We start from the raw sequence: 57,045 nt of genomic DNA on the forward strand, positions 1-57,045 counted from the left end.
GTCGCTCAGGCCGATATCGGCCTTGAAGATGCCGCCTGACGCGTCGACGACCAGCGCATTGGTGATGACGGTGTCGAGCGCGCGGTTGGGGCGGGGCCCCGGCTACCGGTTACCTCACCGTTCGCGGCGACCTTCGCCAGCACGCCGCAGCCCACCCCGCAGTAGGGGCAGGTGGTCCTCACCTCGCGCGCTTCGTCGATCTTCATGATTCAAGCCGCGCGACTGGCCAGCGCTTCCAGCGCAATGAACAGGCGCTCGCCCTCGATCCGCACCGGAATGGTGCGCACCGCACCTTCATCGGCGCCGAGCGCCTTGCCGGTTTCCAGCGAGATCACCCAATTGTGCAGAGGACAGGTCACCGCCGCGCCATGGACGATCCCCTGCGAGAGCGGCCCGCCCTTGTGCGGGCAATGGTCCTCGATGGCGAAGACCTGATCGTCAGCGGTGCGGAAGACAGCAATCTTGCCTTGAGGCGTGGCGACGCAGCGCGCGCCGCGGCGCGGAATGTCTGAGAGCGTGCCGACAGCAATCCAATTCATCATCATCACTCCGCCGCCTGCGCGAAGCCGACCGAAGCCATCGGCCGGAATTCGTGCTTGTCCTTGCCGGAAACGCGTTCCGACCACGGGTCGACCTGGGCGAATTTCTGCGAAAAGACGAAGCGGTCGAAATAAGCCTTGCGCTTCTCGCCATCGTCCATGATCTGGCGCTTGATCTCGGCGATGCCGATGCGCTTGGCCCATTTGTAGATGCGCTCGAGATAGCGGCCCTGCTCGCGATACATCTGCGTCAACGCCACGATATGCTCCAGTGCCTCGTCCTCGGTCTTGACCAGGCCGAGTACCTCGGTGCCCTTGATGTCGAGGCCGGCTGCCCCGGCGAAATGGATCTCGTAGCCTGAATCGACGCAGATCACGCCGACATCCTTGCAGGTTGCCTCGGCGCAGTTCCGCGGGCAGCCCGACACCGCCATCTTGACCTTGGCCGGCGTCCACGAGCCCCACATGAATTTCTCGATGCGGACGCCGAACCCCGTAGAATCCTGCGTGCCGAAGCGGCACCAGTCCGAACCGACGCAGGTCTTTACGGTGCGCAGTCCCTTGGCATAGGCGTGGCCGGAGACGAAGCCGGCCTGGCCGAGATCGGCCCACACCGCCGGCAGATCCTCCTTGCGGATGCCGAGCATGTCGATGCGCTGGCCACCGGTGACCTTGACCATTGGAATTTCGAATTTGTCGACGACGTCGGCAATGGCGCGCAGTTCGGCGGCATTGGTGACGCCGCCCCACATGCGCGGCACCACCGAATAGGTGCCGTCCTTCTGGATGTTGGCGTGTACGCGTTCGTTGATGAAGCGCGACTGGTAGTCGTCTGCATACTCGTCCGGCCAGTCGCAGACGAGATAGTAATTGAGCGCCGGCCGGCATTTGGCGCAGCCGCAGGAGGTGGTCCATTCCAGTTCCTGCATGACGGCGGGAATGGTCTTCAGGCCCTTGGCCTTGATCAGCCGGCGGACCTCATCATGGCCGAGCGTGGTGCAGCCGCACATCGGCTGCACCGCCGCCGGATTATATTTGTCGCCGATGGTGAGTACCATCAGCTTCTCGACCAGCCCGGTGCAGGAGCCGCAGGAGGCGGACGCCTTGGTGTGAGCGCGCACGTCGTCGAGCGAGGTCAGGCTTTTGGCCGTGATCGCGCCAGTGATCTTTCCCTTGCAAACGCCGTTGCAGCCGCAGATTTCCGCATCATCCGGCAAGGCTGCAACGGCCGCCATAGGGTCCAAGGAGGCGCCTCCCTGGTATGACTGGCCGAAGATAAGCGTGTCGCGCATTTCCGATATGTCGGTCTGCTTCTTCTTGAGGTCGTTGAACCAGGCGCCGTCCGCCGTCTCGCCGTAAAGCACGGTGCCGATGATGCGGTCATCCCTGAGCACCAGGCGCTTGTAGACGCCGGCCGCGGCATCGCGCAGCACGATCTCCTGGCGGTCCTCGCCCTCGGCAAAGTCGCCAAGCGAGAACAGCTCGATGCCGGTAACCTTGAGCTTGGTCGGCGTGTCCGAATGGACGAAGGCGGCGGCCTCGTCGCCGGCCAACTGGCTGGCGGCGACACGCGCCATCTCATAGAGCGGTGCGACCAGGCCGTAGACCATGCCGTTGACCTCGGCGCATTCGCCGAGCGCGTAGATGTCGGGGTCGTTGCTGCGCATGCCGGCATCGACGACGATGCCGCGATTGACGGCAATACCGGCCTCTTTGGCGAGAGCGGCGTTCGGCCTGATGCCGACCGCCATCACCACCAGCGTCGCCGGAATGATGGTTCCGTCGGCGAGTTCCACCTGCTCGACCTTACCCTTGCCTGTGATCGCCTGGGTGTTGGCCTTGGTGATGACCTTGATGCCGCGCTGCTCGACGGCCCGCTGCAGGAGATAGCCGGCGGCCGGATCGAGCTGTCGTTCCATCAGCGTCGGCATGACATGCAGCACGGTGACGTCCATGCCCTGCGCGTTCAGGCCCGCAGCCGCCTCCAGCCCTAGCAGGCCGCCGCCGATGATCACGGCCTTGGCCCGTGACTGCGCGGCCAGCATCATCGCCCGAACGTCGTCGAGATCGCGATAGGTCAGCACGCCCGGCAGATCGTGGCCGGGCACCGGGATGATGAACGGCACCGAGCCGGTGGCGATGACGAGCTTGTCGTAGGGCTCGGTGACGCCGTGGTCGGAGGTGACGGTCTTTGCCTGCCGGTCGATGGCGACGATCTTGTGGCCCTTGTAGAGGGTGATCCCGTGCTTGATGTACCAGCCATCGCCATGAATGATGATCTCTTCATAATCCTTTTCGCCTGACAGAACCGGCGACAGCATGATGCGGTCGTAGTTCACGCGCGGCTCGGCATTGAAGATCGTGACCTGGTAGAGGTCCGGCGCCTTTTCCAGCAGGTGCTCCAGCATGCGCCCGGGGGCCATGCCGTTGCCGATGATGACGAGTTTTTCGGTCATGTCCTGATCCACTCCGGTCTCACTCAGCCGCGTAGGAAAGGCCTGAAGCTTCGGCGGCGGCCGCGCGCTCCATCCGCCGGATGCTGAAGTGCATCCAGGCAAAGCAGGTGGCGACGATGACGAAGAGCAGCATGAAGCAGCTCGACCAGACGCCGGTGAGGTCGTTGAGTGCGCCGAAGGCGATTGGCAGGACAAAGCCGCCGAGCCCGCCAATCATGCCGACGACGCCGCCGACCGCGCCGACACTCTGCGGGTAGTAAGCCGGGATGTGCTTGTAGACGGCGGCCTTGCCAAGGCTCATGAAGAAGCCGAGCACGCAGGCAACGGCTATGAAGGCGAGCGGGCCGATCTCGAAATGGAAGGCGATCGGCCCGCTGATGCCGTGCACGACGTAGTCTGCCGAGGGGAGAGACAGAACGAGAGTCGCGACGGCACTGACCGCGAAGGTCCAGTAGAGCACGGTGCGGGCGCCGATCCGGTCGGAAAGCACGCCGCCATAGGCGCGGAAGATACTTGCAGGGATCGAATAGGCCGCGCCGATCATGCCGGCGGTCGCGATGCCAAAGCCGTAGACGCCGATCAGGTAGCGCGGCAACCACAGCGACAGCGCCACGAATGCTCCGAAGGCGAAGAAATAATAGAAGGCGAAGCGCCAGACCTGCAGGTTCTTGAGCGGCGCGAATTCCTGCAAGAAGCTTCTCGCAGGCGCTGCCTTGCCGGCGCGGCGCTCGCGGATGACCGGATCGTCGCCGGTCGTGAACCAGAAGACGGCGGCCATGACGACGAGTGCTGCCGCCCAGATCAGCGCGACCGACTGCCAGCCCCAGGAGAGAAGCACGAACGGTGCCAGGAACTTGGTGACCGCGGCGCCGACATTGCCGACACCGAAAATGCCAAGCGCCGTGCCCTGCTTGCCGGCCGGGAAGAAGCGCGAGACATAGGCGACACCGACGGCGAAGGAACCACCGGCGAGCCCAACGCCTAACGCGGCGACCAGCATCTGTCCGTAGGTATGCGCAAAAGCGAGCAGGAAGGTCGCGACCGCCGCCGCAAGCATGGTCGCGGTGTATACCAGCCGCCCGCCAAAACGGTCGGTCCAGACACCGAGCACCATGCGCACGAGCGAACCGGTGAGGATCGGCGTGCCGACCAGCAGGCCGAACTCCGTCTCGTTCAGCCCAAGGTCCTGCTTTATGCGCACGCCGATGATTGAAAATATCGTCCACACCGCGAAGCAGACGGTGAAGGCGATGGTGGACATCACAAGCGCCTGGCGGGGAGCATTGTCCTGGCTGGGCGCGGCTGGGAGATTTGCGGTCAACGTCTGGCTCCGGTTTGCGGCGTGGGAGGCACCGCGGATGTTTGTGGGTGAATGATCAGCGGCGCGGCATCAGTGCGTGCAACGAGACCGGGCTCGCCACGGCCAGGTCCTTGTTTTCCGTCTTGGCGCCGACGGGAAACAGCAGGAGCGCGGCGGTGAACAGTGCCGCCGTCAGCGCGCTGCTGGCCAGAAAATCGCGGCGCGTGAAGTCCGCGAGGGACGCGCCAGTTCCGATCCGTTTCGTCATCGTCGTCTCCGGTTGGGCGCCGCTTGGGACCAGCGCCGTCGATCGCGTAAAAACAAAAAAGCCGCCGGTCAGGTCTTTGCGCGTCCGTCCATCCGGGATCGCGTATTGACCTGAGCGGCAGCTTTGCCTGTGGCGCCCGCCATTGGACGCCGTGTCACTTGGCCCTTTCGGACCTACAATCTGAAAAGCAGGAAGCGTGCCAATTTGACAGCGCTCCAGATTATCGAATGAAATCAATGTGAACCGCAGCCGCGCGATTTTTGACCAAGCCCGGCAGCGGATCAAAGATTAGTCAGAATGCCTTGCACAGCAGCATAATATTTGTGCAATGCGGTAGATTGCCCATTGCCGATGCAGATTGCCAATTGTAGATGATGACGCGTTTTTCGGTCATGGCCTTACTCCGCGGCTTCCACGAAGCGGTGGCGTTCGTAGAGGAACTTCAGCACCGCCTCGCGGCAGCGCAGGAAGGTCCGGTCGGAGGAAAGCTCGATGCGCCGGCGCGGCCGGGCCAGCGGCACCGCAAGCACCTCGCCGATGGTCGCCGCTGGACCGTTGGTCATCATGACGATGCGATCGGACAACAGCACCGCCTCGTCGACATCGTGCGTGATCATGATCGTCGTCGAGCCAAGCCTCGAATGGATATCCATCACCGCATCCTGCAGATGGGCGCGCGTCAGAGCGTCCAGCGCACCGAAGGGCTCGTCGAGCAGCAGGATCTTCGGCTCCATGGCCAGCGCGCGGGCGATGCCGACGCGCTGCTTCATGCCGCCCGATATCTCGGCGGGCCGCTTGTCCCTGGCATGCGCCATCTGCACGAGGTCGAGATTGCGCATGATCCAGTCATGCCGCTCGGCCTTGGTCCTGGTCAAACCGAACACCTTCGACACCGCCAGATTGATGTTCTCGTAGACGGTGAGCCACGGCAAAAGGCTGTGGTTCTGGAATACCACGGCGCGCTCGGGTCCGGGGCTGTCGACCTCCTTGTCCTCGAGCAGGACCGCGCCGGCGGAGACTCTGGTCAGCCCGGCGATCAGGTTGAGCAAGGTCGACTTGCCGCAGCCGGAATGGCCGATGATGGAGACGAATTCGCCTTTGTCGATGGTCAGCCGGATGTCTTTCAGCACCTCGCTGACCTGGCCGCCGCGGGCAAAGGATTTGTCGATATGGTCGAGTTTCAGGTAGGCCGTCATCGCCCCTCTCCTCACTTTGCCGTTGTGCCGCGGGTGACGAAGGCGCCGGCCGCCGCGACCAAGCGGTCGAGGCAGAAGCCGGTGACGCCGATATAGGCGAGCGCGACGATGATGTCGGGCAGCCGCGACGAGTTCCAGGCGTCCCAGATGAAGAAGCCGATGCCGACGCCGCCTGTCAGCATTTCGGCGGCGACGATGGCGAGCCAGGACAGGCCGATGCCGATGCGCAGGCCGGTGAAGATGTAAGGTGCCGCGGCCGGCACCATGATCTTTACGAAGAATTCGAGCTGGTTGAGCCTGAGGATGCGGGAGACGTTTCGATAATCCTCTGGAATGTTGCGGACGCCGACGGCAGTGTTGATGATCACCGGCCAGATCGAGGTGATAAAGATGACGAAGATCGCCGACGGGCTGGAATCGCGGAAGGCAGCCAGCGACAGCGGCAGCCAGGCGAGCGGCGGCACGGTGCGCAGAATCTGGAACACCGGATCGAGGCCGCGCATCGCCCAGATCGACTGGCCGACCAGCGCACCGAGCGCGACGCCGACGATGGCAGCCAGGCCGAAGCCGATGGCGACCCGCTGCAGCGAGATCAGCACCCGCCAGGCCAGTCCGATATCCTGCGGACCATAGTCGAAGAACGGATGGGCGATCAGATCGTAGGCCTCGTTCCATACCTGGCTAGGTGGCGGCAAGCTGGCATTGGGCGACGAGCAGGCGACCTGCCAGACGACGAGCATGACGATGATGACTACGGCCGGCGGCACCAGCGTGCTCGCCAGCTTGCCGGCGATCGCGGCGGGATCGAAGCGGCGCCTCACCTTGGCGGTGAAAGCTATGACCTCTGCAGGCTTGGCAGGCGCGGGGAACGCCTTCACCTTGGTGTCCTCGATGGCTTGAATAGACATTTTCGCAAAAAGCTCCTTGAGCACTGGCAAGCGGCGCAGCGGCGGCGCTTGCCGTCGACGTCAGGCCGATGCCTTGATCTTGAGGCTGTCGAGATAGGCGGACGGGTTGGCCGGATCGAAAATCTTGCCGTCAAAGAAGGTCTCGACGCCGCGCGATGGAGACGCCGGGATATCTGCCGCAGCAACGCCAAGATCCTTGGCCGCCTCGCGCCACAGATCTTCGCGGTTGACTTGATCGACCAGCGCCTTGATGTCGGTGGTCGCCGCGAATTTGCCCCAGCGGATGTTTTCGGCGAGGAACCAGCTGTCGTGGCTCTTGAACGGATAGGACACACCGCCCTTCCAGAACTTCATGTAGAGGTCGGTGCCGGTGGCGACGCGGTCATTGCCGTAATTGATGTCGCCCTTGAGGCGGCCGATGATGTCGGCTGTCGGCACGTTCATCCATTGCCGCTTGCCGATGATGGCCGCCATCTCGTCCTTGTTTTCCATGGCTTCGCACCATTGCTGGGCTTCCATGACGGCCATCAGGATCGCCTTGGTGGCGTTCGGGTTCTTGTCGATGAAGGCGGCGCGCAGGCCGAGCGCCTTTTCCGGATGGCCTTTCCACAACTCGCCCGTGGTGGCGGCGGTAAAGCCGACGCCCTGATGGACGAGTTGCTCGTTCCATGGCTCGCCGACGCAGAACACGTCCATGTTGCCGACCTTCATGTTGGCGACCATCTGCGGTGGCGGCACGACGATGGTCGAGACATCCTTGTTGGGATCGATGCCGCCAGCGGCCAGCCAATAGCGCAACCAGAGATCATGAGTGCCGCCCGGGAAGGTCATGGCGGCCTTCACCTCCTTGCCTTCGGCCTTCTTGGCCGCGAAGGCGTCCTTCAGCTTGGAGGCGTCGAGGCCGACGCCGGTGCCGGCATATTCCTGCGCGACGGAAATCGCCTGGCAGTCGTAATTCAGCCGCGCGACGATCGCCATCGGCATCGGCTGGTTGTTCTGCGTCACCTTGCCGGTATGCATCAGGTAAGGCATCGGCGTCAGGATATGGGCGCCGTCGATGCCGTTGGCTTCGCCGCCGAGCATCAGATTGTCGCGCGTCGCGCCCCAGGAGGCCTGCTTGAGCACCTCGACATCGGGCATGCCGAATTTCTCGAACAGGCCCTTCTCCTTGGCGATCATCAGCGGCGCCGCGTCGGTCAGCGCGATGAAGCCGAGCTTGGCGCCGGTGACTTCCGGTGCCGCGGGCGCCGCATAGGCGCCAGACGGCAGCAGCGCGCGTGCCGCTGCCAGGGTTGCCGCGGTGGCAGCACTTGCCATCAGAAAATTGCGGCGGGTCATGCCCTCGAGAGGGGCTTCAGTCTTGATGCGTTTCGTCATCGTCGTCTCCCGTTGGGCACTGCTTGGGATCAGCGCCGTCGATTGCCGTGCTCGGTCAAAACAAAAAAAGCCGCCAGCCAGGCCGCGCGCGTCCGTCCATCCGGGATCGCGTGTTGACCTGAGCGGCAGCTTTGCCTGTAGCGCCCGCCATTGGACGCCTGTTCCGTGACCCGAAAAGAGTCTGCTTATTGCAATGCAGGAACCGTGCCAATTTCGGAATGGATGACAAACATCAATGAGATCAACGGCATGCCACAATCATCGGCGCGCTGGCCCGTTGGGCGAGCAAGCCAAAGATTGTTCATTAGCGCCGTTGCACGCATAATTTTTGTGCAATGCACAAGAATGGCGCCAAAATGATCAGGCTTCGGCGCGCGCCAATTTCTGCCCGGCAATGTAGGCGTCGACCTCGTCGGGATCGAATATCTGGCCATCGAAGAAACCATCGGGGCCGAGCACCAGACTGGCGCCGGCGGAGCCGACAGGTGTGGCAGACGCCAGCGCGCCCTCCACCTTAGAATTGGCGCCGGGAAGTGCGACGCCGAGCGGCTTCAGCGCTGCGCGATAGAGGTCGGGCCGGTAGGTGTCCCGCGCGAGCGCCATGTGGGCAGCGCTGTGCTTGACCTGCCCCCAACGGACCATCTGCGTGTAGAACCACAGCGCGTGGCTTTTCCACGGAAAATTTGCCGCCTTGCCGAAAGCCAGAAAGAAGTCCTCGACGGTCAGTTCCGCGCCGCCGCCCAGCGCAAGATGTCCGGTCAGGATCGGCATCTGTAGCGCCGGCGAAAGGCCGAGGAGGGAAGGCTGCGCCATCAGGGCGGCCAGTTCGCCGCGGTTTGCCGGATCCTGGCACCAGCGCGCGGCGTGATGGAGCGCGCGCAGCAGCGCCGAAAGCGCTTGCGGGTGTTTTTCGGCCCAGGCCTTGCGCACGCCGACGACTTTCTCGGGGCTGGTCTTCCAGATGGTGGCCTTGACCGTGGCGATATGGCCGGTGCCGGCGACGACCGAGGCGCTGTTCCACGGTTCGCCGGCGCAGTAGCCGTCGATCCTGCCGGCGGCGAGTGCGTCGGCCATGAAGGGCGGCGGCACGATGACGATTTCTATTTCGCGCGACGGATCGATGCCGCAGGCGGCGAGCCAGTAGCGCAGTTCGTAATTGTGTCCGGAGTGCGGATGCACGACCGCAAAGCGCAGGGGGTCGCGACCGGCATTTGCCCGTTCACGGATCAGCGCTCCCAAGGCCTTGCCGGCCCGCGCCGGATTGAGATCGGGCAAGGCGCCGTGCGCGGCCATGCCCGCCCAGAGCGTGTTCGAAACCGTTACGCAGTTACCGCCCAGTCCCAGCGAGAACGGCACGATCGTGTCGGAGGCGAGCGGGGTGAGCCCCAGATTGCAGGCGATCGGCATCGGCCCCAGCATATGCGCCAAATCGAAATGCCCGATCGCGATGCGGTCGCGGATGTTGGCCCAAGAGGTTTCGCGGCTGAGCGTCAGGTCGACGCCTTCGCGTGCGGCAAAGCCGATCTCCCTCGCTGCGACAAGGACGGCGCTGTCGAAGAGCGGTATGAAACCTGCATTGATCTGGTGTTCGGCCGCCATGCTCAACTCTCTCCGGGATCCAGAAGGCCTGCCGCCGTCACCAGGCTCTGCGCGATTTCGCTGATCTTGCGGTTCTGGTTCATGGCGGTCTTGCGCAGAAGCGTATAGGCCGCGTCCTCCGACAGGCCGCGTGATCGCATCAGGATGCCCTTGGCGCGGTCGATGACCTTGCGGTCCTCCAATTCACTGCGGGCTTCCTCAAGTTCGCGCGCCATCCGCGAGAACGCGTTGAAGCGGCTGATCGCCATGTCGAGGATCGGCTTGACGCGCTCCTGGCGCAGCCCGTCGACGACATAGGCGGAGACCCCCGCTTCCACCGCAGCTTCGATTGAAGCCTGATCCGACCGGTCCACGAACATGGCGATCGGCCGCTTCACCACGCGCGAAAGCTGGAACATGTTTTCAAGCATATCGCGGTTGGGATTTTCGAGATCGATGACGATTACGTCCGGTTCGATCTCGGCAATGCGCCGCGCTATTCCCGCAACATCGTGAACGACCGTGACCTGCTCATGCCCGGCCTCCCGCAATCCCGCCTCGATGATGGAGGCGCGGATGTGGTTTTCGTCGATCACCAGGACGGTGAGGGATTTCCGGATCATGCCGCATTTTGCGCACGCAGCGTGATTGTGCAATGCGGCATGGCGAGAATTGACGAAGTCATCGCTTAGGGGACCGTAACATGTTCGCGGAACCGACCGTTAAGCCTCTCTAAACGCATCTGACTTTGCTTTTGTATTCACCGCGCTATTTCCCAATTGCGACCTTGTCTCGCTGGCTTTGAAATTGGAGGTTCCATGGATCGGCGATTATTTTTGACAGGAGTGTTGGGCGTTGCTGGGGCAGCAGCCCTTGCGAGCGCAGTTCGGCCAATCAACGCGGTGGCCGGCGTACCGAGCGCCAGAAGTGGCATCCTCGATGAACTCGACGCGCTGGAGACAGAGCCGTTCGAAGATGAGGATACTCAGGCGGAGCCGGTCCGACATCGGAGCTGGCACCGCAGGCGGCGGCGCCGGCGGCGGGCTTGGAGAAGGGCCTGTCGTCGTGCCTGGCGATATGGCCGTCTGCGCAGACGGTGTTTTCGCAGGCGTGTTTGGGTCTGGGGCTGGTATTATTAGCAGTTAGTGTGCTGAAAACCCCGGTGGTTGCCGGGGTTTTCAGTCTCAGACTAGCCGAATACGGATCAGCCAGTCCTTCGCGCTCAGAAATTTCTACCAATCATTCCTGACCCCTAATGCAACCATTCCGTGACCTGCGAGTTGCGGCAGGGCGGGGTAGGGACATGCAGACATGGCAAAGCGTGAAAGGCTGGGCTACCCCCCACTTGCGGAGGCCATTCGGCAGTTCATCAGCGCTGAAGACAATCGCCATCACGTACACAAGCTGCTTGGGCTGGAGGTCGAACAGGAATTGACGCCAACGCTGGCATCATTGCTTGAGGCGATCGGCAAGGCCGGTCGGGACGAAACTCCATAGCTGCCCTGACGGGTCCTGCTAAGGGAAGCCCGCCGCTGTTGAGGAACAAGCGACGGGCCCACAACGGCTGTGCTTCCACGGAGAACTGGCCGCCGCAATTCTAAACCCGCGCGGGCCTACATCGTTCCTCTTCCCGCTCTAAATTACCCTCCATGGCAACCTACTGGTTCTCCCCTCCGGTGTTCGTGAAGACCGAAATGGTCGGTGTCAGCTATGCCTGTAACAATGTCCGAGGTGCATCCGAGCAGCTCCTGAAATGGTCCAAGAGGGCCCAAGTGGAAACGTGCGTCGGCCCTCTGCCTTCAAGCCCTGGGGGGTGAGGAGGTTGACCCTAAGGAAGTACGCAAGGACTTGGAGGCTGCTGCCGAGGAGGAGGGGGTACTATGGCCCATGAAGCTCTCACTTTAGCTCGCATGAGCCTGTTATCCGATGGGTCGTAAGAAAATTTGGCCCGGATATTCCGACCCCTCCTTTTGACCCGTTGAACCCGCTCACCCGAATTGTCTATCCGAGCTAGCTCAAGCGGCCGATTTTGGGGGCGATCTTTATCGGCTACTAATGACCTGTCGCTTGACGCTGGGTTGGGTGGGCACGCGCGTCAGGCCGGAGTGTAGGCTGGGGTACGGAAGTCGCAATCTTTGAAGGCCCGTCCCCGGCCGCACTCTTGAGACACCCGCCCGGGTGGCCTTTGGGGCCGGCACTAGCCGGTGTAAGTCTGACAGGGCGCCCAAGGCTCCGCTGTCTGGGTCCTGTCATCGCTCAGTCACTATTTAGTTGTGCTGCCACTGCACCCCGCGAAGGCAGCTCAAAGCAGCGGGGACTAACCCCAAGCCCCCCACCCGGTCCCCGCTGCTCATTTACCGTCACGGAACCCCGAAGGTCTAGCCGACCCAGAGCGCGATCTTCAGCGCCTATGCCAGCGCCTTCCGCATCGCCCTCGTCGCATGCTCCAGCCGCCTCTCAGGCCCGCCGTATCGTTCGCTACGTCGCCAAGCGCGTGGCCCTCTCTCCCAAGCATCCGTGCCTAGGCCCTCGCCTCTACCAAACACATGAGCATCCCCTCCGGTCAACATCGAGACAGACCGACCTGGACTCACCTATGGCTGCAACAACGTCGAGGGTGCCGCCACGGAACTTATGAAGTGGGCCAAGCGAGGACCCAAAAAGCCTGCATGGCCTGCCTTGGAGGCGAGGGCACACCCGACGACGTAAGGAAGGCCTTGGAAGCCGCTGCCAAGGAGGAGGGGTTGCTGCGCTCCCTGGTTAGGTTTCCATTTGCGTTATTTGTTCTATCTCGTCTCACGTTGGTCGCTACAGTGCGTTTGATGGGGCAGCCCGGCAGCCCTACTTGGGGGCGCAACGGCCGCCGGGCCTGGCCGGCTGGCAGGTCGGGGGGCAGTCGCCGGCTTGGGCGAAATTGTATGCCGCTTCATGCATCGTTGCTAATTTAGTAAAATGGTCATGGTCCGTTCCCCTAGCCATCAAATCGGATGAGCCTAGACTCGAACCTGTGCGTAAACGAGTGACTGCCGGTGCTGGCCGGCTAGAGTTCATTCCTCCGATGATGCCTACCTTGGTCGCCAAGCCGCCCCAAGGCGACGACTGGATGCATGAAGCCAAATTCGACGGCTACCGCTCCCAAATCATCATCGACGCCGGCGGTGTGCGGATCTTCACCCGCCGCGGCCTAGACTGGACATCGAAGTACCGCGATCTAGCTGCGGCGGCGCGAACGCTGGACGTCGAGAATGCCATCATCGACGGCGAAGTCGTCGTCTTGAATGAGGCTGGGCCTGTCGGACTTTGCCGCGCTGCGCAAGGCCATCACCAGACGCCAGCGCGACCTCTATTTCGTTGCGTTCGATCTCCTGCATCTCAACGGCCACGATCTGCGCGACATGGTACTTGAGGATCGGCGGGAAACCCTAGCCGGCCTCATAGGGTCTGACAGCCGCATCCAGTTCAGTGAGACCATTCCGGGCGAGGCTAATGCGATCTTCATCTGATCGGCGCGGCTGGCCTGGAAGGGATGGTATCGAAGCGTCGGGACAGCAAATATCGCAGCGGCCCGACCACCAATTGGCTGAAGACAAAATCCTTCACAGAAAGCGAGTTTGAACTACTCGGCGTCGAACGCGAGAGGGGCAAGCCCGCGTTTGCTCTGATGGCTGACCCAGCCACCCGCAAATATGTCGGCAGCGCGTTCGTGAGCGTCAATCGCGAGATGCGGGAACGACTTTGGAAAAGGGTCCAGGAGCATGCCGGGTCACCGCCCAAGGACATGCCAAAGCGACCGGCAACGCAGTGGGTCAAGCCGGGCATCAAAGCCCGCGTGAAGCACCTCAGGGGCGAGGACGACCTTCGCCACGCTTCGCTTCAGGACTTCTGGGATGAAAGCTAGCTTTCCGCGTTCTATGCGCTGCCGCTTGTCTCGCTTTCCTCGTCAAGTGCTGAGGCACCGGCAAATAGGCGTTGGCAATCAGCCAAATTAAGCGGACTAATGGTTTCCAGCAAAGGACGCGCGGCGTGGTATACCATCACTATCCGGGGAAACATTGGATACGCAGCCGCTCAGCGCCATCAAAATCAACACCAAAAATAAAAATAGTCGCATCTTTCCCTCCAAATTGGGGGCACTTGGTACGGATGTCATGCTGGTGCCTGGCCGCCGACCGAAAGCGAGGCCCGTTCAGAAACTTATGGAGACCGACATTCCCCGGATGAACCCGGTTTCTGGCGACACAGTAGCCGTCATGGCCGCCCCAGGCAATGTTGAGCGCGGTGCGGGAGGGTAAGGCCGCCATTGCACAGCTGCCCTGCGACATGCGAGTTTGTCAACCAAATGGCTCATCATGGGAGTCTCGTCATGTCCATTCGCCGGATTGCGTTGACCTCGGCAGCGGTCATGCTTGCCTTCACCAACCTCGCCCAGGCCAGGCCGGACACCCGCGCCATGACCTGCCAACAGACGCAGGCGCTAATCCAGAGCCATGGCTCGGCGGTGCTGACCACCGGCCCGAACACCTATGCCCTGTACGTCCGCCGGTACAGCAATGCGTGCGACTCGCCGTTAATCCCAGCGGTAGGGTTTGTGCCGACGCTCGATGGCCAGTGCTTGGTTCGTCGATGCAGAGAGCCGCTCTCCACTCCTCCCGGCTGACGGTGACGAGCATAGCTATTCTGCTGCGCCTTTCGGCAGGAAACCCTTAGCCTCAAGGTCGTCCACTGTGAGTTTCTCGACATAGCAGCGACCATGCGCCTGTCTGCCTTTGGGTCCTTGGAACGGAGTCGCATCATCGGCGTTACCGGCCAACCAAACGCTGCGAATGATATGGAGGAACGGCGTGATCGAGTTGACTGAGAAGGAAAAGCGCTTTCTCAAGCGCGTTGACACCATCACTCACGTTCCTTGGTCGAACAAAGTCACCGCCGCAGATGCCAAAGGCAAGCCCATGCGTATCGCAAGGGCAACGTTTGCCCGATTAAGAGACGACGGTATCATCATCCGATCTACAAGCGACCTGACCTCGAACACCTACGTCATTAATCCTGCACCCGTGACGCCACAAGTCGAGGAAGTGCAGGAAGCGTCCTGATCGGGCGGGGGCACGGCGGCGCGTCAATCCTCAGCCTCACGCCGGCGCCGCCACCATTCTCTAGGCCGGAGGGTGATGACGCGCAAACATTCGCCGTCGAGCGTTCGCAATGAGAGAGGCGGGCGCTCATTCCGCCTCTCGGTGTCGGCTCAAAACGTCGTGCAGTTCACGGTGTTGCCGAAGCGGTTGCAAGTCGTCGTTTTCGGCTGACTGTTTTGCATGTTGGCAAATGCCGCATTCGCCCTGGCAGATGCCCTGCCGCGAGACGAAATGGACTCGTTTTGGATGCATTGGGCCATGGCCGGGGTCCCTGGCTCGAAGCCGTAGGAAACGCATCGGTTGCGGAAATAGGTTGCCTGTTCCGCCTGCGGTGTGGTGGCAAACCAAGCAGGTGAGCCAGGCATACCTAGGCCCGAACCGGAGCAGCCGCTTAAAAGGATGGTCGCGGCCCCTGCCGCCGCGAAAATATGGTATTTGCGCATGCTGCCCCCTGCGCATGCACTGAACTTCAAAAGCTTCGGCCCCGCAAGGGCCGGCGCGGCGCGCAAATATCCCTTCGAAGCCGAACTTTGGGCAGCGCAGCTGGCGGCGTCGGTTCTCCAGCTGGCTTCCGCAGGGGACGCATCAGCATGAGCGCCGGCGTCAAGACAAAGGCGCTGGCTGCATTCGTGCGGCAGTGCCTTGATCCGCTGCCCGATGCCGTCCTCATCGACACGCACCACAATCAGCTCATGCGTCAGGCGCGCCGACTTCCTTGGCGCAAGGCTGATGCTGTCACCAGCCTGGCAAGAGCGGAGACGGCTTACTGGCAAGAGAAAAGCATTCACGCGATGTACGTCCTGGAGGACGAGAACAAATCTAGCGCCTATTCTGACAAACGGATGATCAGCGTCGACAGGAGCCGGCAGGCTGTGGCCGATCAAATCCGAGTTCCAGCGCCCGATCTAATGGCCGTCCAATGGAAGCGAGAAGCCGCAAAGGACCGATATCTGCCGATCGGCGAGGACGAAGTCGCCAAGCTCATTGCGGCGGACGAGGCGTTTCTTGCAGCGCATCCGATCACGAAGCAACCTCGTAGAAAGCGTGGGGGGAGCGACCATCACTGAACCGGACAAAAACTGTCATAGCCCGCTGTCTCACGGTGGCGGGTTTTTCTTTGCGTGAACCTCCGATTAGGATTGACACCTAGCGGCGCATTGCTCCCTCGCCCGTCATGACCGAACCGTAACCTCGACCGGCAAGAGGGAGCGCTGGTTTTGCAGAGGCAGAAAGCCCGAGCGGCCGGCTGGCGAAAAGCGCGACGGTGGCGTCCGCCTTGCTCCTGTCCCTCAGCTATTGCGCGACTTTGGTTCCGTTGACGCCCGGCAATCATGGAAGGCCGAGGGGCGAGTGATCGAGTTCCGGTTCCCATAGCACACTAGCCCAGCACTAAGCCTGCAATCAAAACGGCAAATCCGATAGAAAGCGGGACCGCCAAAAGCCAGCCCGCCTCCAAAACGCTATTTTCTTGCCGATCCATAACAGTCTCCTCTTTGACGCCGCCCCTGATTACGAAAGCCATTGGGAGCGGTTCGGTTCCGACGATTTTGCCGAGGACCCGGGGAGATGGCACCACCGGGTGCTCGCGTTCGTCCTCACCATTCGCGTGTTCGGCATCGCATCGCGTCGCGTCAGGTCGACGCTGTTCGAACCGCTCGCGCGGTGATAAGCGGTTGAGCATCTGAGTCCTACTTGAAGGTACCGCAATTGCTCATCGCGTTCGCCATATCTGTAGGTCTCGCACTGGTAACGGTTCTGATGCACTATGAAGTGCTAAATATCGCCGGAACGATGAGGCGTCGTTTTTCACTTCCGATGCGGGTTGATCTGCTGCTCTTGGTCGTCGCAGCAATCATTGCTCACGTGGTGGGGATCTGTCTTTTCGCGCTCGCCTACGCCTGGATGAACCACCATCCAGACCTTGGAGGTCTCGCAGGCTTGTTTTCCGGAAGCGCAGCGGATTTCTTCTATTTCTCGGTTACCTGTTACACGACGATCGGCTTTGGCGAAGTCTATGCCACTGGGCCGATGCGAATCGTTGCTGCCTTGGAGGGTCTCAACGGACTCGTCCTGATCGCTTGGTCAGCATCGTTCGCATACGCATCGACTTCGGATCTGTGGAAGCGGGAGCAAGACTGACGCGCGTTTCAGAGGTCGTGTTCCTTCGTCATAGCTGTTCGCGCCGAAAGGTGCGGCGGGCTTTTTCGTTCGGGCGCCAAGGGAGCTTGTAACCGCTTACCTGAATGTTCCCCATAGGGGCTTATTCAAAATTTCGCCACTGCACCGCTATCAGAACGGCCCGTTGCTATAGCGTGGTAATCGAGGCCATTACCCACTATTGGGGAGGGTAGTTTCGGGACCGGTACGCGCATGCTCCCGAGGGGGAGTCAGTTCAAGAAGCCTTATAAGAGCCAATGGCTTAGCCCATTTTAAATAACGGGTTCCCGGTTAATCCACTGCTGCTGATAAACAGCAGGGAAACAGCGAGCAGCCTGCGGCCCAGACCCTTTTGAACCTTTTGAGTGTTCCCTGTAGGGCGCCCCTAGAAAATTTCGGCCAGCTGATAGGCGATGCCTCTCTGGTGCGGTTTACGGCGCTCTAGGCACCTCAAAGTGGTCCCGTCGCCATCGCGATCCAGCTTGGAAATGTGCGGAACCGTACGAAGCGGATTGCACGCAACCAACGCGGTGGCCGGGCATTAATTTAGCAAAGCATCAAATAGGAAAGTATCGGGAGGAAAACCATGCTGCACCTTAACATGCCTGGCGAATTTGAGGTCGGCGATGAGGTTGCGCTAGCAGGTACCGTCATCTCCATTCTCCCTAGCGGCCGAGCCAGAGTGAGCATTCCATCCTATGACCATCCTTACACGCTAGAGCCGCCACCCAAAGCCCGGGCCGGCGACCGAGTAGTTCTTGTTGGGGACGTCACCCGCATCGATCGCGGAGCAGACAAACTCACCGTGCGGATTGACTGCGGCGGCGTGATTACGGTCGACAGGTCGGCAATCACTCGGCTGAGGAAGCACCGCCGGGCTTCAGCCGGTTGACGCTACGGCGACACAACGGGCTGCGCTCGTCGGCATACGGAACATGCAAGCGTATCGTGCCTCAAGCCAATCTAACTTCGAGGGACCTAGGCCCGCGCTAAAAAGTCCGAACATTTCCCATCCCCTCGCCTTTCGGCAAATCTGGCGGAACGGAGACTAGGCAAATTTTGCGACCCCCAAAAATCGCCTCGGGGTGCCCCGGCGGTGCCCCGAACCATTTCAGGGCAACAGGCCCCCGAGGGGGAGAATGCTAATCAACTGAAATCATTATAGAAATTTTGGTGGAGCCAATCGGAATCGAACCGACGACCTCTTGAATGCCATTCAAGCGCTCTCCCAACTGAGCTATGGCCCCACTCCGGCAGTCAACCGGCGCCGTTGCCGGCGAAGAGATCCGGCGCGGGTTGAGACCGCGCCGTTAGTGCAGGCGGCTTCTAACCCCGCCTTCCGTCAATATCAAGCCTTTAAGAGCCGCTTTTTATCAAGAACCCGCGAAAGTCGGCGGGCGCTGTGCGAGAGGCCGGATCAGACTTCGTCGTCGTCGTCGCCGACGCCGATCATGTCGGCGACATCGTCGTCCTCTTCCTCTTCGTCGGCGAGGAACGTATCGTCGTCGTCGCCGAGGTCCACATCGTCCTCGTCATCGCCGAGATCGGGAAGATCGTCGGGCTTCGCATCCTCGTCCGCCTCTTCGAGCGAGACGACCTCGACGCCCTCTTCCTCCTCGGCGTCGACTTCCTTCTCGGCAACTTCCTCTTCCTCCTCAAGGGCGGCAATCTTGCCTTCCTCGAAATAAGAGCGGGGATAGTTCTTGCCGGTATAGGGCGAGACGATCGGATCCTTGTTCAGATCGTAGAATTTTTGACCCGTCTCGGGGTCGATGCGTTTGGTGCCAAGTTCGGGTTTTGCCACAGCAAGCCTCGTCGATGAAAGTTTGGTCCCCATAACCACAGTTTACGGCGCTGTCAAAGCCTAAAGCCAGCGTCACAAATCCCCGCGTTGAGCGACCTCTTGCAAGGGGATGACCATTTCCGCCCGCCGTGATACGAGACCGCGCAAACCAGAAGAAAAAGGCCGGCCACCGGCGTTTTTCACCCAAGGAAAACCCATGTCGCATACTGCCGCCCCGAAACCGGCCACCGCCCGCAAATCGCCAGCGCTTTCAGGCACAGCACGGGTGCCCGGCGACAAGTCGATCTCGCACCGCTCGTTCATGTTCGGCGGCCTCGCCTCCGGCGAAACCCGCATCACCGGCCTGCTGGAAGGCGAGGACGTGATGCGCACGGGCGCCGCTATGAAGGCAATGGGCGCGCATATAGAGAAGCGCGGCGCTGAATGGGTGATCCGCGGCACCGGCAACGGCGCGCTGCTGCAGCCGGAAGGCCCGCTCGATTTCGGCAACGCCGGCACCGGCTCGCGCCTCACCATGGGCCTGGTCGGCACCTACGACATGGAGACGACCTTCATCGGCGACGCCTCGCTGTCCGGCCGGCCGATGGGCCGCGTGCTCGAGCCGCTGCGCCAGATGGGCGTGCAGGTGCTGAAGGCGACGCCCGGCGACCGCATGCCGATCACGCTGCGCGGCCCCAAACACGCCGCGCCGATCACCTACCGCGTGCCGATGGCCTCGGCCCAGGTGAAGTCGGCGGTGCTGCTCGCCGGGCTGAACACGCCCGGCATCACCACCGTCATCGAGCCGGTGATGACGCGCGACCACACCGAAAAGATGCTGCAGGGATTCGGCGCCAATCTGTCGGTCGAGACCGACGAGCGCGGCGTGCGCCACATCTTCATCGAGGGCCAGGGCAAGCTCACCGGCCAGACAATCGCTGTGCCGGGCGACCCGTCATCGGCCGGATTCCCGCTGGTGGCGGCGCTGATCGTGCCGGGCTCGGACATTACAATCGAAAACGTGCTGATGAACCCGACCCGCACCGGTCTTTTGTTGACGCTACAGGAAATGGGCGCCCGGATCGACGTTCTCGAGCCGCGCAATGAAGGCGGCGAGGATGTCGCCGATCTGCGGGTGCGCTACTCCGAGCTGAAGGGCGTCACCGTGCCGCCCGAACGGGCGCCGACGATGATCGATGAATATCCGGTGCTTGCTGTCGCGGCGAGCTTTGCCGAGGGCGAGACGCTGATGCAGGGACTGGAAGAGCTGCGGGTGAAGGAATCGGACCGGCTGTCGGCGGTCGCCGAAGGGCTGAAGCTCAATGGCGTCGACTGTACCGAGGGCGAAGCCACACTGGCGGTGCGTGGAAAACCCGGCGGCAAGGGGCTTGGCCAACATCCGAACGGAAAGAGCACCATCGTCCAGACCCATCTCGACCACCGCATTGCCATGAGCTTTCTCGTCATGGGACTGGCAACGGAAAAGCCTGTCACCATCGACGACCAGGCGATGATCGCGACCAGCTTTCCGGAGTTCATGGGGCTTATGAAGGGCCTGGGGGCGGAGATCAGCTAAGGTCTGCGAATGTTTTGGACGTTGCTCGTCGGCGGTTTGGTTTTGACGGCATTGGTCGGGCGCGTGGCGGCGCAGTCAGGTTTCGATCTGGGATATTCCGACAGGAAGCCAGGTGCGATTAGCCTGATCGGGTTTCTTTTTTTCCCGTTTTGGATCGTCCTCTTCATCTTGCTGGCGACAACGGCGCATTTTTTTCCAGACGTTAGCGGCGCTCTCATGCCATATGTTTCGAACTTCGTTTTTAAGCTGGCTGCCGGGATCACATTCGTCGCGATCGCCACGTTTCCCATTTCCGTACCGCTTCTGATAGGAATTCCCGTTGGATTCTTGGCCGGATATTGGACCGGACGGCGGTCTTCCGGACTTTGACGTTGAACCCGTATGATTGGTTCTTGATTTAATGACCTTCCTCCGTTTGAAGCGGCGCGTATGAGCTCAATCACTGATAAAGCTGGCTTCACCATCGCCATCGACGGCCCAGCAGGCGCGGGCAAAGGCACCCTTGCCCGCCGACTGGCCGACCATTACCGGCTGAACCTGCTCGACACCGGCCTCACCTATCGCGCGGTGGCCCATGCGCTGCTTCGGCTCGGCCTGCCGCTCGACAATGTCTCGGCCGCCGAGACCGCTGCCCGGCAGGTCGACCTGGCCAAGCTCGACCGGTCGGTACTGACGGCGCATGCGGTCGGCGAAGCGGCTTCGAAAGTGGCTGTCATCCCTTCGGTGCGGCGCATACTGGTCGAAAAGCAGCGCGAATTCGCCAAGGCGCCGCCGGGCGCCGTGCTCGACGGCCGCGACATCGGCACCGTGGTCTGTCCCGACGCCGACATAAAACTCTATGTGACGGCGAGCGCCGAGGTGCGGGCACAACGCAGGCTGGCCGAGATCGAGAGCATCGGTGGCACCGCCGATTTCGACGATATCCTCGCCGATATCCTGCGCCGCGACGAGCGCGACATGGGTCGCGCCGACTCGCCGCTGAAGCCGGCCGCCGACGCGCACTTGCTCGACACGTCGGAAATGGCTATAGAAGCCGCGTTCCTGGCGGCCAAGGCGATCATCGACGACGTTCTGGCCAAGAGAAACAAAGCCTGAGCCGGGTTTCCTGCCGTTGCCGATTGCCGGCGGCGAAAAGATACCCATATCGGGCACGAACCAGCCTGCCAGCATTCTTCATGCGCCGGAATTGCCGCTTAGGCGGCCAAGGGCTTTTTTGAGGCCCGGAACGCCGGCAGGCCAACGCAACGCTAACCCACGGCGCCCGCCCCGCTTGAGATGCGGGGCATTCCAGGAGAAACTATGTCAGTTGCAAATCCCACTCGCGATGATTTCGCGAGCCTGCTCGAAGAATCTTTTTCCGCCGGCCATTCCGGCGAAGGCCAAGTCGTCAAGGGCACGATCACTGCGATCGAAAAGGACATGGCAATCATCGACGTCGGCCTCAAGGTCGAAGGTCGCGTGCCGCTGAAGGAATTCGGCGTCAAGGGCAAGGATTCGACGCTTAAGGTCGGCGACACGGTCGAGGTCTATGTCGAGCGCATCGAGAACGCGCTTGGCGAAGCGATGCTTTCGCGTGAGAAGGCCCGCCGCGAAGAGAGCTGGGTCCGTCTCGAAGAGAAGTTCACCAAGGGCGAGCGCGTCGAAGGCGTCATCTTCAACCAGGTCAAGGGCGGCTTCACCGTCGATCTCGACGGCGCCGTGGCCTTCCTGCCGCGCAGCCAGGTCGACATCCGTCCGATCCGCGACGTCTCGCCGCTGATGCACAATCCGCAGCCTTTCGAGATCCTCAAGATGGATCGCCGCCGCGGCAACATCGTGGTGTCGCGCCGCACCGTGCTCGAGGAGAGCCGCGCCGAACAGCGTTCGGAAATCGTGCAGAACCTCGAAGAGGGCCAGGTGGTCGAAGGCGTCGTCAAGAACATCACCGACTATGGTGCGTTCGTCGACCTCGGCGGCATCGACGGCCTGTTGCATGTCACCGATATGGCATGGCGCCGCGTCAACCATCCGACCGAAATCCTCAACATCGGCCAGACGGTCAAGGTGCAGATCATCCGCATCAACCAGGAAACCCACCGCATCTCGCTCGGCATGAAGCAGCTCGAGAGCGATCCGTGGTCCGAGATCGGAACGAAATTCCCGATCGGCAAGAAGATCAAGGGCACCGTCACCAACATCACCGACTACGGCGCGTTCGTCGAGCTGGAGCCGGGCATCGAGGGTCTCATCCACGTTTCGGAAATGTCGTGGACGAAGAAGAATGTACATCCCGGCAAGATCCTGTCGACGACGCAGGAAGTCGACGTAGTGGTGCTCGAGGTCGATCCGGCCAAGCGCCGCATCTCGCTCGGCCTCAAGCAGACGCTCGAGAACCCGTGGCAGGCTTTCGCCAGCAGCCATCCGGTCGGCAGCCAGGTCGAGGGCGAGGTCAAGAACAAGACCGAGTTCGGCCTGTTCATCGGCCTCGAAGGCGATGTCGACGGCATGGTCCATCTTTCCGACCTCGACTGGACCCGTCCGGGCGAGCAGGTGATCGAGGAGTACAATCGCGGCGACACCGTCAAGGCGCAGGTGCTCGACGTCGACATCGACAAGGAGCGCATCTCGCTCGGCATCAAGCAGCTGGCCAAGGATACGGCCGGCGAGGCGGCGACTTCGGGTGAACTGCGCAAGAACGCGGTCGTCACCTGCGAGGTTACCGGCGTCAAGGATGGCGGCCTGGAAGTGCGGCTGGTCGACAGCGGCATCGAGACCTTCATCAAGCGCTCCGACCTCAGCCGTGACCGCGACGAGCAGCGCCCCGAGCGCTTCACGGTCGGCCAGAAGGTCGATGCCCGCGTCATTGCCTTCGACAAGAAGACCCGCAAGCTGCAGGTCTCGATCAAGGCGCTGGAAATCGCCGAAGAGAAGGAAGCGGTCGCCCAGTACGGCTCGACCGACTCCGGCGCTTCGCTGGGCGACATCCTGGGCGCCGCGCTGAAGAAGCAGGGTAGCTAGGTCCACTAACGCCGCGCCTCGCGCGGCCTGTTAAAAAACCCCGCCGGAGCGATCCGGCGGGGTTTTTGTTTGACCATGGTCAGAGCATCGTAACCCCAAACCTGGCAAACCGGTTTTGGGAAATCCGCGCTCAAACAAAGAGACAGATCAGGCCCTGCCGTAAAGCGGCACCAGTGTGCCGCTCATCGCCAGATTGGCCGGCGAAGCGAGGTAGGTGATCGCTTCCGCCGCCGCTTCGAGGCTGACCCATTTGCCGAAATCGGCGGCCGGCATGTCAGCCCGGTTGGCCGGCGTATCGAGGGTCGAGGGCGCGACCGCATTGACCAGGATGCCCTTGCCCTTGAGTTCTTCCGCTATCGCCACCGTCATTGCCGCGACCGCTGCCTTGCTGGCGGCATAGGCGATCATGCCGGAACCGCGCCGCAGGTCGAGCCCGGCACGCGCCGTGATATTGACGATGCGGCCCGACACGGAAGATTCCAGCATCGAGCGGATCGCCGCGCGGCAGCACAGGAAGGTTGTGCGGGCGTTGGTGTCCATCATTTCGGCAAAAGACGCGGGCTCGATCTTCTCGACCGGCGCGGCGGTGAAGCCGCCGGCCAGATGGATGGATGCCCACAAATCCGTAACGCTGGCGAAGAACGCATCGACCTTGGCGGGGTCGGCGAGATCGACATTGTGCGCCAGCCTGACACGCTCATGTGCCGGGAAGGGAAAATGCGCGGGCGCGGCGGCATGGGCGTTCGGCACATGGCAGATCGCGCCCTGCTCCAGCAGTTTGCCGACAACCGCGCCACCGAGCGCTCCAGTGCCGCCAGTCACCACAACATGCCTGCCGTCCAGTGTATCCGTCATCTACGACCGCTCCTGTCACTCATATGCCGCTGCTCGCCGCCGAAGGTCGCGCCTTTCGCACGATCACTCAACCGAAATCTTGATGACGCAGCGCCGCTTGTGCGCGTCGGAACGTCGGCCATCCGACGCGGATCGCATCCCCAGGCAGACGCTGCCACAGCACTCAATCGATGGTGATCTCGATGACATACGGCAGTCCGGTCGCCCGCGCGCGCTTGAGTGCGTCTGCCAGATGACCGATGCCGGCGAGCCGCTCGGCGGCAATGCCATAGGCCTCGGCCAACTTGCAGAAATCAGGCGGCGCCGGCGAGACGCCGACCGGCTCGACGCCGACATCGAGCATCGAGGTTTCGATTTCGCGATAGCCGAGATTGTTCCAGACGACGAAGATCACCGGCGCCGCAGCGTCGAGCGCGGCGCCCAGTTCCGGCAGCGTGAACTGGAAACCACCGTCGCCGGTGAGACAAACGACCGGCGCATCAGGCACGGCAAGGGCTGCGCCGATCGCCGCCGGCGGACCATAGCCCAGCGCGCCGAAGCCGGTGGCGGCGTTGAACCAGCCGCCCGGACGGTCGTGATCGTAATAGAGGTTGGCGGCATAGACCGGCTGGGTCGAATCGCCGACGATGATCGAGCCCGGCAATGCATCGCGGATCATCTCGACGGCGCGGGTTTGCGCCTGGAGGGCCGGGGCCATTTCGGCAAAGGCTGCTTGCCTTGTCGCAGCGGCGCGAGACTGGCCGTCGCCCGATGGCGGCTGGCCCGTACCAATCTCGACAAGCAGCGCCTCGAGTGCTGCGCCGCAATCGGCATTGATCGAAATCCGGGCGGGCCGGCGGGCAAGCTGGTCGGCGCCGATGTCGATGCGGATCAGATTGGACGGCAGGACAAAGCCACCGTCGCCATATCCGTCGTAGTCGGTCGGGCCGAATTCGGTGCCGGCGGCAATGACCAGATCGGCCTCGGCCATCAATGCACGCACCGCCTTCAGACTGGGGCTGGCCGGCACGCCGAGCGGATGGCGGTGCAGCAGGCCGCGGGCATTGACCGTCTGGACAACCGGCGCTTCCAGCCTTTCGGCAAGGCGCTGTAACGGCGCTTCGGCTCTCTTGGCGCCGCCGCCGGCAAGGACCAGCGGGCGGCGGGCAGCCGCGCAAAGTTTTGCCGCCTCTGCTATCACCGCCGGATTCGGCTCGGGCGGCGCGACATTCGTCAGCAAAGCGGCGATGCCGCCGGCCGGCTTGACCATGATATCGGTCGGGATCTCGATGTGCACCGGGCCCGGACGCGACGACGAAAACAGGGCGAAGGCGCGGGCAAGAACGCCCGGCAGTTCGTCGGCGTCGGTGACACGGTGCGAAAACAGCGCGACCTTTTCCATCATGCCGCGCTGGTCGGGCAGTTCGTGCAGATGGCCAAGGCCCTTGCCCAGTGTCGGCGTGGCGTTGACGCCCGAGATCACCAGCATCGGAACCGAATCGGCACGGGCCTGGCCCATGGCGGTGATGGTGTTGGTCAGCCCCGGTCCGGTGATGACGAAGGCGATGCCGGGCCTGCCGCCGGCGCGCGCATAGCCGTCGGCCATGAACCCGGCGCCCTGTTCATGACGCGGGGTGACGTGGCGAATCTTCGAGCGCGCCAAGCCGCGATAGAGTTCGACCGTATGCACACCCGGAATGCCGAAGACCGTATCGACATCATGGGCTTCGAGCAAAGTGATGAGCGCTTCGCCGACTGTCGTCATTGCCTGAGCACCGGACGTGTGAGGCAGGTCGGTCCGCCCTCGCAGGCGATGCACAGTGCGTCCGCCTCGAAGGTTGAAACCCTGCAGCCGGCTGCCGCCATGGCCGCCGCCGTCTTCGGGAACCCGGCAACGGCGATCACCTCGCGCGGCGCGGTCGGCAGCACATTGAGGCTGAGGCCGTTGGAGGCGAAGAACTCCCCGGCGTCGCCTTCGACCAGGCGAATGCCTCGCGCCCGCAGCATCTGGTAGAAGGCAGCCGGCAAAAGCGGTGCATAGACCAGCGCCAGATCGTCGGCCAGCGGACTGATCACCGACATCAGATGCAGGCAGGCGTCCTCGCCATGCCAGAGCGGCAGGTCGTAGCCATAGACCTGGATACCCCTGGGGGTGAGCAGGTTGGCGAGTTGCTGGATGCCGTCCTGGGTGGTGCGCACGCCGCGGCCGACGGCCAGGGTCCCTGAATCCACCCAGACGCAATCACCGCCCTCGACCTGTCCGGGAGGCTCGATGCGGCCGAGGATAGGTACGCCCATGCGCTTGTAGGCCGCCTCGTGCAGGCCGGGCTCGGCACGGCGCAGCGCCTTGCCCATGGCGAGGATGATGGCGCCGTGGTCGGTCATCAACGAAGGATCATGCGTGAAGACCGAATCGGCGAGCCCGTCATCGGCGTCGGTCAGCCATTCGATCGCGGCGCCGGACGCCAGAACCAGCGTCGTCAGCGCCTCATGCTGGGCGGCGGCCTTTTGCGGATCGAAGCCCGCACCATAGTGCCATTCCGATGCTTTGACGCGGGCCATGGCGCTTGCGGCGGACCGCATCAGCACGCGCTGCAGGGGCCCGGCCATGGACTGCGACCCGTATGCTTTACCCACCAAGTGCTCCTGAACCATCCCATCCAGCCAATAGCCACTCAGCGAGCAGTGATCAATGGTCCAAAAAGCATGGTTGACGGAGGCAAGCGGAACGGTACATCTTGAGAATGAGAAGTCTGTCCAGTGATGGTAATGGGTAAAAAATTCCAGCAGCGACGGGTCCGGCCATTTCGTGAGGCACCGCAAAGGTGATAGCGCAAGGCACCGCCCCCGCCCTGAAGTACACGGCGCAGAACGACGTCGCCGAAGCCATCCATGTCGAGAACCTGCATAAACGATTCGGCGAACTGCATGTGCTGAAAGGCGTTTCGCTGTCGGCGCGCGACGGCGAGATCATCGCCATCATTGGCGGCAGCGGCTCGGGAAAATCGACCCTGCTGCGCTGCATCAATTGCCTGGAGAACCCGACCAGCGGGATCGTTCGCGTCAATGGCGAGGAGATCCGGATGAAGGCCGACAGTCACGGCCACACCGTTCCCGCCGACCGCAAGCAGATCGAGCGCATCCGCTCCAAGCTCGGCATGGTTTTCCAGAATTTCAATCTGTGGAGCCACATGACGCTGATCGAGAACGTCATCGAGGTTCCGGTGCATGTTTTGGGCGTCAAGCGCGATGTGGCCATCGCCGAGGCGGAAAAGCTGCTTGCCCGCGTCGGCCTGGCCGAAAAGCGCGATGTCTATCCGGCCTATCTGTCAGGCGGCCAGCAGCAGCGTGCGGCCATCGCCCGGGCGCTGGCCATCAATCCGCGCGTCATGCTGTTCGACGAGCCGACCTCGGCGCTCGACCCGGAACTGATCGGCGAGGTGCTGAAGGTGATCGGCGACCTGGCACGCGAAGGCCGCACCATGGTGCTGGTCACCCATGAGATGAAGTTCGCCCGCGAGGTCGCGACGCATGTCGTCTACCTCTACAACGGAGTGGTCGAGGAAGAAGGGCCGCCGGAGCAGATCTTCGGCGCACCGAAGTCCGAAAGGCTGAAGCAATTCATCCGCAACATCGGTTAAGCCGAGGCGGACGAAAAACGGGAACAACAACAAACTGGGAGTTTTTGGCATGAAGACCGTTCTGAAAACATTTGCCGCAGCACTTCTGCTCGGCGCCGCGATGAGCATGGCAAAGGCCGAGCCGGTCAAGATCGGCGTCGCTGCCGAACCCTATCCGCCGTTCACCTCGCCGGATGCTTCCGGCAAATGGGTTGGCTGGGAGATCGAATTCATCGACGCGGTCTGCGCCGAGCAGAAACTCGATTGCGTCATCACCCCCGTCGCCTGGGACGGAATCATCCCGGCGCTGACGACCAAGAAGATCGACGTCATCGCCAGTTCCATGTCGATCACCGACGAGCGCAAGAAGACGATCGACTTCTCCGACAAATATTACAACACCCCGACAGCTATCATCGGACCGAAGGAGCAGAAGTTCGGCGCTACCCCGGAAGATCTCAAGGGCAAGATCATCGGCGTGCAAGTTTCGACCGTGCATGCCGACTACGTCAAGAAGCACTTCACCGAAGCCGCGGAAATCAAGGAATATCAGACCCAGGACGAAGCCAATCAGGATCTTGCCGCCGGCCGTGTCGATGCCGTGCAGGCCGATTCCATCGCGCTCGATGCCTTCCTGAAATCGGATCAGGGCAAGCAATGCTGCGATCTGAAGGGCACGGTCGCGCCGGATCTGGCGATCCTCGGGCCCGGCGTCGGCGCGGGTGTCCGCAAGGAGGACACCGAGTTGAAGGAGAAGATCAACGCCGGCATCAAGGCGATCCGCGCCAACGGCAAATATGACGAGATTTCGAAGAAATACTTCGATTTCGACATCTATGGCGCCGACCCACAGTCGAATTGACGGCGTGCATCCCCGAGCGAACAACCACGCGGCGCAGACAGCGCGCCGTGTGGCTTCGTCGAACTCTACCTATGCAAGCTTTCCGCTGACGGCATCGCCGGTGGTTTTGGCGCCAGCAATTCGGGGGCGACGCTGATCGACGCATTTCTTCCGGCCTCTGTGGCCCGCATCATCGAACTGCTTTCGCCGACGCCACCCGGTTGGGGCGGAACGCTTCTGGTCGGACTGCTCCACTCGGTCGAGATCGCTGCCGGTGCGTTCGGTCTCGGCCTCGTCATCGGCATTTGCGGTGCGTATGGCAAGCTCTATGGCGGGCCTGTGGTGCGCGATCTGCTGGCAGTCTATACGACGATCGTCCGCGCCGTGCCGGAGCTAGTGCTGATCCTGCTGCTCTATTATGCCGGCACCGATTTGATCAACCAGTTGCTGACGGCAATGGGATATCAGCGCATCGATATCAGCGGGCTGGTGGCCGGCATTGCCGTGCTCGGCTTCGTCCAGGGCGCATATTCGACCGAGGTGATGCGCGGCGCGATCCTTGCCATCCCGCAGGGACAGATCGAAGCCGCGCGCGCCTATGGCATGTCTCCCGGCCTGCTGCTGCGACGCATCACGCTGCCGGCGATGCTGCCTTTCGCCATACCGGGCCTTGCCAATCTCTGGCTGATCGCCACCAAGGACACCGCCCTGCTGGCGGTCGTCGGCTTCTTCGAACTGACATTGGCGACGCGGCAAGCAGCGGGCGTAACCAAAGCCTATCTTACCTTCTTCCTCGCCGCGGGCGTGATCTATCTTCTGTTGACGCTGGTCTCCAATCTAATCATCGGCCGCATCGAGGTCTGGGCTCGGCGCGGCATGCCCTCGCTCAAGGAGGCGCGTTGATGGCTGTCGAAACGACCATCGTCAACGTAGCCGCCCGCGCGTCGCTGTGGTTGCAGCCGCACCGCATCGTGCTGATTGTGACTGGACTTGCGCTGGTTTTCGCGGCCGCTTTTTTCATGCGCTGGGACTGGCTGCCGCAATATTACGAAATGGCGCTTGTCGGCCTCTGGCGCACGCTCTGGATCCTCGCCGTCACCTGCACACTGGGCTTCTTGCTCGCCGTGCCGCTCGGATTGGCGCAGGCTGCCGGCCCGTTCTGGCTCGCGGCGCCTGCAAAGGCCTTCTGCACCGTCATCAGGGGAACGCCACTGCTGCTGCAGCTCTGGCTGCTCTACTATGGGCTCGGCTCGCTGTTTCCACAGTACCCATGGGTACGCGAGTCCTGGATGTGGCCGTATCTCAGGCAAGCATGGCCCTATGGCGTCCTGGCGCTGACCTTGTCCTTCGCCGGTTACGAGGGGGAAGTCATGCGGGGTGCCTTCGCCGGCGTGCCGAAAGGACAGTTGGAAGCGGCGCGCGCCTTCGGCATGAGCCGCTGGAAGATCCTGCGGCGGATCTGGCTGCCACAAGCCTTCTACCGGGCGCTGCCGACGCTGACCGGCGAAACCGTGCTGCAACTGAAATCGACGCCGCTGGTGGCGACCATCAGCGTGATCGACATATTCGCCGTCTCGTCAAAGGTGCGGCAGAGCACGTTCCTCACCTATGAACCCTTGCTGCTCCTGGCGTTGATCTATATGGCGATCACCGGCATCCTGGTCTTCGCCCTCGGCAAGATCGAGGCGCGGATCCCGAACAAAATTGGTTAGTGAGGAGCGAATAGGAGTAGCGAATAGCGAATAGTTCGCTGATTTCCTCTAATCCCTATTCGCTACTCGCTAGAGCTTCAGGGCAGCTAAAGATGCAACTCAGTCTCGACCAGGCGACAGGGCTGTGCCGGATGGCGGCGCTCGGCGCCGGCGCCAATGAGGAAGCGGCGCAGTCGCTTGCAGCCTCCGTCGTGGCGGCCGAGGCAGAAGGTCTGTCGACGGTCGGACTGTCGCATTTCATCGACTATCTCGAAGCGCTGGAGGCCGGCCGCATCGATGGCAAGGCCGAGCCGGTCATCACCAGGCCGGCTTTGGCGATCTATCTCTCCGACGCGCGCGGCGGTCTGGCGCATACCGGCTTCGACCGCACCATCGACGATCTCGCCAAGGCGGCGCGCCTGTTCGGCGTTGCCATCTTTTCGCAGAAGAACGCCTATACATGCGGCGCGCTCGGCTATTTCACCGGGCGGCTGGCCGCGCAGGGACTGGTGTCCTTCGCCGCGACCAACGGACCGGCCGTGCTTGCCGGCTCGGGCTCGGTCAAGCCGGTCTACTGCACCAACCCGATGTCCTTCGCCGCGCCCGCCGCCGACGGAGCGCCGCTGGTCATCGACCAGTCATCGAGCGCCACTGCCTTCGTCAACATCCGCAAGGCAGCCGAGGACGGCAAGAAAATTCCAGAAGGCTGGGCACTGGATGCGAGCGGCAACCCGACCACCGATCCGGCCGCCGCCATGAAAGGCGCAATGCTTGCCTTCGGCGGCCAACGCGGCGCCAACATCGCGCTGATGGTCGAAGTGCTGGCGGCGGGCCTGTCGGGCGCCAACTGGTCGCTCGATGCGCCATGGTTCAGTGGCGGACCGGACAGTCCTGGAACCGGCCTCTTCGTGCTGGCCGTCGAGCCCAAGCTGCTCGATCCGAATTTCGAGAAGCGCATGAAAGATCAACTCGACCGGTTGCGCCGCCGCTACGGCGTGCATGTCCCCGGCCGTGCCCGGGCCGAAGCGGCGGAGAAGGCAGCGGCACGGGGTATAACGGCTCCGAAAGCCGTGGTGCAGCGCATCTCCGAATTCGCCGCCCGGTATTCTTCCTGAAGACGGTCACATCTTTCGGATCGTCGACAGCGGGCGTACTTGCCGTTACGCCCAGGCTGCCTCGTCGAACCACGTTTCGGAAACAGCCGGAAACCCTCGCGTCGGCTGGGTTTATCCGGGCTCTCCGCATCTGACCCGTAACATGCATTTCCCGGTCAACTTTTGTTCATTTGACTTTGGCTGGGGTGGCGGCTGTTTGCGCGGAGCAGCAAAAGAGGAACCCCAATGGCCGCAAGCACCCACAATCCCAGCACCAATCTTTTCGTTCCGGCCCTTGGCAGCCTCTATGCGGCGCTGAACACCACCTCTGAAACCATCCTGCGCGCCGTGGCCGGCATCTTCCTCTCCATCCATGGCTCTGGCAAGATCATCGACCCGCTCGGCGCCGCCGAGATGGTCGAAGGCCTCGGCTTCTATCCTGGCGCGTTCTGGTCGGTGCTGCTGGCCTGCACCGAGTTCTTCGGCGGCATCTTCATCGCCATCGGTCTCTTGACCCGCCCGGCCGCCTTCGCCGGAATGTTCGTGCTCCTGGTCACCGTCTGGTTCCACTGGGTCACCCTGGGCGAGGGCTTTTCGGGTGCCGAAAAATCGCTGCTGTGGGCGGCGATACTGTTCTTCTTCGTCATCCGCGGCGGCAACCGCCAATCGGTCGACGCGCGCATCGGCAGGGCGTTCTGAACCAGCGACACCGCGGCAAACGGCGACAAAGGATCGCCCTTTGCCTTCGGCGCGAAACGGATTATGAACGGCTTCAGCCAAGCCCAGTAGATCTGGAAAGCGCGCCGGAGCCAGCCATGACCGAAATCCTGCAGACCCCAAAGCTCGTTGTCGTGTTCGGCGGCTCCGGCTTTGTCGGCCGCCATGTGGTGCGGGCGCTGGCCCGGCGTGGCTATCGCATCAGGGTCGCCTGCCGCCGGCCCGATCTCGCCGGCCATCTGCAACCGCTCGGCAATGTCGGCCAGATCCAGCCGGTGCAGGCCAATATTCGCGTGCGCTGGTCGGTCGACCGCGCCGTGCAGGGCGCCGACCATGTCGTCAATTTGGTAGCCATCCTGCATGAGAGCGGCCGGCAGAAGTTCACGCCCGTCCACGAGTTCGGCGCCCACGCGATCGCCGAAGCGGCGCGCGCCGTCGACGCCGGGCTCACCCATATCTCGGCGCTGGGCGCCGATCTGAACGCGCAATCCGAGTATGCGCGCACCAAGGCGCTCGGTGAAAAAGCGGTCCTGGAGACGATCGAGGATGCGGTCATCTTGCGGCCCTCGATCAATTTCGGCCCCGAGGACAGCTTCTTCAACCGCTTCGCCAGCATGGCGCGCTATTCGCCGGTCCTGCCTCTGATCGGCGGCGGGCGGACCAAATTCCAGCCGGTCTATGTCGGCGATGTCGCCGAAGCGGTGGCGCGCTCGGTCGACGGCAAAGTCCAGGGTGGCCGGATCTACGAGCTAGGCGGACCTCAGGTGCTCACCTTCAAGCAATGCATGCAGGAAATGCTTGCCATGATCGACCGCAAGCGGTTGCTGGTGTCGGTGCCGTGGTGGGTGGCGAACATGCAGGCATCGATCCTTGGGCTTTTGCCCAATCCGCTGCTGACCAAGGATCAGGTCCTGCAGTTGCGCGGGGACAACATCGTCTCGGAAGCGGCCATCAGGGAAAACCGGACGCTCGCCGGTCTCGATATCCAGCCACAGTCGATCGGCAGCATCCTGCCGAGCTATCTCTGGCGCTACCGGCCCGCCGGCCAGTTCCAGCGCAAGACGGCGGAATAGCCAATCAGGCGGCTCGCTAAAGCGCGTCGCGTTTGACCGGCCTCATGCGACGCGCTTTAGGTTGTTGTCTCATGCATGTCGTTTTCGCAAAACCGCTGCACACCCTCGGTTCAAGCCCGAGGGCATGCTTTTGCGCGACATGCATTAAAGCCGCCGCGTGACCTGCATCGGCAAGCCGCCCTGTGGTTGCGTCGTCAGTTTCTGCACCGGCCACGGTTTGGTCTCGGCGGTGGTATCGAAGCGGAAGCGCGACAGCATGATCGCCAGAGCGATGATCGCCTCCTGCATGGCAAAGCTGGCGCCGATGCAGACGCGAGGACCGGCGCCGAACGGTAAATACTGAAAACGGTCGATCTTCTCGCGATTTCCCGGATGGAAACGTTCGGGCATGAAGGCGTCGGGCCTGTCCCACAACTTGCGATGGCGGTGGACGACCCAGGGCATGACCAGCACCGCGGCACGCCTCGGTATGTAGAGGCCGTTCCAGGTTTCGGGCTCGATCGGCTCGCGGTTGATCGACGGCGCCGGCGGATAGAGCCTGAGCGCCTCGTCGAAGGCGGCGCGGGTGAACGGCATGGCGTCGAGCCACTTTGTCGGGTCGGGCTCGCGCGCCAGCACGGCGTCGATCTCGCGCTCGACCTTTTCGCGCTCCCAAGGTGCTTCGGCCAGGCAATAGAGCGTCCAGCCGAGCGCACGCGCGGTGGTCTCGTGACCGGCGCCGATGAAGGTGATGATGTTGTCCTCGACCTCGGCGCGCGTCAGCCCGTCCGGTCCCTCCGCCTTGAGCAAAAGCGTGAGGAAATCCTGCGGCACCTTGTCCGGATCGTGCTTGACCCGCTCTTCGCGCATCTTGACGGTGTCGGTGACGATCTTGCGGAAGTAGGCCATGGTTTTGCGGCCGCGGATGCGGGTCAGGCGCGGCAGCCAGTCTGGCGCCCGCAACAGGTCGAGCGGATCGACGCGGCCCATGGTTTCGAACAGCCGGTCGATCTCCTTGGCGAAGCTGCCCGGCTCACCCGATATCTCACCGGAAAACAGTGTCTCGGCCAGGATGTCAAAGGTAAGCAGCGTCATGTCGTGGGCGATGTCCGACGTGCCGCCGCCCTCGTAGCGGGTGACGAACTCCCGCGTACGCCTCAGCATCGGCTCGGCAAAACCGAAGATGTGGCGCGGCGTGAACACCGGCGCCATCGCCTTGCGTGAACGCCGCCAGACCTCACCCTCGGCGGTCAGCAGGCCGTCGCGCAGGATCGGCCGCAGGATCATCTGGCGCACCGTCGCCATCTTGTAGTTTTTGGCATTGTCGACCAGCACGTGGCGAATGAGGCCGGGATCGTTGGCGATGACCAGCGGCCCGCCGATGCCGGTCACCGAAATCCAAGGCTGGTTGTAGGTCGGCTCGCCCCACAGTTCGAGCGGATTGCGATAGACGATGCGGATCATCTCCAGCGTCGAAGGCGGCGACGTGCGCGGCTTCGGCGCCGGTGGGACAAAGGGGGCGGGCTGACTGTCCATGGCGTGCTCCGCTGGTGAACTCAATGTAGTGGCTGGCAAGCCAAGCGTCCATGTTGCTGAACGGCAAGGGCGAAGGGCCCGCTCTCCGGAAATGTCACCAGGGCGCACAGGAGAGTAGATGATCGTCGGGAACAGGTCGGCCCGCTCTTGTGCGGCCGCTCTGTTCCCAAAACCGGTTCCACTTTTTGGGTCCGATGCCGTGGCCCGCCAGGCGTGCTCTTCTTCCATTCGGAAATGCTTGCAAACCTTGGAAAAACCGCCTTTTGCACCTATATCTGGGCCATCAAGGACGCGCGATTCGGAGCCGATTTTTTGCGCTGGATGTGCGGCATCAATCAGACAGGTTTTCATGAGCGATCAGATCGACAACGCCAGCGGCGCTGAGGCCGAGTACGGCGCCGATTCCATCAAGGTTTTGAAGGGCTTGGACGCCGTCCGCAAGCGGCCCGGCATGTATATCGGCGATACCGACGACGGCTCGGGCCTGCATCACATGGTCTATGAGGTCGTCGACAACGCTATCGACGAGGCGCTGGCCGGCCATGCCGACCTCGTCACGGTGACGCTCAATCCCGACGGTTCGGTGACGGTCATCGACAATGGCCGCGGCATTCCGACCGATATCCACACCGGCGAAGGCATTTCGGCGGCCGAAGTGATCATGACGCAGCTGCATGCCGGCGGCAAGTTCGACCAGAACTCCTACAAGGTGTCCGGTGGCCTCCACGGCGTCGGCGTCTCGGTCGTCAACGCGCTGTCGGCCTGGCTGAAGCTGAAAATCCGCCGCAACGGCCAGATCTACGAGATGAGCTTCTCGCATGGCAATGCCGACGGACCGCTGAGGGTCACCGGCAGCTATGAGCAGCGCAAGGTTGCCGGCACCTATGAGGGGCGCAGCGGCAGCGAGATCACCTTCTTTCCGTCGACCGAGACCTTCACCATGGTCGAGTTCGACTTCGGCACGCTGGAGCACCGGCTGCGCGAACTCGCCTTCCTGAATTCTGGCGTGCGCATCATTTTGACCGATGCCCGCCATGCCGACGTCGTGCGCCATGAGCTGCACTATGATGGCGGGCTCGAGGAGTTCGTCAGATATCTCGACCGCGTCAAGAAGCCGCTGATCGACAAGCCGATTGCGATCAAGGCCGAGCGCGACGGTATCACCGTCGAAGTCGCCATGTGGTGGAACGACAGCTACCACGAGAACGTGCTGGCCTTCACCAACAACATTCCGCAGCGCGACGGCGGCACGCATCTTGCCGGTTTCCGCGGCGCGCTGACGCGCCAGATTACCGGCTATGGCGAATCCACGGGCCTCACCAAAAAGGAGAAGGTGGCGCTGATCGGCGACGATTGCCGCGAAGGACTGACGGCCGTGCTGTCGGTCAAGGTTCCCGACCCGAAATTCTCCTCGCAGACCAAGGACAAGCTGGTCTCGTCCGAAGTCCGCCCGGTGGTGGAAGGGCTCGTCAACGAGGCGCTCGGCACCTGGCTCGAAGAGCACCCGACCGAGGGCAAGGTGGTCATCGAGAAGGTCATCCAGGCGGCAGCGGCGCGCGAAGCCGCGCGCAAGGCGCGCGACATCACCCGCAAGAGCTCGCTCGGCGTCACTTCGCTGCCCGGCAAACTGGCCGACTGCCAGGAACGCGACCCGGCGAAGTCCGAAATCTTCATCGTCGAGGGCGACAGCGCCGGCGGCTCGGCCAAGGGCGGCCGTTCGCGCCAGAACCAGGCCATTCTTCCGCTGCGCGGCAAGATCCTCAACGTCGAGCGGGCCCGCTTCGACCGTATGCTCGGCTCCGACATGATCGGCACGCTGATCACCGCGCTCGGCACCTCGATCGGCAAGGACGAGTTCAACGCAGACAAATTGCGCTACCACAAGATCATCCTGATGACCGACGCCGACGTCGACGGCGCCCACATCCGCACCTTGCTGCTGACCTTCTTCTTCCGGCAGATGCCGGAGCTGATCGAGCGCGGGCATCTCTACATCGCCCAGCCGCCGCTCTACAAAGTGACGCGCGGCAAGAGCTCGCAATACATCAAGGACGAAAGCGCCTTCGAGGAATTCCTGATCGGCTCAGGGCTGGAAGAGGCGTCGCTTGCGCTCAGCACCGGCGAGGTGCGGGCCGGGCAGGACCTGCGCAGCGCCATCGACGATGCGCTGGCGGTGCGCCAGCTCATCAACGGGCTGCACACCCGCTATAACAGAGGCGTGGTCGAGCAGGCGGCGATCGCCGGCGCGCTCAATCCGGATGTCTTCGTCGATCTCGGCCGGGCCAACGCGATGGCCGAGCGTGTCGCCCGGCGCCTCGACATCATCGCCGAGGACACCGAACGCGGCTGGACCGGCCGCATGTCGACCTCAAACGAAGGGGTCGGCGGTTATGTGTTCGAGCGCACGGTGCGCAGCGTCAAGGAGTTCGCGCATCTCGATCTCGCGCTGATCAATTCGGCCGACGCCCGCCAACTCGACCGCTATGCGCCGCGCCTCGCAGAAGTCTACGGCGAGCCGCCGGTGCTGCGCCGCAAGGATGTATCGGAAACTATCTCGGGACCGCTGGCGCTGCTCAATGCCGTGTTTGCCACCGGCCGCAAGGGCCTGACCATGCAGCGCTACAAGGGCCTTGGCGAAATGAACGCCGAGCAGCTCTGGGAGACCACGCTCGACCCGAATGTGCGCTCGCTGCTGCAGGTCAAGGTCAATGACGCAACGGACGCCGACTCCCTGTTTTCGCGGCTGATGGGCGACGAAGTCGAGCCCAGGCGCGAGTTCATCCAGGAAAACGCGCTGTCGGTCGCCAACCTGGACATTTAAAGCCCAAGCAGCTGCTCAGCTTCGGACACTTGAGGCATTGGTAGGCCCAGGCCCACCAACGATCCCTGCTGCGTCGCAACAAAAGGATCATGAGGGCCGGTCGGAACGGAAGAGCATCCAAGGCATTGTAATCGATCACAATCGCCGCAGGAGGCACTCATGGGACGTGGCATTTTGCTCTGGCTTCTCGGAGTCCCGATTCCGATCATTATTCTCATCATGCTTTTCGCACGTTAGGGGGCTGACATGCAGTCAACCTTAACAGCTGTCGACGCTTCCGCACCGACGGAATCCTCTTCTACCGCTGTCAGCTGGGGGCCAATCGTGGCCGGCGCCTTTGCTGCCTCGACGCTAACATTGATCCTGATGCTGCTCGGCTCCGGGCTCGGGCTGACGATGGTTTCGCCGTGGTCCGGCTTGAGCACCTCAGTCACAACTTTCGCGGCCTCCACGGCTGCGTGGCTGATCATCGTGCAGTGGCTGTCGTCGGCCGTAGGCGGTTATCTTGCCGGGCGCCTACGCACCAAATGGGTCGGCGTCCACACCGATGAGGTCTTTTTCCGCGATACCGCACACGGCTTCCTCGCCTGGGCGCTTGCAACGTTGCTCGTCGCCGGTGTGCTCGGCTCGGCGCTCTCCGCAGCTGTCGGAACCGGCGTCCACGCCGCTTCGACAGTCGCGTCGGGCGCGGCAATGGGCGCTTCGGCAGGTGCTACTGCAAACGCCGGAGACGCCGCGACCGACACCGCAACGTCGTACTTCGTCGATGCGTTGTTCCGCCCGGCCGATGCGGCCAGGCTTGCGGCCGCCAACCCGGAGAGCGATGCGGCGGCGACGGCGCAGGCCTCGCGCATTTTGATCGCGAGCGCAGCAGCAGGCGAAGTGTCAGCCGACGACAAGACCTATCTGTCGCAGTTGGTAGCCGCCCGCACCGGGCTGTCGGAACCCGATGCCAGGGCCCGTGTCGATGCCGTGCTTGCCAGAGTCGAAGAGGCGAAGGTCCAGGCCCAGCAGGCTGCCGATACCGCCAGGAAAGCCGGTGCCACCTTCGCGCTGCTTGGCGCGCTGTCCCTGGTCGTCGGCGCTTTCATCGCAAGCGCCGCGGCAGCACTTGGAGGCAGGCAGCGCGACGATGAGGAGGCGGTCTTCCTGACCAACCGTTGATCGGTGCTTGAGGGGTTCCATCGACGCCGAGACTTTCCCCGGCATCGGCCGGTTGTTTTGACGACGTCATCGCCATGAACTGCGCGCTGATTCGCCCAAACGAGCGTGCCCTATCTTCCGGCAGAAGTCGTCGGTGCCGGCTGGCTTGGCTCCAGTTTGCGGCCGAGATCGACGGTGTCACGCAGCACGTCGATATGCGAGCGCCGCGGGGTGCCGGCGGCAGGCTGCTGGTCCTCCACACCGAATCCAGGATTTTTTTGCCCAGGTGCGGGTGGCACACCGTTTCCGTTACCTGTCTTTGGCTCAACCTATTCAGGTTGGGCTGAGCCTCCCCCGATACGCCACGATCAGGCCGATCAACGGCATCGAAATTTCCACATCGAAGCAGAATTGCCCGTCCCGTTCCGTTTCGAAGCTCGAGCCTTTGGGAAGGAGGAAGCCGGGCATTGGAATACCCAGCAGCGACCATCGTCTCGGAACCAGGGTCAGACGATCGCCGTCCACCACCACAGCCAACGCGAAGGACGCGATCCCAAACCGTTCCACCAGAAGATGCTGGTCCCTCCCAGTGCCGGCCGACTGAATCGAAGAAAAACACTTGCCGTCGAAACTACGGATCCAGTGTTCAGAGCGGTTCTCGGGCGAAAATGTCACCGTGACCGGCACCCGTGGCGCAGCTTTCGGGAAGCCGACAAGCGCCGCCACGAACGCGGCCGCCGGGCGGCGACCGCGTCGTACCTCGGCGAAGCCCGTCCATTGGCGGGTGGCGGTGCTGCCATGCAGATCCTGAAGGCGCGGAGCAAGTGAGGAGAAGGCGGATCCGAGAATCCCGCAGTACAGGGGCGCAACGATCTCGTGTCCCCGAAACCCGGTGAATATCTTCCGGCTTTGGAACAGCGCCTCATAGTCTGCAAGCTCAAGGGCGCGAACCCCGGACCGTGCTCCGGCCTCCGGACGAGTGCCCGCCAGCAATTTACGGATGATCGCTTCGATGGCCATCGATGGGATGTATGGTCCGTCATCCCCTTCGGCCAAAAGATGCCAGCTCCGTTCGGCGTCCTGCCCATCCGTGGTGCCGTACGCGCTGACGAACATACCGCCGCGATGCTCGCCAAAACGCATTCGGTTGAGCACCGCGTAGAAGAGACGCGAGAAAGGTTCCAGCGACGAGAGCCTGAACCTCGCGCGCGCCTTCGCCAGGAGGTTGAGTGTCCGGTGCAAGATTTCCGGGACTGGCCCGGCTCCCATCCAGATATCGGTCATTGAGGGATGCTCGGGCGGGATGACCTGCAAGTCCGGCACGTCCACCAGCGAGAAACGGATGTTCCGGAGCGGCAGCCGGCCCGGCACCGCGATGGTGAAGCGCATGCTTTCAGCCAGAGCGATGCCATGCGATTGCACCCCATGTCGTCGCAGCTTCACCGAAGCGCCGGCATAGCCCACCACCGCACGCATGACGTTGAGGCCGATTCCGGCATACGGCGAAGGGGCGATGCCGCCTTTCACAGAGACGATGTCCATCGTCTTCGCCATCTCGCGCAGGACGGCGGCGGTCAGCACAGGAAAGCTGCTGATGCCCGATAGAATGAATATGCCTGCGTCCTTTGCTTGCGCGTCGAACTGAGGCACGCCGAACACAAAGTCGGCGGCGTCGGCAAAGTCGAGATAGTCGATGCCAGCGTCGATGCAGGCCGAAGTCACACGATAGCGATTGGTCCCATAATGTTGGAACGGCCCGGACGCGTCGACGACCAGATTGGGCCGTTGCGCGCGCAGGCCGGCCACAATTTCTGCGCGATCAAGCGCAAGCGGCCGAACCCGGGCCCGCCCTCTGTAACGCGCGCAGAACGCCTCGGCGCGAGAGAAGTCGCGGCCGCAGATGATGAGTTCAATCTCCGGTATGTCGGATAGAAGCTCCACCAGGCGCCCGCCGAAAACGCCGTATCCGCCCAGGATCAGGATCCTCATGCGTGCTTTCAAACGTTTCCGCTTTTCAGCGACAGAACCGTCGCAATTTTCGGTTTGCGGTAGGGCAATTTTCGAAAGCCGCTTGACATTGATCGCACCAGCTTATCGAGGTTATTGAGAACTCTTTCGGTTTTTTGTGAGACTGCGCACCGGATATTTGCGGTATTGGCATGCTCCGGCGCGCCAATCCGCTTTATGCTTCGGGTCGTTCCAGTTTTCGGCCGAGATCGACGGCGTCACGCAGCACGCCGATATGCGAGCGCGGCGGGGTGCCGGCGGCTGCCGCGACCTCGACGCCGGTCGCCTCCAGCGACCAGTAGAGCCTGTGCGTGAAGATGCGGCCAAGCGAACTGCGCAGTTCGACCTGAATGTTCTCCACGCCGGGGCCGAAATTTTCGGCCATCGGTCCTGAGATCGGGTCGCCGGTCAGCCAGCCATTACCCCTGTCGAAGATGTTGGTCCAGCGCGTCGCGGCAAACACCGCACCATGATGCACCGCCCGCTGCGGCTTGCCCGAACGGCTGCGCCCTTCCTGATAGAGGACGGTTCCACCGGCCGCCGTCTCGGCGATCGGCGGGCATGCCGAGAACAGCCGCTCAGCTATGCTGCGCCTGAATTCGGCGAGATTGTAGGTCACCAGAAATTCGCTGTGGGTCAGCGGACTGCCGAGCGTGACGAAATCGCTGATCTTCCAAGGGGCGTCGCCGGCGCGGAGGTGGCGGTAGAGCTCCCATTGGGCGCGCCGGAATCCGGAAAAATCATCCAATTTGTCGGGCCACGCAGAACCATCTGACTTGAGCGTAGCCTTGTCGACGGCGCGGATCGCTTTCAGTCTCGCCTTGTCGCGGAGGGCTTCCAGCTTTCGTGGCCTGAAATCGGCCCACAATATCTGCAGCAGATCATAGGCGATGATTGACCCCAGGCTGTGCGAGACCAGTACGATGCGGTCGTAGCCGTCGTCCACCATGAGGCGCCTCAACAGTGTCAGGCCACGGTCGCGGACAAGCGCGCGCTTCTCGACCGTTGCCGCTTCAGCCCGCACATAGGCGGCCACATCACCGAAATAAGGAAGACCAAACCGGTCCACCGCCCAGACGACGAACGAGGCCAGGATCGTGGCGAGCATGCCCGTGATCCAGGAAATACACCCTTGCAAGGCCGACGTCGCGAGCACGAACGCCGCGACCAAGACTGTTATGACTGCCAGAAGCGTAACGACATAGAGCCCGCGGGCGTCGCGCGGAATGTCGGCGGGCTTGCGCCAGAGCAGATTTGTCACCCAGGCCGCAAGCCGGCCCCGCGTCGTGCCTTGCGTGATGTCGGCCCAGTAAAGCTCGTAGAAATCAGTGCGGCGGCCATCGACATCATAAGGGGTGGTGATCCGGCGAAGTTCGTGCGAGTTCGTCCGGCTGTCAGGCGTGATCCAGCTCTGGTTGATCTTGTCGCCGCCTGGGTTGGCCGGATCCGCGACATGGGCATAAAACGGCGCGCGGGCGGAATCATGGCTCCAAACAGCCTGAACAAATTCCCTCAGCGTGCCCATCGGTCGCTGTTCGCCCATGCCATGCACGATGACCACGGCCTGGCTGAGCTTGCGCGGCGCCTTTCCGGGGGCCGGCAGGTTGGCCTTCGCGGGCGAGCCGGACTTGGTCGGCGAAGCGACAGGCTGGGGGCCAGACACCGGTGCCTCCGTTGGTGACAAATCCGTCCATCGGAACAGAACTTGCCCATCGTAGTGCTGAATCCGAAGCAAGTGCAAAAAGCGTCGCAGATATCTGTCGCAAATCGCCGACTTTTTGCGGGAGGGTTTTGCGACAGGAATTTGTTGAAGAGTTCAACGCTGGCGATTTTGTCGCGAAACTTAGGACTGTGACATCCGGCGCCGTTTGTCGCGCCGCCATGAAGCATCGGCAAGCCGCCGTTGCCGACAGCCGCCTGATCCGCTACTCCGTCCTCCCGGGCAGCACGTCGTTCAATCCCGCAAGTCAGGCATAGCGCCTGCTTCACAGCCAGTACGAAAGAGAACACATATGCCTCATAACCCCACCTCCGCCAGCCACGCGGCTTCAAGCGCGCCGCGCATCCGCGACTGGTCGCTGTCCTGGCAGATCGGGGCGGTCGGCCTGGGAACCCTATTTCTGGCATTGGCGTCTTACATCGAAGTGCCTATGGTTCCGGTGCCCGTGACCATGCAGACCTTTGCGGTCACCCTGATCGGCGCGGTCTATGGCTGGAGACTCGGCGCGGCCACGATCGTTGCATGGTTGGTCGAAGGCGCGATCGGGTTGCCGGTTCTATCTGGGGGCGCTGCCGGTGCGCATCACTTTGTCGGCCCGACCGCCGGATACCTCTTTGCTTTCCCCGTGGTCGGCGCGCTCACGGGATGGCTGGCGGAGCGCGGCTGGAACGGCAACCGCCCCTGGCTGGCGTTCGTCTCCATGCTCCTGGGCAACGCGCTTTGCCTCGTGCTGGGCGCAGCATGGCTTTCCATCGCCATTGGCATCGAACAGGCAATTGTCCACGGCGTCACGCCGTTCCTGATCGGCGGGGCGCTCAAGTCGGCATTGGCCGCGGTGACGCTCAAGCTCATGACCCGCGCGCAAAAATGACCGTCTGGCTGCGGCCGCACCATCTCCTTTGCCTGCTGACTTACGCAGGCAAGGGTTACAGCGCTGCGTTCGTCGCCAATTTCGACGCGATCGCGGCTCGGCTCTCCGCAGGCGAACACATCCTGATCGTCTCCGGGCCTGACGATATTTGCGCGCCCCTGCTCGGTGAGGCGGAGCCGCACTGCCTTCGCGACAGCGTGACGGAGCGCGACCGTCAGGCGGCGGCCAGTGTTGGTACGCTTCTGGGGTACTCGATTGCCGAGGACATGGAACTTCAGCTCCATCCCTCGCTTCTGCGAACTATGCGCGATGCGTTCTCTTCGGGCCGCACCCGGGGTGCTTGCGGCGGGTGCGAGTGGTTTGACCTTTGCAGTTCAATCGCCGCTTCAGACTATGGAACGGTGGCACTCCGGTGAAAGGCAACGCTCGCAGTGCGACGATTGTCGGGGTCGCCAACCCGGATCAGTGATCCATGGCCTTGACGATCTCTTCGGTCATCTTCTTGGCGTCGCCGAGCAGCATCATGGTGCCGTCCTTGTAGAACAGCGTGTTGTCAATGCCGGCATAGCCGGAGCCGAGCGAGCGCTTGACGAACAGACAGGTGCGAGCCTTGTCGACATCGAGGATCGGCATGCCGTAGATCGGCGACGACTTGTCGTCGCGGGCGGACGGGTTGGTGACGTCGTTGGCGCCGATGACATAGGCGACGTCGGCCTGCGCGAATTCGGAGTTGATGTCCTCGAGCTCAAACACTTCGTCGTAAGGCACGTTGGCTTCGGCCAGGAGCACGTTCATGTGGCCGGGCATGCGGCCGGCGACCGGATGAATGGCGTATTTCACGTCGACGCCATTGGCCTTGAGCTTGTCGGCCATCTCGCGCAGCGCGTGCTGCGCCTGGGCGACCGCCATGCCGTAACCAGGCACGATGACGACCTTCTGCGCGTTCATCATCAGATAGGCGGCATCGTCGGCCGAACCCTGCTTGACCGTGCGCTCGATGCCGTCGTCGGCAGTGGCGGACGTCTCGCCGCCGAAGCCGCCGAGGATGACCGAGATGAACGACCGGTTCATGCCCTTGCACATGATGTAGGACAGGATCGCTCCGGACGAGCCGACCAGCGCGCCGGTGATGATCAGAGCCAGATTGCCGAGCGTGAAGCCGAGTGCCGCAGCCGCCCAGCCCGAATAGGAATTCAGCATCGAGACGACCACCGGCATGTCGGCGCCGCCGATCGGGATGATGAGAAGAACGCCAAGGACAAGCGATGCCGCCACGATCAGCCAGAACACCAGCTTGGACTCGGTGGTGACGAGCAGCACGATCAGCACGATCAGTCCGATGCCGAGGGCGGCGTTGATGAAATGGCGGCCGCCGATCATGATCGGCTTGCCCGACATGCGGCCGTCGAGCTTGAGGAAAGCGATGACCGAGCCGGTGAAGGTGATGGCGCCGATGGCGACGCCGAGGCTCATCTCGATCAGCGCCTGGGCGTGGATGTCGGCGACCGTGCCGATGTCAAAACTTTCCGGCGCATAGACGGCGGCAGCCGCCACCATGACGGCGGCAAGGCCAACCAGCGAATGGAAGGCGGCGACCAGCTGCGGCATCGAGGTCATGGCGATGCGCCGTGCGGTGACCGCGCCGACCGAGCCGCCGATCAAAAGGCCGAGCACGATGAGGCCGAAGCCTCCCGCCGAAGGGGTCGCCAGCGCCAGCGTGGTGGCAATGGCGATGCCCATGCCGATCATGCCGTACATGTTGCCCTGGCGGCTCGTGGTCGGGTGCGACAGGCCGCGCAACGCCAGGATGAACAGGATGCCGGAGACCAGATAGAGGAAGGAGGCGAAGTTGGCGTTCATGGCGCTCTACTTGTCCTTCTTCTTGTACATCGCCAGCATGCGCTGGGTGACGAGAAAGCCGCCGAAGATGTTGACCGAGACCAGCATCAGCGCGACGAAACCGAAGCCGGTGGCGATGCCGGACGCCGAGATGCCGACGGCAAGCAGCGCGCCGACGACGATGACCGAGGAAATGGCGTTGGTGACGGCCATCAGCGGCGTGTGCAGCGCCGGCGTCACCGACCAGACGACGTAATAGCCGACAAAGATCGCCAGCACGAAAATGGCGAAGCGGAAGACGAACGGATCGATTGCCCCGCCGGACAGCGCGTGCGCGGCGTCGCCCGCCGCATCGGTGCCGCCTGGAGCTGTGGCCAGATCCTGCACAGCGAGCCGGACGGCGGCGGTAGCCTGGTCGAGCTGGTCGAGGGCTTTCTGCAAGGTCTGGTCCATCACGCGATCCCTTTCGACTTATTAGCGGGCGATTTGGGTGCGGCAGCTTTCCTGGATGCGGCAGCTTTCTTTGGCAGGGCTGGATTTTTTGCAGCGGCGGGCTTCGCAGGCTCGGCCGAGGCGATCATCACCGCCGGCTTGCCGGCGAAGGCCGGATGCACGACCTGGCCGCCATCGGTCAGCATCGTCGCCTTGGCCAATTCGTCGTCGCGGTTGATGGCAAGCGTCTTGGTGGTCTTGTCGACCAGCGTCTCGAGGAACGCAAACAGGTTCCTGGCATAGAGCAGCGAGGCGGAGGCAGCGACGCGGCCCGGCACGTTGATATGGCCGACGATTTTCACGCCGTTGACCGTGGTCACCACCTGCCCGGGCACGGCGCCCTCGACATTGCCGCCGCGCTCGACCGCCAGGTCGACGATCACCGAGCCCGGCTTCATCGAGGCGACCATCGCGGCCGAAACGAGCTTCGGCGCCGGACGGCCGGGAATCAGCGCCGTGGTGATGACGATGTCCTGCTTGGCGATGTGCTCGGCAGTCAGCGCGGCTTGCTTGGCCTGGTATTCCCTAGACATTTCCTTGGCGTAGCCGCCAGCCGTCTCGGCCGCCTTGAACTCCTCATCCTCGACTGCCAGGAACTTTGCGCCGAGCGAGGCGACCTGTTCCTTGGCGGCGGGACGCACGTCGGTGGCGGTGACCACGGCACCGAGACGACGCGCAGTAGCGATCGCCTGCAGGCCGGCGACGCCGACGCCCATGACGAAAGCTTTCGCCGCCGGCACCGTGCCCGCCGCCGTCATCATCATCGGCAGCGCCCGGTCATATTCGGCAGCCGCGTCGATCACCGCCTGATAGCCGGCGAGGTTGGCCTGGCTGGACAGGACATCCATCGATTGGGCGCGCGTGATGCGCGGCATGAACTCCATCGAGAAGGCCGTGACGCCGGCCCTTGCCAGAGCATCGACCGCAGCATCGTTGCCATAGGGATCGATGATGGCGATGACGGCACTGCCCGGGCGATAGGCCTTCAGCTCCGCCTCATCAGGCCGGCGCACCTTCAGCACCACATCAGCCTTGGCGACATCGCCGGCCTTACCGATCGCAGCGCCGGCCTTGGCGAACTCCTCGTCGGGAATGCGCGATGCCGTGCCGGCGCCGCTTTCGACGATGACGTCAAACCCCAGCCCCGCCAGCCGCTTCACCGTGTCGGGCGAGGCAGCAACGCGCGGCTCGTTCGCATCGAGCTCACGAGGGATGAAAACCGTCTGTCCCACCGCATGATCCTTTCGGCTGGAACCTGTCTGCGCAGGACGCCGACCGAACTTCCGGCGATGTCGCGGGCAAGGGGGTTTTGAAGAATTTTACCGGAGAATGAAAGCGCCGACGGCGAGGATCAGAACGAACAGGACAAAGCCCGAGAAGAAGCCGCCCGCAAAGAAACCGAAAGCCATTGCCAGAAGCACGGCGGCGCAAAACAGCGACCCGTATTTGGCGAGCATGATAAAGCCGGCATAGGTGCGGTCGTGCTCGGCATAGTCCATCTTCGCGCCTAGTTCGACAGGACCGGTCGGCGAGTGATCAGCCATAGGAATACCCCTTCGAAGACATCTTTCAGGCACATAGCGAAAAGCCAGGCCGAGGGCAATGGCGCTATTGCCGCATCGCTGGAGACAACAGCCTCAAAAGAAAATTGGAGCCGCCAGATGCAGGATGTCGTTTCGGAGGCGCTCGCGGCTGCCGCCTCGCGCTTGCTTTCCGGCTAACGCGCCGCGCCTGCCGACATTTTCAGCCGGCGAGTTGCGGAAACAGCCCAAGCAGGCCGACGACGATCAGGTAGAGCGCGACGATGTAGTTGAGGAGTCGCGGCATCACCAGGATCAGCACGCCGGCAATCAGCGAGATCAACGGAGTGAGTGCGAGCGTGGGAATGGTCATGTCGGGTTCCTTTCGGTAGAATTTCCGCCGAAGCGATCCAGATTGACGTCGTCCGCGCACCACCGGCGCGCCTCCCAGAACGCCGAAGCGGCCTGAAAGCTCCAGCCGCGCTCTAAATTTGCCAATTGTCAGGCGGCTTCGCGGTAGTATTTGGCGGTCGGCAGAATGGTCAGCGGCGCGAGTTCACCGGCACTGGGTGTCTCAAACAGCATGCGCTGCTCCATCGGCGTCGACCGAAAGAATGGGAACCGGGAGAAAGACCGTTCGCGAATGGCGCTGACGTCGGCTCGGTAGAGCACGACCTTGTAATTCAGGCCCGGATAATTGCGTAACTCGCCAATTTGCTCGGAACAGTAAATGCGACGATAGAAGCCTGCATGTTCCGGGCGGATGGTGGAGAGACAATAAGGCGCGTCGAAGTAGAAGCATGCCATGCCAGCGAGGCGCAGCGTCAGATACGGAATTTGCGGATAGACCCGCGACCAGTCCGGATCGGCGGCAAAGCGGCTGGGATCGGCAAAATGCAGACCAGACGCCAGCATAGGGCGCAATATGTCGCCATAAACCGTCGTGGAAGGCGACTGCGGCGTGGCGCTGCAGGCATGGTGAATACGCAGCGTACTGACCAGAACGCCGTCGATATAGATTCCGAACTTGGAACAATTGGCCGCTTCGTCGAGCTCGTCATGCACAATATGGTCGGGATTCTCCGGGACCATATCGCTCAGACGGTAAGATTTGTAGCGCAACCTGTAAATGTCTTCGAGATCTTCGCCCTTGTCGCAGCGGCGATATTCCGTCCGCTCGAGCATCGCCGAGACGTTCCTGGCAAAGCCGGACATATCGTCAGACGCATTAGTCCCGTCCGCACCCGCCGCTTGGCGAGGTGAAGTCAACTCGACAATCATCAACTCGTTCCCCGCAACTGCCGCCGCGATCAACACTACGGCAGGGCCGTATGTTGTAAAGATGAAAACAAGATAGAAATCATTTACCGGCTATTAAGGTTAATAATCGGAAGAATTATACTAAAGTACCAGGTCTTCCGGCGAAATCAGCGATGCGTCGCCTTGCTGGCCGTCTTGATGTCCTTGGCGAAGGGCCAGACCGTGCTCGCCATCGTTTCGATACCGGATGCGCTGAGCGCCGAGCCGAACAGGAATCCCTGGACCAGGTCCGGCTTGACCTGCAAGGCCAGGATCTTGAGCTGCTCGAAAGTCTCGACGCCCTCGACTGTCACCGAAAGCCCCAGCGGCCGTGACAGATTGACGATGCCCTTGAGCAGTTCGAGCGAACGGCTGTTCTGGGTGACGTCCATCAGGAATGAACGGTCGATCTTGATCTTGTCGAGCGGCAGTTTGTGGAGATAACTCAGGCTCGAATAGCCGGTGCCGAAATCGTCGAGCGCGATGCGCACGCCAAGCCGCTTCAATTCCTCGATATACTGACGCGTCAGCGACTTGTCGTCGAGCAGCGCCGTCTCGGTGACCTCGATCTCCAGGCGGCCGGCGGCGAGGCCGGAGCTGGCGAGCGCATCGCGAACCTTTTGCACAACGTCGCGGTTGCGAAAGTCCTTGGCCGAGAGATTGACCGAGACACTGGTCCGTGCTGGCCATTTGGCGCATTCGACGCACGCCGCATGCAGGACGAAGGTGCTGATCTCGGAGATGATGCCCATTTCCTCCGCCAGCGGAATGAAGATGCTGGGCGAGATCGGTCCGAGATCGGGGTGGTCCCAACGGCACAGCGCCTCGCAGCTGGCTATGCGCATCGTGCTCATCGCCACGATCGGCTGGTAAACCACCCGCAACCCCTTGCTTTCCACCGCAGTGCGCAGATCCGCCTTCATCAGCTGACGGTTGCGGAAAGCGGCATCCATCGATGCCTCGAACAGCCGCCAGGTGTTCTTGCCGAGTTCCTTGGCTTTGTAGAGCGCCAGGTCCGCCTTGACGATCATGGCGTCGACATCGGTATCCCTGACCCGCGACAGCACCGCGCCACCGCTGGCCTGGATACGCAGTCCGTGGCCGGCGACGTCGACCTCGCCCTGCAGTTCAATGAAAATCCCGTCGATTTGGCTGGTCAGGTGGCTCTCGTCCTCAACGCGGTCGAAGAAGGCCATGAACTCGTCGCCGCCGAAACGGCTGATGGTGACGCCTGGTCCGGCGATCGCTGCCAGCCGCTCCGCGACGGCGTAGATCAATCCGTCGCCGACCGGGTGGCCAAGCGTGTCGTTGACGCTCTTGAAGTCGTCGAGGTCGAGCACGGCGAGCCCGCAGAGACGCTCGAGGTCACCGGATGCCATGGCCTCTCCGATCAGCTCGTGGAAATAGGCGCGGTTGGGCAGGCCGGTGAGGCTGTCGTAGCGCGCCATGAAGCGGATCTTGCCTTCTGCCTCGACGCGGGCCGTCACATCCTCGAAGGTGATGACGCCCAGTTCCTGGCTGCCCTCACGCGCCGAGAACTCATAGTGCTGCCCGTTCGCGAGCGAGACGAGAACCTTGCGGTCGCGGCCCTCGCGCAGGGCGCGCGTAAGCTGGGCTTCGATGTAGCGGCAGTCCTTCGGCGCCAGCATGCCGCCGGCAACGCCGCGCATCAGCAGGCCGTGGATCGATCGCCCGAGCAGCGCGTCGGGCGACTTGAGCGACATCAGATGCGCGGCTTCGGCGTTGGCCACCACCACCCGGCCGTCAGGGCCGAGCATGACAAGCCCGTGCGACATGGTGTTCAGCGCCCGATTGAAGCGCTGGGCGAGGCGGTTCGCCTTCTTCTCTTCGGACAAAGCGGCGAAAAGCACCTCCCTGACCACATCGGCGAAGCGTTTGATCGCGAATAGGAAGGGAGCCGACATCAGACCGAGGATCACATGGTAGACATCGCCACGCAGGATAAAGCCCAGCGAGATCGACCACGTCATGGTCATGATGAAGATCATGACCATCCTCGGGGAGCCGTAATTGCGGCCGGCGATCGCCGTGGCGGACGCCAGCGTAACGCAGACAGCGGCGATTTCGGCATAGTTGTCATGCGCCAAGTAGATGCCGGCGAAACAGAAGGCGCCCAGCATGAAACCATGCATGGAGCCGTAGAAAATGTAATCATTTTCGCGGCGGCGCGCCTCCTCCCAATTCCTGGGTGACGGGGCGTGGCGGTATTTTCTGATGTTACGCAGGCGTAGAAATGCGACGATCAGAAATCCGGCGACCACCGCAATGTAGATCGGATCCCTGGTCTTCCAGTAGACCAGGGCGACCAGCAGGGTTTGGGCAAAGAATCCAATCGAAAGCGTCAGGCTGTCGCGGAACAGAGTTTCCACGAACGGAATGTAGACGTCGACCGGGATCTCGTTTTTTCTTTTCAGATTCACGCCTGAGTCCCACCCTGGGGAGGCAAGCTGTGTCACATCAGCCTTAAGAAAGATTTAGAGAGGCGGTTCCGGGCCTCACCATCAGGTCGGCTAACGCCAGGGAAGCTACCCTTCAGGTAAACAAGACAGATCGATCACTCGGCGGCCTGGAGTTCCGGCCGAGCCGGTGTCTTCGCCAGCCGATCGAGCAGCCTCAGGCGCTCGCCGGCGGCCTTTTCGGCGCTGGCCCGCCTGACGTGACCATAGCCGCGAATGAGTGCCGGCACCGAGGCAAGCGCTGCCGCGGCCTCGACCTTGCCTGGCGCCAGCGCGCCGGCGACAAGCTCCAGGTCGGCCTCGTACTGCGCAAGAAGCTGCCGTTCCATACGCCTTTCGGAGCTGTAGCCGAACACATCAAAGACCGTGCCGCGCAAGCCTTTCATCGCTGCCAGCAGGCGGAATCCCTTCATCATCCAGGGACCGAAGCTCGACTTCCTCGGCTTGCCGTCCTTGCCGCGCCTGGCCATGATCGGCGGCGCGAGATGGAATTCGAGTTTATCGTAGCTCTGGAACTGCTTGCCCAGTTCAGCGGCAAAGGAGCCATCGGTGTAGAGCCTTGCGACCTCGTATTCGTCCTTGATCGCCATCAGCTTGAACAGGTTCCTCGCGGCGGCTTCGGTCACATCAGTCGAATCGGGCGCCACGCTGGCTTCGGCCTTGCGCAGCACGGCCACTCTGTCGGCATAGCGCTTGCCATAAGCGGCGTTCTGATAGGCGGTGAGGAAGGCGACGCGGCGGGCGATGACGTCATCGAGCGTCTCGGCGACAGCGGTGTTCTGTGCAGCCGTGCCCGGCTGGACGACGAGGGCGCGCACGAAATCCGGCTGGTGGGAGGCGCGGCGGCCCCAGCGGAAGGCTGAGACGTTCATCGCCACCGACTGGCCGTTGAGCTCGATCGCCTTTTCGACTGCCTCGGCAGACAGCGGCAAACCGCCATGCTGAAAGGCGAAGCCGAGCATGAACATGTTGGCGCCGAGCGAGCTGCCGAACAGCGCGGTGGCGGTGCGGGTGGCATCGAAAAAATGCGCCTTGTCGTCGCCGGCGGCAGTGCGGATCGCCTTTTTCAGCCGCTCAACGGGCAGCGAGAAATCGGCCGACCGGGTAAACTCGCCGGGCATGATCTCCGCGGTGTTGGCGAGGAAGATCGTGTGGCCTTCGCGCACCGCGGCGAGCACCTTTTGGGCGCCCGACACGACGAGGTCGCAGCCAAGCACAAGGTCTGCCTTGCCGGCCGAAACGCGGATGGCATGGATATCGTCCGGGTTGCGCGCGATGCGGACATGGGTGAACACCGAGCCGCCCTTCTGGGCAAGGCCGGCCATGTCGATCATGCCGCAGCCCTTGTCTTCGAGATGAGCCGCCATGCCAAGCACCGCGCCGATGGTGACGACGCCGGTGCCGCCGACGCCGTCGATGATCGCCGCCCAGCCTTGGTCGCCGAGCGGGAATTCCGCGGGCGCGGGCACGCCGTCGAGCGGATCGGTGGTGCCGGCCATACCCTCGGCCTTCCTGATCTTGGCGCCATGCACGGTGACGAAGGACGGACAGAAGCCGTTGATGCAGGAGAAATCCTTGTTGCAGCTCGACTGATCGATCTTGCGCTTGCGGCCGAATTCGGTCTCGACCGGCTGGATCGACACACAATTCGACTGCACCCCACAATCGCCGCAGCCTTCGCAGACCAGTTCGTTGATGAAGACGCGCTTGTCGGGATCGGGGAAGGTGCCGCGCTTGCGGCGGCGGCGCTTTTCGGCGGCGCAGGTCTGGTCGTAGATCAGCACGGATGTGCCTCTGACCGCGCGCAATTCGCGCTGCACGAGGTCGAGGTCGTCGCGGTGATGGATGGTGGCGCCGGCGGGGAATTCGACCTTGCCGGTATATTTGGCCGGTTCGTCGGTGACGATGGCGATCCGCCCGACGCCCTCGGCCCGCACCTGCCTGGCGATCATGTCCACGGTCAGGCCACCCTCGTGCGGCTGGCCGCCGGTCATGGCGACGGCGTCATTGTAGAGGATCTTGTAGGTGATGTTGGCGTCGGTCGACAGCGCGAAGCGGATCGCCAGCGCGCCGGAGTGGTTGTAGGTGCCGTCGCCGAGATTCTGGAAGATGTGGTCGCGCTTCGAGAACGGCGCCTGGCCGACCCATTGCGCGCCCTCACCGCCCATGGCGGTGAAACCTACGGTGTCGCGATCCATCCACAGCGCCATGAAATGGCAGCCGATGCCAGCGGCGGCGAGCGAGCCGTCGGGCACCTTGGTCGAGGAATTGTGCGGACAGCCGGAGCAGAAGAAGGGCGTGCGCGAGGCAATGTCTGTTGTCTCGGCGAGCATCGCCTGGAACTGGCGAAGTTTCGCCACCCGCGCGGCGATCTCGTCCGACGGACCGATCGTCCGCAAGATTCTCTCGCCGAGCGCGATGGCGATGTCGTTGGGATCGAGCGCGCCCTTGGCCGGGAACAGCCCGTCGCCGCGCTCGTCCCTCTTGCCGACGATGACCGGCTGCATGGCGGTGCCGTAAAGGTTCTCGCGCAGTTGCACCTCGATCAGCGAGCGTTTCTCCTCGACGACGACAATGGTGTCGAGGCCGCGAGCGAAGTCGGCGATGTGCTGCAGGTCGAGCGGCCACGGGCAGCCAACCTTGAACAGCCTGATACCGATGCGGTTGGCGGCGGCTTCGTCGACGCCGATGTCTTCCAGCGCCTGGCGAACGTCGAGATAGCTCTTGCCGACGGTGACGATGCCAAGCTTCGGGCCACTGCCGCCGGAATAGACGATCCGATTCAGCCCATTGGCGTGGATAAAGGCCGAAGCGGCGGCGCGTTTGTATTCATGCAGTCGCTCCTCCTGGCCGAGCATGTCGATCTCGTTGCGGATGTTGAGGCCGCCGGGCGGCATCTCGAAGTCTGGGACGACGATATCAAGCCGTTCGAGCGCGGCATCGACCGAAGCCGTCGATTCGATGTTGTCCTTGACGCATTTGATCGCCGCCCAGGTGCCGGCGAAGCGCGACATGGCAATGCCATAGAGCCCATAGTCGATGATCTCCTGGACCCCGGCCGGATTGAGGATCGGCACCATGGTGTCGACAAACAGGAACTCGGTCGCGTGCGCGTTGGTCGAGGATTCGGCCATGTGGTCGTCGCCCATCAGGGCGAGCACGCCGCCATGTCTTGACGAGCCGGCAAGATTGGCATGGCGGAAGACGTCGCCGGAGCGGTCGACGCCCGGTCCCTTGCCGTACCAGACCGAAAAGACGCCGTCATGCGTGCCCTCGCCCAGCAATTCGGCCTGCTGCGATCCCCAGCAGGCGGTGGCCGCGAGTTCCTCGTTGAGGCCGGGCTGGAAGACGATGTCCGACTGGGCGAGCTGCTTCCTGGCCTTCCAAAGCTGCATGTCGAGGCCGCCGAGCGGCGAGCCGCGATAGCCGGAGACGAAGCCACCGGTGTTCAGGCCAACCCGGCGGTCGCGCTCGCGCTGCATCAAAAGCATTCGGATGACCGCCTGCGCGCCGGAAAGGAAGATGCGCTCCTTTCGCAGGTCGAACTTGTCGTCGAGCGCGACATCATGCAGCGTCATCAGGCATTTCCTCTGCGGAGGCCGCAGTTCGAGCGCAGCCAACGTCGGAGTTGGAGGCTGCAGTGTTTCTCCCCTTGCCGGGCAGGTCAAACAAAATCGAAGATGCCAGGCGAAGCGCAACAAACGATCCGGTCCACGCCCGATTCTGTAAGAAACGCGCACCAATTGGTCCGTTAGCGCCAAGAATATTCCGGCCGCGACCGATACCGGCGATGTCGCGTCAGCCGGCCTTCGAACAGTCGGGCTTGGGCGCGCCCGGCAGCTTGCCGTCCGGATGGCCGGCAAGCTCTGGATTGGGCGTATAGAGCTGATCGATGACCAGCGGCCGGTCGGGCAGGACCGATTGGTCCTGCGTCGACATCAGCGTGGTGTCGATCTTCTGGAGGATTGCACCGTTGGCATCCTTGATGCTGATCGATATCGCATAGAGCTTGTCCTTGACGATGCAGGAAAGCGCCGGGCTCTCCAGCGACACCTTGCCGAGCTTCGGCCAGACTTTCTGTTCGACGATCAGCGGCTCGCCGCCTGCTGGGTTCTGGAAGCTGGCGACCGCCGCCTGTCCTTCTCCCATCGGCTGCAGCGGTCTCAGCGTGACGACAAAGGTTGCCCTTGCGAGGCGATAATTGAAGACGACCAGCCTGCCGGAAATCTCGAACAATCTGCCTTCGCCGTCCTTCCCGGTATCGCGGCAGGCGCCGAGCGTTGCCGCGGCCACGAGCATGGCGCCGACAACGATCAGGCGCAAGATTTTCCTAGACATTGGCGGTCCCTCTGGCTGCCGTTCGGCGGCGATAGTGGCGACTTGCCTTCTGGCGGTTGCCGCACACCGCCATGTCGCACCAACGACGGCTGGAATTGCGGCTTCGGTCGAGAAACAACCAGCTGCAATTGGGGCAGATCCTCAGCCTTGCGACGGTGTCAGCCTGCAGCAGCGACAGTGCGGAAACCGCCAGTGCCGCCTCGAAGGCGATGGGCGTCGCCGGCTCGCCGAACGGCCGTCCCGGCGCACCGATCTCGGTGCGGCCGTCCGCGAGACCGTCGGCGCAGGCCTTCAGGAAGCCCGGTAGATCGCCTGTAGTGACCGCGCCCTTCGACACCGCACGACGAAACAGCCGGTCGGTCGTCTCGCGGATCGCCAGCACGACCGGCGCGATCTTGTCCGGGAACGGCGCTTCGAGCCGCCTGCCGCCAAGCTCGGCGGCGCGAAAGACGCTCGCCGTGTCGGCGAAACGGGCGATCTCCGCCGGATCTTTGAACCGGTCGAAGGTTTTCCGGGGATCGCCGCGCAGCACGACGGTGTTCGCCGTGTCGAGCGCAAGAAGGCCGCCAGTGAAGCGGTGCGGGGTCCAGGAAACCGTCATGGGCGCTATTTCTAACCGATAAGCTGCGTTTGACAAGTTAGATTGCCGATGCAAATCTGCTCCGCACGGACGCGGTTCTCCGCGATCCAAGGACATTGGCATGCTCTATTTCATCCAGCAGGTGCTGAACGGGCTGCATTCCGGCGCGCTCTATGCCCTGCTCGCCTTCGGCTATGTGCTGACCAACGGCATCCTGCACCGGACGAACCTCGCCTATGGGGCGCTGTTCGCCTTTTGCGGACAGACGATGATCCTCACCGCGGCCTTCGGCTATCAGGCCCTGTGGCTGACCCTGTTCGCGGCCGTCGCGCTCGGTATTGTCGCGGCGTTCCTGTATGCGGGGCTGATCAGCCATGTCCTGTCGCGCAGCATCTTCGAGCCGCTGGCCGACCGCACGCCCAATGCGATCGTGGTGACGACGCTGGGCATATTGCTGCTGCTGTCGGAGGCAAGCCGCATCGCCGCTGACACGCATGATCTGTGGCTGCCGCCAATGCTGGCCCAGCCCATCATTTTTGCGAACGGGGCCAACTTCAATGCCACCCTGACGCTTATCCAATTGCTCGACTGCGGGATCGTCGTGGCAACCATTGTGCTCGCCTCCTGGGCGTTCGCCCGCTCGAGTTTCGGCCGGCGCTGGCGCGCCGTGTCCGACGACCCCAAAGCCGCCGCCATGTGCGGCGTCGACGTGCGCGCGGTGTTTCGGCACGCGGTGCTCGCCGGCGGCCTTTGCGCGGCGCTGGCCGGTGTGCTCGCCGGCCTCTACTATGGCAACATCAGCTTCGGCTCCGGCCTGGTCTACGGGCTGAAAATCCTGTTCGTGACGGCGGTGGGCGGCTATCTCTCGCCGTTGCGGGCAGCACTTGGCGCTGCCGCTTTCGGCATGGCCGAATCGCTGTGGGCCGGCTATTTTCCGGTCGAGTGGCGCGACGCCTGGATGTATCTGTTCCTCGTCGCCATGCTGGTGCTGATCGGCGCCGGGCGAGACCAGAGCAAGATCGTCTGACTGCGCCAACCCGGCTAGCGTTGGCTGCCACTTTGATTTTTGCGCATGATCCCTTCCGCGGCTGTTTCGCCCCTTCCCCATCCCACAAGATTGTTTTACTCGGTCTGCCCTGTGTTGACCCGCCGGGCCACGCACGGCATACCGTTGGGCCACATCAAAGCGGCGGAAAACAAGCGGGAATCGACGCGCCGCTAATTCTTTGAGTCACGCACCGTGCTTTCCGAAAATCGAGACCGATTTTCGGGCCGATGCGTAAAGG

52 protein-coding genes, 1 tRNA gene and 3 pseudogenes are annotated in these 57,045 nt (G+C 62.8%); 26 read left to right on the forward strand and 30 right to left on the reverse strand.

Annotated features, from left to right (window positions below; genetic code table 11):
- From AC0L2M_RS31945 to AC0L2M_RS31995, 11 genes and pseudogenes are all read right to left on the reverse strand, one after another.
- Positions 1–93 (reverse strand): annotated as a pseudogene (locus AC0L2M_RS31945) (hypothetical protein); the annotation flags it as partial.
- A 14-nt stretch (positions 94–107) separates the two neighbouring features.
- Positions 108–206, reverse strand: a pseudogene (locus AC0L2M_RS31950) (hypothetical protein); the annotation flags it as partial.
- A 3-nt stretch (positions 207–209) separates the two neighbouring features.
- Complete coding sequence (gene nirD / locus AC0L2M_RS31955) at positions 210–545, reverse strand: nitrite reductase small subunit NirD (RefSeq protein ID WP_208602492.1); 336 nt, start codon at positions 543–545, stop codon at positions 210–212.
- On the reverse strand, positions 545–2,995 hold the full coding sequence (nirB, locus tag AC0L2M_RS31960) for a nitrite reductase large subunit NirB (protein ID WP_473536934.1): 2,451 nt from the start codon (positions 2,993–2,995) through the stop codon (positions 545–547). The genes nirD and nirB overlap by 1 nt, the downstream gene beginning before the upstream one ends.
- Before the next feature lie 19 nt (positions 2,996–3,014).
- Positions 3,015–4,256: an MFS transporter gene (locus AC0L2M_RS31965; protein WP_198032767.1), complete on the reverse strand. Its 1,242-nt coding sequence runs from the start codon at positions 4,254–4,256 to the stop codon at positions 3,015–3,017.
- Between the two features lie 115 nt (positions 4,257–4,371).
- Entirely contained in the window at positions 4,372–4,563 is a 192-nt protein-coding gene (locus AC0L2M_RS31970) for a hypothetical protein (protein ID WP_128168358.1), read from the reverse strand.
- 398 nt (positions 4,564–4,961) lie between these two features.
- Complete coding sequence (locus AC0L2M_RS31975) at positions 4,962–5,759, reverse strand: ABC transporter ATP-binding protein (RefSeq protein WP_473536935.1); 798 nt, start codon at positions 5,757–5,759, stop codon at positions 4,962–4,964.
- Between the two features lie 11 nt (positions 5,760–5,770).
- A complete protein-coding gene (gene ntrB / locus AC0L2M_RS31980; RefSeq protein WP_473536936.1) occupies positions 5,771–6,667 on the reverse strand; it encodes a nitrate ABC transporter permease in 897 nt (298 codons plus the stop codon).
- Positions 6,668–6,727: 60 nt separating this feature from the next.
- Positions 6,728–8,044: a CmpA/NrtA family ABC transporter substrate-binding protein gene (locus tag AC0L2M_RS31985; RefSeq protein ID WP_128172928.1), complete on the reverse strand. Its 1,317-nt coding sequence runs from the start codon at positions 8,042–8,044 to the stop codon at positions 6,728–6,730.
- 360 nt (positions 8,045–8,404) lie between these two features.
- Positions 8,405–9,643, reverse strand: coding sequence for a CmpA/NrtA family ABC transporter substrate-binding protein (locus AC0L2M_RS31990; RefSeq protein WP_473536938.1), 1,239 nt, complete (start codon positions 9,641–9,643; stop codon positions 8,405–8,407).
- Positions 9,644–9,645: 2 nt separating this feature from the next.
- Entirely contained in the window at positions 9,646–10,245 is a 600-nt protein-coding gene (locus tag AC0L2M_RS31995) for an ANTAR domain-containing response regulator (protein WP_023796771.1), read from the reverse strand.
- A 688-nt stretch (positions 10,246–10,933) separates the two neighbouring features.
- Here AC0L2M_RS31995 and AC0L2M_RS32000 point away from each other — a divergent pair.
- From AC0L2M_RS32000 to AC0L2M_RS32030, 7 genes and pseudogenes are all read left to right on the forward strand, one after another.
- Positions 10,934–11,119 carry a hypothetical protein gene (locus AC0L2M_RS32000; RefSeq protein ID WP_128244494.1) on the forward strand — a complete coding sequence of 62 codons (186 nt, stop codon included), beginning with the start codon at positions 10,934–10,936 and terminating at the stop codon, positions 11,117–11,119.
- Between the two features lie 1,606 nt (positions 11,120–12,725).
- A pseudogene (locus tag AC0L2M_RS32005) lies at positions 12,726–12,857 on the forward strand (ATP-dependent DNA ligase); the annotation flags it as partial.
- A gap of 43 nt (positions 12,858–12,900) precedes the next feature.
- On the forward strand, positions 12,901–13,125 hold the full coding sequence (locus AC0L2M_RS32010; RefSeq protein WP_473536940.1) for an ATP-dependent DNA ligase: 225 nt from the start codon (positions 12,901–12,903) through the stop codon (positions 13,123–13,125).
- Between the two features lie 158 nt (positions 13,126–13,283).
- The gene (locus AC0L2M_RS32015) at positions 13,284–13,520 is read left to right on the forward strand and encodes a hypothetical protein (RefSeq protein ID WP_473515131.1); all 237 of its coding nucleotides are present in this window, start codon (positions 13,284–13,286) and stop codon (positions 13,518–13,520) included.
- 154 nt (positions 13,521–13,674) lie between these two features.
- The gene (locus tag AC0L2M_RS32020; RefSeq protein WP_473536941.1) at positions 13,675–13,914 is read left to right on the forward strand and encodes a hypothetical protein; all 240 of its coding nucleotides are present in this window, start codon (positions 13,675–13,677) and stop codon (positions 13,912–13,914) included.
- Positions 13,915–13,985: 71 nt separating this feature from the next.
- Positions 13,986–14,279: a hypothetical protein gene (locus AC0L2M_RS32025; protein ID WP_473536943.1), complete on the forward strand. Its 294-nt coding sequence runs from the start codon at positions 13,986–13,988 to the stop codon at positions 14,277–14,279.
- A 184-nt stretch (positions 14,280–14,463) separates the two neighbouring features.
- Positions 14,464–14,715, forward strand: coding sequence for a hypothetical protein (locus tag AC0L2M_RS32030; RefSeq protein ID WP_128244496.1), 252 nt, complete (start codon positions 14,464–14,466; stop codon positions 14,713–14,715).
- A gap of 149 nt (positions 14,716–14,864) precedes the next feature.
- Here AC0L2M_RS32030 and AC0L2M_RS32035 read toward each other — a convergent pair whose 3' ends face one another.
- On the reverse strand, positions 14,865–15,197 hold the full coding sequence (locus tag AC0L2M_RS32035) for a hypothetical protein (RefSeq protein WP_473531428.1): 333 nt from the start codon (positions 15,195–15,197) through the stop codon (positions 14,865–14,867).
- Positions 15,198–15,344: 147 nt separating this feature from the next.
- On the opposite strand from AC0L2M_RS32035, the gene AC0L2M_RS32040 reads away from it, so the two are divergent.
- The 3 genes from AC0L2M_RS32040 to AC0L2M_RS32050 all read left to right on the forward strand — a co-directional run bounded on the left by AC0L2M_RS32040 (position 15,345) and on the right by AC0L2M_RS32050 (position 16,893).
- Positions 15,345–15,821, forward strand: coding sequence for a hypothetical protein (locus AC0L2M_RS32040; protein WP_473536945.1), 477 nt, complete (start codon positions 15,345–15,347; stop codon positions 15,819–15,821).
- A gap of 401 nt (positions 15,822–16,222) precedes the next feature.
- Positions 16,223–16,420, forward strand: a complete 198-nt coding sequence (locus tag AC0L2M_RS32045) for a hypothetical protein (RefSeq protein ID WP_128244499.1) — start codon at positions 16,223–16,225, stop codon at positions 16,418–16,420.
- A gap of 26 nt (positions 16,421–16,446) precedes the next feature.
- Positions 16,447–16,893, forward strand: a complete 447-nt coding sequence (locus AC0L2M_RS32050; protein ID WP_236473766.1) for a potassium channel family protein — start codon at positions 16,447–16,449, stop codon at positions 16,891–16,893.
- A 1,189-nt stretch (positions 16,894–18,082) separates the two neighbouring features.
- Here AC0L2M_RS32050 and AC0L2M_RS32055 read toward each other — a convergent pair.
- Positions 18,083–18,158 (reverse strand) — tRNA-Ala (locus AC0L2M_RS32055).
- 170 nt (positions 18,159–18,328) lie between these two features.
- Entirely contained in the window at positions 18,329–18,715 is a 387-nt protein-coding gene (locus AC0L2M_RS32060; RefSeq protein WP_027151510.1) for a TIGR02300 family protein, read from the reverse strand.
- A gap of 196 nt (positions 18,716–18,911) precedes the next feature.
- Between AC0L2M_RS32060 and aroA the strand changes: the two genes are divergently transcribed.
- The 4 genes from aroA (at position 18,912) to rpsA (ending at position 23,267) form a co-directional block, all read left to right on the forward strand.
- Positions 18,912–20,270: a 3-phosphoshikimate 1-carboxyvinyltransferase gene (gene aroA / locus AC0L2M_RS32065; protein ID WP_473536946.1), complete on the forward strand. Its 1,359-nt coding sequence runs from the start codon at positions 18,912–18,914 to the stop codon at positions 20,268–20,270.
- Between the two features lie 9 nt (positions 20,271–20,279).
- Positions 20,280–20,639, forward strand: coding sequence for a hypothetical protein (locus tag AC0L2M_RS32070; protein ID WP_473507784.1), 360 nt, complete (start codon positions 20,280–20,282; stop codon positions 20,637–20,639).
- 60 nt (positions 20,640–20,699) lie between these two features.
- Positions 20,700–21,365, forward strand: coding sequence for a (d)CMP kinase (gene cmk / locus AC0L2M_RS32075; protein ID WP_473536947.1), 666 nt, complete (start codon positions 20,700–20,702; stop codon positions 21,363–21,365).
- 204 nt (positions 21,366–21,569) lie between these two features.
- Positions 21,570–23,267, forward strand: coding sequence for a 30S ribosomal protein S1 (gene rpsA, locus AC0L2M_RS32080; protein WP_473536948.1), 1,698 nt, complete (start codon positions 21,570–21,572; stop codon positions 23,265–23,267).
- 147 nt (positions 23,268–23,414) lie between these two features.
- Here rpsA and AC0L2M_RS32085 read toward each other — a convergent pair whose 3' ends face one another.
- The 3 genes from AC0L2M_RS32085 to AC0L2M_RS32095 form a co-directional block, all read right to left on the reverse strand.
- On the reverse strand, positions 23,415–24,122 hold the full coding sequence (locus tag AC0L2M_RS32085) for an SDR family NAD(P)-dependent oxidoreductase (RefSeq protein WP_473536949.1): 708 nt from the start codon (positions 24,120–24,122) through the stop codon (positions 23,415–23,417).
- Positions 24,123–24,285: 163 nt separating this feature from the next.
- Positions 24,286–25,866, reverse strand: a complete 1,581-nt coding sequence (locus tag AC0L2M_RS32090; RefSeq protein ID WP_473536951.1) for a 5-guanidino-2-oxopentanoate decarboxylase — start codon at positions 25,864–25,866, stop codon at positions 24,286–24,288.
- Entirely contained in the window at positions 25,863–26,711 is an 849-nt protein-coding gene (locus AC0L2M_RS32095; protein ID WP_473536970.1) for a dimethylarginine dimethylaminohydrolase family protein, read from the reverse strand. Before AC0L2M_RS32095 ends, AC0L2M_RS32090 begins: the two co-directional genes overlap by 4 nt.
- Positions 26,712–26,929: 218 nt before the next feature.
- On the opposite strand from AC0L2M_RS32095, the gene AC0L2M_RS32100 reads away from it, so the two are divergent.
- From AC0L2M_RS32100 to AC0L2M_RS32130, 7 genes are all read left to right on the forward strand, one after another.
- On the forward strand, positions 26,930–27,742 hold the full coding sequence (locus AC0L2M_RS32100; protein ID WP_473536972.1) for an ABC transporter ATP-binding protein: 813 nt from the start codon (positions 26,930–26,932) through the stop codon (positions 27,740–27,742).
- A gap of 49 nt (positions 27,743–27,791) precedes the next feature.
- Complete coding sequence (locus AC0L2M_RS32105) at positions 27,792–28,583, forward strand: transporter substrate-binding domain-containing protein (RefSeq protein WP_473536952.1); 792 nt, start codon at positions 27,792–27,794, stop codon at positions 28,581–28,583.
- A gap of 159 nt (positions 28,584–28,742) precedes the next feature.
- Entirely contained in the window at positions 28,743–29,465 is a 723-nt protein-coding gene (locus AC0L2M_RS32110; protein WP_208602491.1) for an ABC transporter permease, read from the forward strand.
- Positions 29,465–30,274, forward strand: a complete 810-nt coding sequence (locus AC0L2M_RS32115; protein ID WP_023796783.1) for an ABC transporter permease — start codon at positions 29,465–29,467, stop codon at positions 30,272–30,274. The genes AC0L2M_RS32110 and AC0L2M_RS32115 overlap by 1 nt, the downstream gene beginning before the upstream one ends.
- Positions 30,275–30,366: 92 nt before the next feature.
- Positions 30,367–31,368 carry an Ldh family oxidoreductase gene (locus tag AC0L2M_RS32120; protein WP_473523242.1) on the forward strand — a complete coding sequence of 334 codons (1,002 nt, stop codon included), beginning with the start codon at positions 30,367–30,369 and terminating at the stop codon, positions 31,366–31,368.
- A 225-nt stretch (positions 31,369–31,593) separates the two neighbouring features.
- Positions 31,594–32,046, forward strand: a complete 453-nt coding sequence (locus tag AC0L2M_RS32125; protein ID WP_473536953.1) for a DoxX family protein — start codon at positions 31,594–31,596, stop codon at positions 32,044–32,046.
- A gap of 116 nt (positions 32,047–32,162) precedes the next feature.
- Positions 32,163–33,137 (forward strand): complex I NDUFA9 subunit family protein, encoded by a 975-nt coding sequence (locus tag AC0L2M_RS32130; protein WP_473536955.1) that lies wholly within the window; start codon positions 32,163–32,165, stop codon positions 33,135–33,137.
- A gap of 144 nt (positions 33,138–33,281) precedes the next feature.
- On the opposite strand, the gene AC0L2M_RS32135 is transcribed toward AC0L2M_RS32130, so the two are convergent.
- The gene (locus tag AC0L2M_RS32135) at positions 33,282–34,652 is read right to left on the reverse strand and encodes a cytochrome P450 (RefSeq protein ID WP_128172918.1); all 1,371 of its coding nucleotides are present in this window, start codon (positions 34,650–34,652) and stop codon (positions 33,282–33,284) included.
- A gap of 349 nt (positions 34,653–35,001) precedes the next feature.
- Between AC0L2M_RS32135 and gyrB the strand changes: the two genes are divergently transcribed.
- Together gyrB and AC0L2M_RS32145 are read left to right on the forward strand one after the other, a co-directional pair.
- Complete coding sequence (gene gyrB / locus AC0L2M_RS32140) at positions 35,002–37,473, forward strand: DNA topoisomerase (ATP-hydrolyzing) subunit B (RefSeq protein ID WP_128172916.1); 2,472 nt, start codon at positions 35,002–35,004, stop codon at positions 37,471–37,473.
- 246 nt (positions 37,474–37,719) lie between these two features.
- Entirely contained in the window at positions 37,720–38,637 is a 918-nt protein-coding gene (locus AC0L2M_RS32145; RefSeq protein ID WP_473536956.1) for a hypothetical protein, read from the forward strand.
- A 312-nt stretch (positions 38,638–38,949) separates the two neighbouring features.
- Here AC0L2M_RS32145 and AC0L2M_RS32150 read toward each other — a convergent pair whose 3' ends face one another.
- Both AC0L2M_RS32150 and AC0L2M_RS32155 read right to left on the reverse strand, forming a co-directional pair.
- Positions 38,950–40,605, reverse strand: a complete 1,656-nt coding sequence (locus AC0L2M_RS32150; protein ID WP_473536957.1) for a DUF4166 domain-containing protein — start codon at positions 40,603–40,605, stop codon at positions 38,950–38,952.
- 193 nt (positions 40,606–40,798) lie between these two features.
- Positions 40,799–42,286, reverse strand: coding sequence for a hypothetical protein (locus tag AC0L2M_RS32155; protein ID WP_473536958.1), 1,488 nt, complete (start codon positions 42,284–42,286; stop codon positions 40,799–40,801).
- 349 nt (positions 42,287–42,635) lie between these two features.
- Here AC0L2M_RS32155 and AC0L2M_RS32160 point away from each other — a divergent pair, with 349 nt between their 5' ends.
- On the forward strand, positions 42,636–43,214 hold the full coding sequence (locus AC0L2M_RS32160; protein WP_473536959.1) for a biotin transporter BioY: 579 nt from the start codon (positions 42,636–42,638) through the stop codon (positions 43,212–43,214).
- Positions 43,211–43,630 carry a DUF1284 domain-containing protein gene (locus AC0L2M_RS32165; protein WP_473523236.1) on the forward strand — a complete coding sequence of 140 codons (420 nt, stop codon included), beginning with the start codon at positions 43,211–43,213 and terminating at the stop codon, positions 43,628–43,630. Before AC0L2M_RS32160 ends, AC0L2M_RS32165 begins: the two co-directional genes overlap by 4 nt.
- A 46-nt stretch (positions 43,631–43,676) precedes the next feature.
- Here the strand turns inward: AC0L2M_RS32165 and AC0L2M_RS32170 are convergent, their stop codons facing one another.
- The 10 genes from AC0L2M_RS32170 to AC0L2M_RS32215 form a co-directional block, all read right to left on the reverse strand.
- Entirely contained in the window at positions 43,677–45,074 is a 1,398-nt protein-coding gene (locus AC0L2M_RS32170) for an NAD(P)(+) transhydrogenase (Re/Si-specific) subunit beta (protein WP_023796795.1), read from the reverse strand.
- 6 nt (positions 45,075–45,080) lie between these two features.
- On the reverse strand, positions 45,081–45,506 hold the full coding sequence (locus AC0L2M_RS32175; RefSeq protein WP_029347614.1) for an NAD(P) transhydrogenase subunit alpha part 2: 426 nt from the start codon (positions 45,504–45,506) through the stop codon (positions 45,081–45,083).
- Positions 45,506–46,777, reverse strand: coding sequence for a Re/Si-specific NAD(P)(+) transhydrogenase subunit alpha (locus AC0L2M_RS32180; protein ID WP_473476389.1), 1,272 nt, complete (start codon positions 46,775–46,777; stop codon positions 45,506–45,508). The genes AC0L2M_RS32175 and AC0L2M_RS32180 overlap by 1 nt, the downstream gene beginning before the upstream one ends.
- Before the next feature lie 87 nt (positions 46,778–46,864).
- Complete coding sequence (locus tag AC0L2M_RS32185; RefSeq protein ID WP_023796798.1) at positions 46,865–47,089, reverse strand: aa3-type cytochrome c oxidase subunit IV; 225 nt, start codon at positions 47,087–47,089, stop codon at positions 46,865–46,867.
- A 199-nt stretch (positions 47,090–47,288) separates the two neighbouring features.
- Positions 47,289–47,438: a DUF3096 domain-containing protein gene (locus tag AC0L2M_RS32190; protein WP_023796799.1), complete on the reverse strand. Its 150-nt coding sequence runs from the start codon at positions 47,436–47,438 to the stop codon at positions 47,289–47,291.
- A 128-nt stretch (positions 47,439–47,566) separates the two neighbouring features.
- Complete coding sequence (locus AC0L2M_RS32195; protein ID WP_023796800.1) at positions 47,567–48,346, reverse strand: N-acyl amino acid synthase FeeM domain-containing protein; 780 nt, start codon at positions 48,344–48,346, stop codon at positions 47,567–47,569.
- 146 nt (positions 48,347–48,492) lie between these two features.
- A complete protein-coding gene (locus AC0L2M_RS32200; RefSeq protein ID WP_128168379.1) occupies positions 48,493–50,805 on the reverse strand; it encodes a putative bifunctional diguanylate cyclase/phosphodiesterase in 2,313 nt (770 codons plus the stop codon).
- A gap of 134 nt (positions 50,806–50,939) precedes the next feature.
- Positions 50,940–54,419, reverse strand: a complete 3,480-nt coding sequence (locus AC0L2M_RS32205) for an indolepyruvate ferredoxin oxidoreductase family protein (protein ID WP_473536960.1) — start codon at positions 54,417–54,419, stop codon at positions 50,940–50,942.
- A gap of 220 nt (positions 54,420–54,639) precedes the next feature.
- Entirely contained in the window at positions 54,640–55,179 is a 540-nt protein-coding gene (locus tag AC0L2M_RS32210) for a hypothetical protein (protein WP_473536961.1), read from the reverse strand.
- Positions 55,172–55,780 (reverse strand): CGNR zinc finger domain-containing protein, encoded by a 609-nt coding sequence (locus tag AC0L2M_RS32215; protein ID WP_091592713.1) that lies wholly within the window; start codon positions 55,778–55,780, stop codon positions 55,172–55,174. Before AC0L2M_RS32215 ends, AC0L2M_RS32210 begins: the two co-directional genes overlap by 8 nt.
- Positions 55,781–55,880: 100 nt before the next feature.
- On the opposite strand from AC0L2M_RS32215, the gene AC0L2M_RS32220 reads away from it, so the two are divergent.
- Complete coding sequence (locus AC0L2M_RS32220; RefSeq protein WP_473536962.1) at positions 55,881–56,786, forward strand: branched-chain amino acid ABC transporter permease; 906 nt, start codon at positions 55,881–55,883, stop codon at positions 56,784–56,786.
- The last annotated feature ends 259 nt before the right edge of the window (positions 56,787–57,045 follow it).

The sequence above is a fragment of the Mesorhizobium sp. WSM4806 genome (assembly GCF_055811635.1).

Coding starts and splice junctions, on each gene's coding strand:
- nirD (WP_208602492.1), bottom strand. CDS start 545: ATGATGATGAATTGGATTGCTGTCGGCACGCTCTCAGACATTCCGCGC.
- nirB (WP_473536934.1), bottom strand. CDS start 2,995: ATGACCGAAAAACTCGTCATCATCGGCAACGGCATGGCCCCCGGGCGC.
- AC0L2M_RS31965 (WP_198032767.1), bottom strand. CDS start 4,256: ATGTCCACCATCGCCTTCACCGTCTGCTTCGCGGTGTGGACGATATTT.
- AC0L2M_RS31970 (WP_128168358.1), bottom strand. CDS start 4,563: ATGACGAAACGGATCGGAACTGGCGCGTCCCTCGCGGACTTCACGCGC.
- AC0L2M_RS31975 (WP_473536935.1), bottom strand. CDS start 5,759: ATGACGGCCTACCTGAAACTCGACCATATCGACAAATCCTTTGCCCGC.
- ntrB (WP_473536936.1), bottom strand. CDS start 6,667: ATGTCTATTCAAGCCATCGAGGACACCAAGGTGAAGGCGTTCCCCGCG.
- AC0L2M_RS31985 (WP_128172928.1), bottom strand. CDS start 8,044: ATGACGAAACGCATCAAGACTGAAGCCCCTCTCGAGGGCATGACCCGC.
- AC0L2M_RS31990 (WP_473536938.1), bottom strand. CDS start 9,643: ATGGCGGCCGAACACCAGATCAATGCAGGTTTCATACCGCTCTTCGAC.
- AC0L2M_RS31995 (WP_023796771.1), bottom strand. CDS start 10,245: ATGATCCGGAAATCCCTCACCGTCCTGGTGATCGACGAAAACCACATC.
- AC0L2M_RS32000 (WP_128244494.1), top strand. CDS start 10,934: ATGGCAAAGCGTGAAAGGCTGGGCTACCCCCCACTTGCGGAGGCCATT.
- AC0L2M_RS32010 (WP_473536940.1), top strand. CDS start 12,901: ATGAGGCTGGGCCTGTCGGACTTTGCCGCGCTGCGCAAGGCCATCACC.
- AC0L2M_RS32015 (WP_473515131.1), top strand. CDS start 13,284: ATGGCTGACCCAGCCACCCGCAAATATGTCGGCAGCGCGTTCGTGAGC.
- AC0L2M_RS32025 (WP_473536943.1), top strand. CDS start 13,986: ATGTCCATTCGCCGGATTGCGTTGACCTCGGCAGCGGTCATGCTTGCC.
- AC0L2M_RS32035 (WP_473531428.1), bottom strand. CDS start 15,197: ATGCGCAAATACCATATTTTCGCGGCGGCAGGGGCCGCGACCATCCTT.
- AC0L2M_RS32040 (WP_473536945.1), top strand. CDS start 15,345: ATGAGCGCCGGCGTCAAGACAAAGGCGCTGGCTGCATTCGTGCGGCAG.
- aroA (WP_473536946.1), top strand. CDS start 18,912: ATGTCGCATACTGCCGCCCCGAAACCGGCCACCGCCCGCAAATCGCCA.
- AC0L2M_RS32070 (WP_473507784.1), top strand. CDS start 20,280: ATGTTTTGGACGTTGCTCGTCGGCGGTTTGGTTTTGACGGCATTGGTC.
- cmk (WP_473536947.1), top strand. CDS start 20,700: ATGAGCTCAATCACTGATAAAGCTGGCTTCACCATCGCCATCGACGGC.
- rpsA (WP_473536948.1), top strand. CDS start 21,570: ATGTCAGTTGCAAATCCCACTCGCGATGATTTCGCGAGCCTGCTCGAA.
- AC0L2M_RS32085 (WP_473536949.1), bottom strand. CDS start 24,122: ATGACGGATACACTGGACGGCAGGCATGTTGTGGTGACTGGCGGCACT.
- AC0L2M_RS32090 (WP_473536951.1), bottom strand. CDS start 25,866: ATGACGACAGTCGGCGAAGCGCTCATCACTTTGCTCGAAGCCCATGAT.
- AC0L2M_RS32095 (WP_473536970.1), bottom strand. CDS start 26,711: ATGGCCGGGCCCCTGCAGCGCGTGCTGATGCGGTCCGCCGCAAGCGCC.
- AC0L2M_RS32105 (WP_473536952.1), top strand. CDS start 27,792: ATGAAGACCGTTCTGAAAACATTTGCCGCAGCACTTCTGCTCGGCGCC.
- AC0L2M_RS32115 (WP_023796783.1), top strand. CDS start 29,465: ATGGCTGTCGAAACGACCATCGTCAACGTAGCCGCCCGCGCGTCGCTG.
- AC0L2M_RS32120 (WP_473523242.1), top strand. CDS start 30,367: ATGCAACTCAGTCTCGACCAGGCGACAGGGCTGTGCCGGATGGCGGCG.
- AC0L2M_RS32125 (WP_473536953.1), top strand. CDS start 31,594: ATGGCCGCAAGCACCCACAATCCCAGCACCAATCTTTTCGTTCCGGCC.
- AC0L2M_RS32130 (WP_473536955.1), top strand. CDS start 32,163: ATGACCGAAATCCTGCAGACCCCAAAGCTCGTTGTCGTGTTCGGCGGC.
- AC0L2M_RS32135 (WP_128172918.1), bottom strand. CDS start 34,652: ATGGACAGTCAGCCCGCCCCCTTTGTCCCACCGGCGCCGAAGCCGCGC.
- gyrB (WP_128172916.1), top strand. CDS start 35,002: ATGAGCGATCAGATCGACAACGCCAGCGGCGCTGAGGCCGAGTACGGC.
- AC0L2M_RS32145 (WP_473536956.1), top strand. CDS start 37,720: ATGCAGTCAACCTTAACAGCTGTCGACGCTTCCGCACCGACGGAATCC.
- AC0L2M_RS32150 (WP_473536957.1), bottom strand. CDS start 40,605: ATGAGGATCCTGATCCTGGGCGGATACGGCGTTTTCGGCGGGCGCCTG.
- AC0L2M_RS32160 (WP_473536959.1), top strand. CDS start 42,636: ATGCCTCATAACCCCACCTCCGCCAGCCACGCGGCTTCAAGCGCGCCG.
- AC0L2M_RS32165 (WP_473523236.1), top strand. CDS start 43,211: ATGACCGTCTGGCTGCGGCCGCACCATCTCCTTTGCCTGCTGACTTAC.
- AC0L2M_RS32170 (WP_023796795.1), bottom strand. CDS start 45,074: ATGAACGCCAACTTCGCCTCCTTCCTCTATCTGGTCTCCGGCATCCTG.
- AC0L2M_RS32175 (WP_029347614.1), bottom strand. CDS start 45,506: ATGGACCAGACCTTGCAGAAAGCCCTCGACCAGCTCGACCAGGCTACC.
- AC0L2M_RS32185 (WP_023796798.1), bottom strand. CDS start 47,089: ATGGCTGATCACTCGCCGACCGGTCCTGTCGAACTAGGCGCGAAGATG.
- AC0L2M_RS32190 (WP_023796799.1), bottom strand. CDS start 47,438: ATGACCATTCCCACGCTCGCACTCACTCCGTTGATCTCGCTGATTGCC.
- AC0L2M_RS32195 (WP_023796800.1), bottom strand. CDS start 48,346: ATGATTGTCGAGTTGACTTCACCTCGCCAAGCGGCGGGTGCGGACGGG.
- AC0L2M_RS32205 (WP_473536960.1), bottom strand. CDS start 54,419: ATGACGCTGCATGATGTCGCGCTCGACGACAAGTTCGACCTGCGAAAG.
- AC0L2M_RS32210 (WP_473536961.1), bottom strand. CDS start 55,179: ATGTCTAGGAAAATCTTGCGCCTGATCGTTGTCGGCGCCATGCTCGTG.
- AC0L2M_RS32215 (WP_091592713.1), bottom strand. CDS start 55,780: ATGACGGTTTCCTGGACCCCGCACCGCTTCACTGGCGGCCTTCTTGCG.
- AC0L2M_RS32220 (WP_473536962.1), top strand. CDS start 55,881: ATGCTCTATTTCATCCAGCAGGTGCTGAACGGGCTGCATTCCGGCGCG.